This is a genomic window from Pseudomonas sp. 28 E 9, assembly GCF_900004785.1.
In the GTDB taxonomy this organism is placed as follows: domain Bacteria; phylum Pseudomonadota; class Gammaproteobacteria; order Pseudomonadales; family Pseudomonadaceae; genus Aquipseudomonas; species Aquipseudomonas orientalis_A.
The window spans coordinates 940-58,610 of the sequence record NZ_CVTK01000047.1; the positions used below are offsets into that span (position 1 = coordinate 940).

Consider the following 57,671-nt stretch of genomic DNA (forward strand, 5'->3'; position numbering starts at 1 on the left):
CTTGACTCGCTGGGTACTGCCGGACGGCGCTACGCGGGAATTCAGCTACAACCCCTACGGAAAAATCATCGCCGAACGCGATGAACTCGGCCACTTCACCCGCTACGAATACGCCGACGGCCTGCACCTGATCAGCCGCCGCATCAACGCCGACGGCACCCAGGTCAAGTACCGCTACGACAACGCCCGCCTTTTGCTGACCGAAATCGAAAACGAAGTCGGCGAAACCTACCAACTGGACTACCACCCCAACGGCCTGATCCGACAGGAAACCGGCTTCGACGGCCAACGCACCGCCTACGCCTACGATCTCAACGGCAACCTGCTGGAAAAGACCGAACACGGCGACGATGGCAGTCAGCTTGTTACCCGCTACGAGCGCGACCATGCCGGTCGTCTTGTAAGAAAAACCCTCCCCGATGGCAATACGGTCGACTACACCTACGACCGCCAAGGCAACCTCCTCAGCGTCGAAGACGGCCACTGGGCGCTGGCCTACGAGTACGACAAACAAAGCCGCCTCACTGCTGAACACCAGGGCTGGGGCACCCTACGCTATGGCTATGACGCCTGCGGCCAACTTCAGCATTTACGCCTGCCGGACAACAACCGCGTCACCTTCAACCACGACAAAGGCGGCCACCTGGCCACCGTCGAGCTGAATGGCTCACTGCTGACTTCCCACCTGTTCCACGCCGGTCGCGAACACCAACGCCAACAAGGCCAACTGCTCAGCCACTACCACTACGACGACCAAAACCGCCTGCACGCCCACGCCATCACCCAGCAAGGAAACCACCTTTACCAACGCCAATACGACTACGACAAAGCCGGCAACCTCACCCGCCTGCTCGACACCCGCAAAGGCGAACACCGTTACCGCTACGACCCGCTAAACCGCCTGACCCGCGCCGATCACTCGCAAGACGTACAGGAGCGTTTCGGCCACAACCCCGCCGGCAATTTGCTTATGCAAGACAGGCCGGGGCCGGACATCTTGGCGGGCAATCGCCTGATGATCCAAGGCGATCACCATTACGACTATGACGCTTTTGGAAATCTAATAAGAGAACGGCGCGGCAAAGGCCATTCACTCGTCACCGAGTACCGCTACGACTGCCAGCACCGGCTGATTGGCGTCACCAAACCCAACGGCCAAACCGCCAGCTATCGCTATGACCCGTTTGGTCGACGTATCAGCAAAACCATCGAAGAGAAAACCACGGAGTTCTTCTGGCAAGGCGACAAGCTGATCGCCGAACACCATGCCGATCGCCATCGCAGCTACCTCTACGAACCCGACAGCTTCCGCCCCTTGGCACTGCTGGAAGGCTTCGGCCCAGAAGACATCAAGCCCTACCACTACCAACTCGACCACCTCGGCACACCGCAGGAACTCACCACGCCCGACGGTGAAATCGTCTGGTCCGCGCACCACCGCGCCTACGGAGAAATCAGCCGCCTCGACGTCGGCAAAGTCGACAACCCACTACGTTTTCAAGGCCAGTACTACGACCAGGAAAGCGGCCTGCACTACAACCGCCATCGCTACTACAATCCGGATATCGGTCGTTACCTGACGCCAGATCCGGTGAGGCTGGCGGGTGGGATCAATGCGTACCGGTACGTGACTAACCCGACGGGATGGATTGATCCAATAGGTCTTAATACCTGTCCGGGTACGGCTGCATGTAAATCAACAGACGGCTCAGAAATCCCACTTGGAACGGCAAGAGTTGATGAAGGACAGCCATCAGTACCTCAACCCACCGGGCAACAGAGACGGGCAAGAATAGAGGAGCTGAGTGAGGCAAATGCCAAACGACGAGTGCTTGAGCTGGAAAAAAAATATGACATGCATACTGTTGCCAAACACGGAAAAGAGATAGCACACACAGCGATGCAAAAACGTTCAGTAGATGGAACAAACCCAGCGACGGGAAAAAAGGAGAAAGTTAATTCCAGCTCTCAATTCAAAAGCTGGAAAATACACCTTCACGCCCTAAACAAGGCCATTTACAAAATGCAAGGAAGCAATCCATCGTATACAGGCTATGACAATGCCGGTAATCCTGTAGTAAAAATGGAACTACCAAACTCAGGTCACGGATACAAACCGAACAAGAAAGACATAAACAATCCTAAATACATAGAAAATATGAATAATGTGGAAATAAGGTTTGACAAAAACAACATAACTCGTCCATTCACTGCTTTCCCGTACTGAGGTTACAATGCTGAAATCGCCATTTAGAGATACCCCGTTCACACCCAAGATCTCTTATATTTTGGCAGCGCTATCAATATACGACCTTGAAGAGACAAAAGGCGAAGCGCTTTGGAAATACAACCCTAACAATTACAAGGAGCGAGAAACAATCATAAGGGATTTTATTCTTAAAGAGCTTATGTATCTTAATTACAGGCATCGATTCATATTAATATCAATGCTTCAGCATGCATTGGAAAACCCTAACTTTGACTTCGCCAAAGAATTTGAAAGTAATTACGACGGACATATAACTATGGCATGGGATGAAACCGAAATAACCGATCCCCGAGGTTTCTTCGCCGACATCTACCGGCTCGCCAACGAAGTCTGGAAAGACGACCTCCAAAAAGCCAGCCGCGAAGACCAATCAACTTGGTAACCCACCGCCTGTGGCGAGCGAGCAAACTCCCTCGCCACAAGTGCATGACCTACTTCAACGCTTGGCCAACTCCATAATCATCCGACTCAACAAATAAACCCGAGGCACCACACTCTCCACCTCGGCATATTCCTCCGACGTATGAATATTGCCGCCCACGATCCCAAACCCATCCAGCGTCGGCGTCCCTACCCCGGCCGACAAGCTTGCATCCGCTGCGCCGCCGCTGCCTTCGATGGTCAGGGTCTTGCCCAACTCGCCGTAGATGCCCTGGGCAATTGCGACGAGTTTGTCCGATTCCGCCGTTTGCGGCATTGGCGGCAGCCCGCGTTGCAGGGTGGTCTTGACTTCGGTTTCGGGGATCAGTTTGTCCGCTGAAACCCGCGCCAGGTCTTTCTCGATGCGGTCGAACTCTTCCGGCAACGCCGCGCGCACGTCGGCCTTGGCGGTGGCCTGGTCGGGGATGACGTTGGTGCGGTCGCCGGCCTTGAGCACGGTGAAGTTGATGGTGGTTTTCTTTTCCTCGTCCCCCAGTTTGCCCAGTTGCAGGATCTGGTGCGCAACTTCCATGGCGGCGTTGCGCCCCAATTCGGGCGCGACGCCAGCGTGGGCGGCTTTGCCTTTGACTTCGACCACGGCGGTAGCGCTGCCCTTGCGCCAGACCACCAGGCCATCGGCCGGGCGGCCGGGTTCCAGGTTGAGGGTCACGTCATGGCCCTTGGCGGTGGTGCGGATCAGTTCGGACGCGGCGTCGGAGCCGGTTTCTTCGCTGGCATCGAGCAGGAAGGTGATTTGCGCATAGTCCTTGAAACCCTGGTTTTTCAGGACTTTCAGCGCGTAGATGCCGGCGACGATGCCACCTTTGTCGTCCATCACCCCAGGGCCATAAGCACGGCCATCCTTGATATGGAACGGACGCTCGGCGGCCGAGCCTTCCTTGAACACGGTGTCCATGTGCGCCATCAGCAGGATCTTGGCCTTGCCGGTGCCCTTGAGGGTGGCGACTACATGGCTGCTGTTGGCGGCCTTGTCCGGCACCAGCTGGATACTGAAACCCAGCTGTTTCAATTCATCCACGGCAATATCGCGCACTTGGGCCAGGCCGGGCTCGTAGCCGGAGCCGGAGTCGATATTCACCAGGCGTTCCAGCAGTTTCAGGGCGTCGGCCTTGTACTGTACGGCATCCGCCTGGATTTGCTTGTGCGGTTCGGCGCTGTAGGCCGGCAAGGCGAAGGACAAGGCCAGGGTGGCGGCCAGAAGGGTACGGGGGAAGGTGAAGGGCATGAACCGGTCCTTGTTTTTGTTGAAGGGAGATCGCCACACCCTACCCCACTAAACGGACCGCAACCAAGCCCCCTGCAGTGAGTTGACCCGGTTGCGCCCGCTGCTTTTGGCTTCGTACAAGGCACGGTCGGCATCGTTGAGCCAACTGATGGAGTCGGCATGGCCGGGGTGATACAGCGCCAGGCCGATGCTCAAGCTGGCACGCAGGGTCGGGTCCTGGGCGTACGCCAAGGCGTTGAAACGATCACGCAGGGCGTCCATCACCTCAGTGGCGCGGTTGAGCGGCATGTCCGGCAGGATCACGCAGAACTCATCGCCGCCGTAGCGCCCGGCAAGGTCGGTGCCGCGCAGGTTCTGGCGCAAGACCTTGCTCAACTGGCGCAGAACAATATCACCGGTGACATGGCCATAGGTGTCGTTGATGAGTTTGAAGTGGTCGATATCGATCAGCGCAATCGCCGCTCCCGCCGGGCCACGGCGGCAACGCTGGAACTCGACTTCCAGATGGTCTTTCCAGGCGCCGTGGTTGAGCAGGCCCGACAGGCTGTCGGTGCGGCTCAGGGCCAGCAGTTCGCGCTTGTGCCGCGCCAGTGTCAGCGCCTGGCGATAGCAGATCCAGCCCAGAACCAGGGGGTACAGCATCAGGATCGGCAGGCAGGCGTACAACTGCACCTGGCTGGTCACGGCAATAAAGGCCGGTGCGAATATCAAAAGCGCCGTGGCAATACCCAGGGCCTGGGCCACCCACCCCGCCAGCATGAAGCGCGGCCCGCCGATGGCGACATTGTTCATGCTCATCATCGACAACGTGGTGACGCCGGGCAGCGGATTGAAGTGCATCGCACCAACCCAGAACCCGCCGCAGAAGGAGTCGAACAACAGGTTGCGGCGCTCACTGCGCAACGCATGGACGGCACGCAACGACGCTTGAAACGCCAGGTGCGGCCAGACAAACGCGTTGATCAGCATCCAGGCCCACACCCATGGGGACGGGTTCAGCGGATACATCGCAAACGCCACGCACACAAAGCCGAGCGTCATACCCAGGAGACGGGATTTGTACAAGCGCGAAGCGAGCGGAAGTCCATTTCCTCCGACGGCTGGCATGATAGGGGCATCCTGGGTGAATCCCTGAAGTCTATCAGGGCAAAGTCAAAACGCCACTACTGCTTGCAGGCTAATGCTTCAATGCGAAAAGCCGCGTGCCAGCATGACCGCCACGCCGAGCAACATCACCGCCGTGATCCGCTGCAGCAGCACTCGCCGCCTGGGATTTTCCAGCACGTGCTTGATGCGCTGGCCGAAATAGCAGTACAGGCAGCCGCTGGCAAATTGCAGCAGCAGGAAGGTCATGCCGAGGATGGCGATATCCGCCGCCGAGCTGTGTTCACCCGCCCCGGCAAACTGCGGGAACACGGCGCTGAACATGATGATGGTCTTGGGATTGGAAAAGCCGGTCAGCAAACCCTTGCCGAACAGGCTGCGCGAACCCTCCACGGCGCCGGCCTTGTCGATTGACACGCCGCTGCTGGTCCACTGCCTGTAGGCCAGGTAAAGGATGTAGGCCACGCCGACAAACTGGATGGCTTGGGTAATCGCGAGGTTGCCCTTGATCAGCTCCGAAAAGCCCACGGCAAAGATCAGGATCGAAATCAGGTACGACACACTGGCGCCGATCTGCGCCGGGATCGAACTGCGCAGGCCATCTTTCAAGCCCAGGCTCAACAGCAACAGGGTCATGGGACCGGGACTGAAGGTCATGGTGGCGCAGAACAACAGGAAGTAGAGAAACGAAGACAGCGTTAACGCACTTGTCATGGTCCGGGACCTTGAATGGAGAGAACGGCAACAACGGGGCGCACGCCACAGGCGCACACCCCTGGATGACATCAGGCGACGGCGATTTCGGTCGTCAGGGATTCGCGGTACATCAAGGCCAGGTCGGCCAGGGCCGCCTTGGCGGTCTGGTTGCGGGTTTCAAACGCCACCAGGCCTTTCCAGTTGGTTTCGACAATGGCCTGCATGACGTCGGCATAGTCGCAGTTGCCGTCGTGAATGCCGAAGTGCTGGTCTTGCACGCCGTTGTTGTTGCTGAAGGAAATGCCCTTGATCAAGTGGTGATACTTGCGCACCACGGCCGCCGGCAGACCGTCCTCGATGTTGGCGTGGCCGGCATCGAGGAAGAAATACACGTTGTCGTGGGCTTGCAGGCGCTCGAACACAAATGCGTATTCCGCCTCATGGGTAAAGATGTAGTGGAAAGGACGATAGTTGACGTAGTTGGACAGGTTTTCCAGGTAGATGTCCGTGCCCTTGGTCGCCGCATAAGTGGCCAGTTCCTGGACTGACTTGAGGTAATGCTCCAGCGCCACTTTCTTGGCCTTGAGCACCATTTTCGGCTCGACAATGCAGCCACCGTGAATGATCAGCGGCGCGCCGAGGCGACTGGCGATATCGATCTCCTGCTTGACATAGGCCACCGCCGCCACGCGAAACGCCTCGACGTCACTGCCCAGCGGCGCCTTGAAGTTGCCATGGAACACCGGCTTGACCCCACTGGCGGCGATCTGCGCCAACAGGCTTTCGATGCGCGCATCGGTCCAGTCGTCGACCATTTCGCCGAACAGGCTGCCGTCCACATACCAATGGGTGCACTGCCCTTCGATGGCGGCTTGCAGGCCCTGTTCCGCGGCCAGGTATTTCTGGTGGGCCACACCGGTGCAGAACGGCACGGCGGGGTTGATCAGTTTGCTTTCCATGGAGCGATTCCTTTCGTTGATGGAGGGTCAGGCGGTGACAGCGTCAGCGAGTTCGATGGCCATGAAATCGGCCTTGGTCACGCCGCAATCCGGGCATGTCCAGTCTTCAGGCACCTCTTCCCAAGGGGTGCCGGCGGGAATTCCGTCCTCCGGAATGCCCAATGCTTCTACGTACATAAAACCGCAGGGTGCACACATATAAGTCTTCATGAGAGTGCAGAATCCATTGCTCGCGTATAGGAAATTTCGCCAACTCCTGGCGAGATGGCGCGCAGTCTAGGGCAATGGCATTGCGCCAGGCAGGTAAAGTGATGCCTAATCCCGCCTGACTTCACCGGTAAAAGCACCGGCAAACATAAGGACATTTCATGTTGGTATCGGCCATCGCCTTTGTGGAAGGCACACCCAAGGTCCAGCAGATCGTGGATGCGTTCAGCCAGGCCATCGAGGCCGGTGAATGGGCACCCGGCAGCAAGTTGCCGTCGGTGCGCGAGCTGACCGAAATCCTCGGTGTCAGCAAGTTCACCCTCAATGAGGCCCTGGACCGTCTACGCGGGCGGCACCTGCTCACGTCCAGCCAGGGCCGGGGCTATTTCGTCGCGATGGACAGCGCGCGCCCGGCGTCGGTGGCCTGGGTCGACCTGCTGCCCCAGGACCTGCTCAGCGTATTGCGCCGGCCACTGGCCACTGCCAGTGGGGAGCTGCGCCCCGGTGGCGGGCACTTGCCGGAGGACTGGCTGAACGGCGAAGCGATCCGCCAGGCCATGCGCAGCGTGGTGCGCGCGCCGTCGCTGCGCATCGCCGGGCTCGGCACGCCGGCCGGGCTGTTGCCGTTGCGCCAGGCGCTGCAACAGAAACTCCACGGCGAAGGCCTGTCGGTGCCGGTGGAACAGATCATCACCACCCCCAACACCGTGCAGGGCCTGGACATGCTCATGCGCCTGCTGGTGCGGCCCGGCGACACAGTGCTGCTGGACGCGCCGTGCTACTTCAACTTCCACGCCAACCTGGCCCTGCATGGCGTCAAGGTGGTGACGCTCGAACGCCGCCCCGACGGCTTCGACTTCACCGCCCTCGAACACCTGCTGGCCGAACACCGGCCCAGCCTGTACCTGACCACCAGCGTGCTGCATAACCCGACGGGCCATTCCTTCAGCCCCAGCCAGGCGTTTCGCCTGCTGCAACTGACCCAGCAGTATCACTGCCATATCGTCGAGGATGACCTCTACGGCGACCTGCACCCCAACCCACCGCCACGCCTGGCCGCCGTCGCCGGGCTGGACCAGGTCACCTACCTGTCGGGATTCTCGAAGATCCTCAGCGCCAATACCCGCGTCAGCTACGTGGTGGCCGCGCCACAACTGGCCGCCAACCTGACCAACATGAAGTTGATGAGCGGCGGCGTGACCTCGGAGCTGTTCGAGCAGATCGTGTACCGCATGCTCAGCGAAGGCAGTTATGCCAAGCACCGCAAGCGCATGGTCCAGCGCCTGATGGAAGCCGGCGGGCGCGTCGAGCAATGGCTCAAGCGCTGCGGCTGCGAACTGCCGATGGCTTTCGAAGGCGGCATGTTCATCTGGGCGCGCCTGCCGCCGGGGGTCAACGGCGAACTGCTGGCCCAGCAAGCCCTGAAGCGCAGCATGGTGCTGGCGCCCGGCTTGCTGTTTGGCTATGACCCGGCTCATCGGGACTTGATGCGCTTCAATGTGGCTCACAGTGATGAGCCACGGGCACAGCGGGTATTTGAAGCGCTGCTGCGCCAGGAGCTTGCGCAACGCGGAGGACGAAACGTTCAGGTCAAACCTCGCTAATCTGTTTTTTTAACGATTCAATCCCCACCCTTTGGTCAGGCTGTACTAGCATACGTCTCGGCGGGCAGCACTATCACTGCAGGTTATTCGCATTGGCTAGTGTCTTAATCCCCGTCGCTATAAGACCGAATACCTGCACTCGAAACTCATGGACGAATTGATGAACTCACACCTGTTCCCACATATAGGCAAGGTCATCGCCAGCACCGGCAGTCGCCACTTCCCACGTATGCTGCATGACCTGATACTCACCCAACTGGCAGTGGACGCCACCCATATCACGCAACTGCGAGTGAGTGCCGCTGGCCACACTCGCCGCAGGATCAGCCCGGTCTATACCGACTCGGCAGTGGCGCTGGGCGAAGAGCAACCGGCCGCCCAGCTGCACCTCACCCGCCGTAAGGACGATGTGCGGTATGTGCTGTCGGTGTACCGCTCGCACGAGTCCGAGACCTTCTCGGCGCAAGAGCGCAGCATGCTGGAGGATTTCTCCACGCTGCTGCTGCCCATGGTGGAAAACCACATCAGCGCGATCCAGCCATGCCCCCCAGGCAATACGCCGCAGGAACCACAGAACCAGGGCATCGAGACCTTGCGGCGGCGCATTCAGGAGCGCCTCGTGCAATCGGGGTTGACCCTGTCCAACCGTGAACTGGAAGTGTGCGTAGGCCTGCTGGCCGGGCGCACCGCGCCGGAGTTGGCCGAACAGTTGGCGCTGAAGGTCAACACCATCGAGAGCTACCTCAAGCGCGCGGCGATCAAACTGGGCATCAGCGGACGGCATTCGTTGTTGCGGTGGATGTACTCCACCGAAGACACCACCAGTCTCTAAGCCGACATCGGTCCAAGGGTGGGAGGGGGCTTGCCCCCGATAGCGGTGTGTCAGCTTGCCTATGCATTGACTGACACACTGCCATCGGGGCAAGCCCCCTCCCACATTGGTTACTCATTGGCAGATAGAGATCAATCCCGGGCCAGCGCCTCGATGGGGTCCAGCCGCGCCGCGTTGCGCGCCGGCACGAAGCCGAACACGATGCCGATCAGCGTGGAGCAGGCAAACGCGGTGATGATCGAGCCCAGGGAAAACACCATTTCCCACTCCTTCACGAACAGCGAAAACAAATAGCCGATGGCATAGGACAGCGAGATACCGATAATCCCGCCGATCAGACACACCATCACCGCCTCCACCAGAAACTGCTGGCGAATATCCGATTGCCGCGCCCCTACGGCCATGCGAATGCCAATCTCGCGGGTGCGTTCGGTGACCGACACCAGCATGATATTCATCACGCCGATGCCACCCACCAACAACGAAATCACCGCGATCAATGACAACAGCAGCGCCAGCGAGCGGCTGGTTTTCTGCACCGTCTGCATGATGCTGTCGAGGTTATTGGTGAAGAAGTCCTTGGTGCCGTGGCGTTGCAGCATCAGCTTATTGACGTTGTCCTCCACCACCTTGCTCGGCTGGCCGTCCTTGATGCGCACGGTGATGCTGTCCAGATGGCGCTGCCCCAACAGGCGCCCCGCCGCCGTCTCATACGGCACCCACACGTTCAGCGCCTTACTGGCGGCGAACATGTTCTTGTTGTCCGCCGTCACCCCGATCACCGTGCACGGCAGGTTGCCCACCAGGATCACCTGGCCCAGGGGGTCGACGTTCGCCCCGAACAGGCGATGCCGGGTGTTGTGGTCGATCACCACCACCTGCGCCTGACGCCGTGCATCACTTTCGCTGAAGGCGATACCGGCTTCGAGCTTCACGCCCTTGACCTTGAAGTAGCGGTCGCTGACGCCGTTGACCTGTGCATCCACGTCGATATTGCCAAAGCGCAGCAACAGGTTGCGCCCCACCACCGGGGTGGCGCTGTCGACGTAATACAGCTGGTTCAACGCGTCCACATCTGACGGCATCAGGGTCTCGATGGCCGAGGCGCGGCTGTCACCGAAACTGGTGCCGGAAAAGATATCGATGGTGTTGCTGCCGATGGCCTGGATGTCCTTGAGCACATAACGCTTGGCGCCCTCGCCGATGGCCGAGATCGACACCACCGAGGTGATGCCGATGACGATACCGAGCATGGTCAGCAAGGTGCGCATGCGATGGGAAATCAGCGCGACCCAGGCCATGTTGAACGCTTCCTTGAACAACCCCAGGCTCGCCACCAGGCGCCGCGCGCCGCTGCGCCGGGGCTCGAGCGGCGCTTCTTCGGGCAGCTCCAGGCCGGCACTGTCGTTGGCCTTGTCGCTGACAATCTCGCCGTCGCACACCTCGACGATACGCTGGGCATTGGCCGCCACCTTGGGGTCGTGGGTGACGATGATCACCGTGTGCCCGGCCGTGTGCAGCTCGGCGAGGATGCGCATCACCTCCTTGCCGCTGTGGGTGTCGAGGGCGCCGGTGGGTTCGTCGGCCAGGATCACCTCGCCGCCATTCATCAAGGCCCGGGCGATACTCACGCGCTGCTGCTGCCCACCGGACAGCTGGCTCGGCCGATGGGTGACATGCCCCGACAGGCCCAGGCGCCCGAGCAACTCCCGCGCGCGGCTGTGGCGCTGGCCTTCCGGGATGCCGGCATAGATCGCCGGCATTTCCACGTTGTGCAAGGCACTCAAGTGCGCCAGCAGGTGGTAGCGCTGGAAGATAAACCCGAAGTAATCGCGGCGCAGTTCCGCCAGTTGCTCATCGCCCAGGGAACGGGTTTCGATGCCGTTGATCTTGTAGCTGCCGGCGGTGGCGTAATCCAGGCCGCCGAGGATATTCATCAATGTCGATTTACCCGACCCCGAGGCGCCGATGATCGCCAGCATTTCCCCGGCATGAATGGTCAGGTCGATGCCCTTGAGCGCGATGAATTCGCGCTCGCCGGCCATGAAACTGCGGGTGATGCCCTTGAGCTCCAGCAGAGGTTGAGTCATGGCTCAATTCCCCGCCACGGCAGGCGAGGCGTCGCCAATCACCACCTTGTCGCCCTCGACCAGGCCGTCGAGGATCTGCACCTTGACGTTGTTGTTGATACCGGTCTTCACCTCACGCACCTGCGCCCTGCCCTTGGCGTCGAGCACCCGCACTGCATAGCCGCCCTCGGCATTGCGCGCGCCCAGCGCCGCCACCGGCATCATCAGCGCAGCCTCGGCGGTGTCGAGCACGATACGCACCTGGGCGGTCATGGCGATGCGCAAGCGGTGGTCGGGGTTGGGCACATCGAACAGCGCGTTATAAAACACCGCCGTATTCTGCTTGGGCGCACCGGCGGTCTGGGTTTCGAGGAAATTCTGCGGCGCCGGTTCAGTGCCACGCAGCTTGGCGTAGTAGCGCTTGTCGGCCTCACCGAGAATAGTGAAATACACCTGCTGGCCGGGGCTGATGTGAATCACATCCGCTTCCGACACCTGGGCCTTGACCGTCATCGTGTCCAGGTCGGCCAGCTTGAGCAGCACCGGCGCCAGCTGGTTGGCGATGACCGTCTGGCCTTCCTGGGTAACGATACCCACCACATCGCCGTCAATGGGCGCATTGATACGGGTATAAGCCAGGTTGACCTTGGCCGTGTCGATCTGAATGTGCGCGCTCTTGATCTGCGCATCCAGAGACAACAGATTGGCCTGCTGCACCTGAAAGGTCGACTCGGCGTCCTCGAAATCCTGGCGCGACACCGACTCATCGGCCTGCAAGCCCTTGTAGCGTTCATACACCGACCTGGCCTGCTTGACCTGCGCCGCCGTGGCGCGGCGTTGAGCCTGCAGATTCTCCTCATCGACCTGGGCCTTGCGCAGCGTGTTCTGCAGAATCAGCGGATCGATTTCAGCCAGCCACTGGCCTTTCTTGACCTTGTCACCGACCTTGACCTTGAGCGACTTCAACTGACCGGAAACCTGCGCCCCCACATCGACCTGCTTGACGCCCTCCAACAAGCCGGTGGCGAGAACGGCGTTTTCAATATCGCCGCGTTCAACCGTGGCCGTGAGGTACTGGGGCGCATCGGCAGGCGCCTTGACGGTGTAAATGATCAAGCCGATGGCAACCGCCAGCACTGCGAATATACCGATTTTGCGTAACTTAGACGTTTGCATAAATGACCATAGAATTGAGCTTTTTAATTGAGCATGGAAATCCACCCCCTAACCACGATGCGCAGCGAGTCGCTCTTGATCTTGATCTGGCTTTTGATCCTGGGCGCCCCGTTAAACCACGCTGGCCGAACGCAGGCTTGAATCCGTGGGTAACCCGGCAGGACGCCGGGTTAGCCGCACTGGGCCATGGATGGCCCATTGCGGCGGCCCACGGATTCAAGCCGGAGAGAGGGCACGCCGAGCCTGAGCGAGGTGCCGAGTGGTGGGGCAAGAGCGTTTTGCTTACTTTTGCGCTTTTCAAAAGTGAGCCGCTGTAAGAGCGGAACCAATAGCAGCCGTGACCGCAGAAACGGATATGTACTCGGTCTGATCCAACACCCTGGTCGGCCCTGAGGCCGCCATCGGGGGCAAGCCCCCTCCCACATTTGGACCGAGGTGTGCCAGATGGGTAACCGTTGGCTGACAGGCCGCCATCGGGAGCAAACCCCTTCCCACATTGGGCGGCCATCAAGACACCACCTCCCCAACCACAACCCCCTCAACCCACCACCTGGCCAACGCCGACACATTCGGCGCCTTGAGCAAAGTGAAATGATTCCCCCCGCCATACCAAACCTGCAACCCACGCCCCTGCCCGCGCCACCCCTCAATCATCAACCCCTGCTCACGCTGATTACCCGCCGCATCCAGCGCCGGGTCCCGCGCCAGCACCAAACGCACCACCCCGTCATACCGCGCCTGCGGCCGATACACCGTACGCAACGCCGCCGCATAAGTCCGCGCCGGGCCAACCATCGCATCCCCGGCAGACCGCGCCGGCAACAACCCAACCCCAACCATCCCCGCATGCAATGCCTGGCGCTGCGCCACCTCATCACTCGCGGCAAAATCCAGCGGATCGATCCCCAGGGATCTCCCGGCCGCCAACTGCATCGCCTCGATCAACCGCAACAACGCCGCCGTCGACGTATACGGCCGCCCCACCACACCATTACCCCCCGGCGACTCACTGTCGATCACCGTCAACGACGCCACCTCGCGGCCCATCGCCTGCAAGCGCAGCGCCATTTCCAGCGCGACCCAGCCGCCAAACGAATGCCCGACCAGATGCACCGGCCCCGCCGGGCACTCATGAATCAGCGCCGTCAGGTAACACTGCGCCGCCGCTTCCACCTGGCTGTGCGGCACCGCTTCACCGTCCAGCCCGCGCGGCTGCAGGCCATACAACGGCCAGTCCCGCCCCAGCGCCTCGCTCAAGCCGACGAAGCCGGTCACGCTGTCGCCCGCACCGGGTACACAGAACAGCGGCGCATGCCCGGCTCGGCCGCTCTGGATGCGCAACACCGGCTGATGCACCGCGCAACCCTGCGGCGCAGCGGCCAGCAACGCCACCGACATCGCCCGTCCCAGGCCCTGAATATGCGGAGCCTGCATCATGCTCTGGTGATCACCCGGCACCTGCACCTGGCGCAATTGCCCCGGCGCCAGCACCGCGTCCCAGCCCAGCGCCCTGCTGCGCCGCGACAGCTCGGTAGGCCGCTGCTCGGCACTGAACAGATGCACCGGGATCGGCAGCGGGAACAGGCTGTAATGGGCCAGCGCATGCCCATGCCCGACTTCGCGTTCAAGAAAGCTCACCAGGTCCGCGTCCGCAGCTTCCGCCATTTGCGCGTATAGCAGACCTTGATCGCGACAGCGTTGCAGCAGGCTCGCAAAGTCCAGCTGTCCAATCTGCGCTTCCAGTTGTTCCAGGCTCGCCAGTTCATCCACCCCTCCCTGTGCTTTCCAATACGCCGTGCACTGCAACAGCAAATGCCGCTTGAGCGCATCCGGCCCGCTCCAGCGCGCCTTGCCCTGATCGGTCATGCGCGGCACATAGCTGTCGATCAGGCCGAGAAACGCCACCGGCTCATCGAGCCCCAGCAGTTGCATCGCGACTTCATAAGCCAGCACCCCGCCAAAGGACCACCCCGCGACGCGGTAAGGGCCATGGGGTTGAAGACCACGGATCAACCCGACCATGCGCGCCGCCAGGCCTTCCAGGGTGTTCAGGTGCGAATCGCCGAGCGGCACCCCCGGCAGGCCGTAGATGGGGTAATCGCCGGGCAGGTGCTGGCCCAGCGCGGGAAAATAAACGTCCATGCCACTGAATTCGTGGACCAGGAATAACGGCGCCTGCGTGCCGCTTGCACGCACGGTAATCACCGACGGGTCACGCACAGGGGCTTCGCTGCGCTGACGCAGCATCGCGGCGATGCCCGCCACGCTGGCATGCTGGAACAGCTCGGCCAGCGACACCGGCAAACCGGCTTCCTCAAGCAGGGTGACCAGGCGAATCGCCAACAACGAATGCCCGCCCAGTTCGAAGAAACTGTCATGCCGCCCCACCTGCTCAAGCTTGAGCACCTGCGCCCATAGTTGCGCCAACGTCTGTTCCAGCGCGTCGGCGGGCGCTTCAAACCCGCCACTGACCAGCGTGTCATACGCGGGCACCGGCAAGGCCTTGCGGTCGACCTTGCCGTTGGCCGTCAACGGCAGCCGGTCCAGTGCCACATAGGCCGATGGCCGCATGTACTCCGGCACTTGCTCCTGCAAGTGGGCGCGCACCTGATCCACGCCAACGGCGTCTGCGGCCCACGTGAAGTAGGCCACCAGGCGCTTGTCACCCGGCACGTCTTCACGCGCCATGACCACCACATCCTGGATGCCCGCAAAGGTCGCCAGCCGCGCCTCGATCTCACCCAATTCGATGCGGAAACCGCGAATCTTCACCTGATCATCGTTGCGCCCGATGCACTCCAGCACGCCATCCGCCGTCCAGCGCCCGAGGTCGCCGGTGCGGTACAGCAAGGCGCCGGGGTTGAACGGGTCGTGCACGAATTTTTCAGCGCTCAGTTCAGCACGATTCAAGTACCCCTTGGCCACGCCGTCGCCGCCAATGCAGATTTCTCCAGTGACGCCCAACGGCAGCAGCTGCAATTGCGCATCCAGCACATGCACCTGGGTATTGGCAATCGGCCGACCGATCGGCACGCTGTCGGCGTCGTCGGCCACGGCGCGCACTTCATGGGTGGTGGCGTAGGTGGTGGTTTCGGTCGGGCCATAGCAGTGCACCAGGCGCAAGGCCGGTGCCTGCGCCAACAGGCTGCGGAACGCCGCCGGGTCGGCGCGCTCGCCACCGCACAACAGAATGCGCAGGCCGGCCAGGGCCTGGGGAATCATCTGCACGTACTGGTTGAACAGCGCGGTGGTGACGAACAGCACCGTCACCCCTGCAAGCTCGGCGCCGAATGCCAGCGGGTCGAGCAAGGTGGCGTGGTCGATCACTTGTACCTGGCCCCCGTTGAGCAACGGGCCCCACACGTCCATGGTGCTGGCGTCGAACGCCGGGTTGGAGGCGAACGCCACCCGATCATGGGCATTGAAGTCGGCGTAGCCGTTGTTGAGCACCAGCCGCGTGATGCCGCGATGGGGCACCAGTACGCCTTTGGGCGTGCCGGTGGAGCCGGAGGTGTACATGATGTACGCCACGCTGTCCGAGGACTGCGACAGGTCGGGATTGTGGCTCGGTTGCGGGGCCAGGGCCAGGCGGTCCACGTCCAGGCGCTGCGCTGCGAAGGCCACCTCGGCATCGCTGCGCGTCAACAGCCAGGTCGCGCCGCTGTCCTGCTGCATGAAGCCCTGACGCTCGGCGGGTGCGTTGATGTCCAACGGCACATAGGCGGCGGCGCATTTGAGGATCGCCAGTTGGCTGACCAGCAAATCCAGGCCGCGCGGCAGCAGCAGCGTGACGTTATCGCCGGGCCGCACACCCAGGTCCGCCAGGTGATGAGCCAACTGGTTGGCCCGCGTATTCAGTTCGCCATAGCTCAGCCGCTGCTCGCCATGCACCGCCGCCAGCGCGTCGGGACGCGCCTGGGCCTGGGCTTCGAACAGGCGCTGTACCGTGTGCTCACGCGGGAAAGTGCGGGCAGTCGCGTTGAAGTCCAGCAGTTGCTGGCGCTCCGTCGCCGGCAGAATCGGCACGCAACCGATGGCGATATCGCTGTGGCTTTCCAGCGCCTGCACGATGTGCTCCAGGGCCACCTGCAGGTACGCGCACAAACGCTCGGCCCCCGGCCCCGCGGCCTTCAAGGTGAAGCCTTCACCGAGGTCATCCACGCTCAATGACAGGCCGTAGTTGGTCTGCTCCTGGGCCTTGAGCAACTCAATGCCTTGCCACGCCTGCGCCTCGCCGCCTGTTTGCGGCGCGCTGTGACGGTAGTTGAACAGCACGTCGAACAGCGGCGTGGTCGCGGGCACGTCGCTGCAACGCTGGGCCAGGGCCAACGGTGCATGCTCGTGGCTGAGCAGTTGACTCAGGCGCGCGTGGGTAGCGCGCAGCGCATCGCGCACCGCGTGATCGCCCAGGTCGACCCGCAGCGGCAGGGTATTGATAAATACGCCCATGGCGCGCTCGGCGCCTTCACCGCCCTGCAGGCGACCGAGCATCACCGTGCCGAACACCACGCTTTGCCGCCCGGACGCCTTGCCCAGTACATGGCCCCAGCCTAGGTGCAGCAGGCTCGCCGCGCTGACGCCCGACTGCCGGGCCTGTACGCGCAGGCGCCGGCTCAAGCCCGGATCGAGGGTCAGGTGGACGCTTTGCACAGCGCCGGCAATCTGCACCTGGGTCGGCTCACCGATGTCACCGAGCATCTTGCGGAAAAACGTTTCGTGGTCGCGCTCGATCAGGCAGGTCTGCGCCACATAGTTGCGATACGGCACCGCCGCACCCAGCTCGTCCTCGCGCCCCAGCAAAAACGCCTGCATTTCGTGTTGCAGAATCTCCAATGCCACATGGTCCATAACCAGATGATGGAACAGCAGGGTCGCGACCACGCGTTGCGCCTGCTCGCTGTACACCAGACGCATCAGCGGCGCCTGGTCCAGCGCCAGGCGCTGCGGCAGCGGCGCACTTTCGACGCGCAATTGAGCCTTGCGCCACACCACCTGCACCGGTTGCTCCAGGCCCTCCCAGTGGAAGGATGAGCGCAGGATGTCGTGCCGTTCGATCACCGCCTGTAGCGCACGGGCAAACGCGTCCAGGCGCGTACGACTGTCGAAGCCGAACTGCGCCTGCAGCACGTAGGCGTCGTCGCCCTGCACCGCCCGATGCTGATAGAGCATGCCCGCCTGCAAGGGGGCCAGCGGGTAGATGTCCTGCACATTCGCCGCACCGCCCGGGATGACGGCGACGATGCGTTCGATGGCGCTCGCGTCGAGCTTGATCAGCGGCAGCATCGCCGGGGTGATGTGCGCACAGTCGGTCGCGATGCCATTGACCGGCACCGCCACCTCGCGCCCGCTGCCCAAGGCTGCAGCCAGTGCCGCCAACGTCGGCTGGCCGAACAGTACTTTCACATCCGCCGTCAGGCCCAGGCGGCGCATGCGCCCCATCAGGCTGATGGCCAGCAGCGAGTGCCCGCCCAGTTCGAAAAAGTTATCGTGGCGCCCTACCCGCTCCACGTTCAGCAGCTCGGCCCACAGGCTGGCCAGGGCGATCTCGGTATCGCCCTGGGGCGCTTCATACTCGCGCAACGCCTGCGCCTCCACGCCCGGTTCCGGCAGTGCCTTGCGCTCCAGCTTGCCGTTGGGGCTCAGCGGCAGCGCCTGCAGATGCACGAAGATCGCCGGAACCATGAATTCCGGCAGATGCTGCAACAGATGCGCGCGCAGGGCGTCAGTCTCGCAGCAGACGCCGGTGTAATACGCCACCAGACGCTGCTCCCGGGCAATCACCGCAGCTTCGTTGACCGCCGGGTGCTCAGTCAGGCGTGCCTGGATTTCCCCCAGTTCGATGCGCAGGCCGCGAATCTTCACCTGATCGTCGTTGCGTCCCAGGTACTCGATCGTGCCGTCCGGCCAATAACGTCCGAGGTCGCCGGTGCGGTACATTCTGCCGGCCATGAACGGGTCGTCGAAAAAGCGCTCGGCAGTCAGCTCGGGGCGGTTCAGATAGCCCCGCGCCACCTGCACGCCGGCAATGAACAGTTCGCCCACCACGCCCTGTGGCACCGGCTGCAACTGTGCGTCCAGCAGGTACAGGCGGGTGTTGGCAATCGGCGTGCCGATGGGCGTGTTGTCCGGGGTGTGCGGGCCGCCGCAGTTCCAGGCGGTCACATCCACCGCCGCTTCGGTCGGGCCGTAGAGATTATGCAATTGGCTACCCGGCAACTGCTGCTTGAAGCGGCGTACCAGACTGCCCGGCAACGCCTCCCCGCTGCATATCACGCGCACCAGCCCGGCCGCCGGGCGCACATCGCCGTGGGCCAGGAACACATCAAGCATCGAAGGCACGAAGTGCAGCGTGGTGATGTGCTCAGCTTGGATCACTTCACACAGGTACTCAGGCTCCTTGTGTCCGCCCGGCCGCGCCATCACCAGGCGAGCGCCGGTGAACAGCGGCCAGAAAAACTCCCACACCGACACGTCGAAGCTGAACGGGGTTTTCTGCAACACCGTATCGCTGGCGTCGAGCGCGTATTCGTCCTGCATCCACAGCAAGCGGTTGACCACCCCGGCGTGTTCGTTGATCACGCCCTTGGGCTGGCCGGTGGAGCCGGAGGTGTAGATCACGTAGGCGGTCACGCCCGCCACAGCCGGGTTGTCGATAGGCTGGTGTTGCCAGGTCGGCTGGTCCAGGTCGACCACCGTTGCCGCGCCCAGCAAGCCCCGGGTGCTGCCCTGGGCCAGCAGCACCGCCGGGGCGCTGTCTTGCAGCATGTAGGCCAGGCGCTCCAGCGGATAGGCCGGGTCCAGCGGCACATAGGCGGCGCCGGCCTTGAGGATCGCGTACAGGCCGATGACCATGTCCAGGCCGCGCTCGACGCAGATCGCCACGCGCGTATCCGGTTGCACGCCGAGGGCCAGCAGATGATGGGCCAACTGATTGGCGTGCGCGTTCAGTTGGGCATAGGTCAGGTGCTGCTCACCGGCCTGCACGGCAATCGCGTGCGGCGTGCGCAACACTTGCGCTTCGAACAGGCCATGCAAGGTCTGCTCGAGGTCGTAGTCCACGGCGGTGGCGTTGAAATCGAACAGCAGGTGCTGACGTTCGCGCTCATCCAGCAGCGGCGCGTGTTCCAGCACCGCCTGGTCGTTATCGACCATGGCCTGCAACACGCGGGTGAAATAGCCGACATAACGCAGCATCGTCGACTCGTCGAACAGCGCCACCGCATATTCCAGCGCGCCCAGGACACTGCCCTGCACTTCGCCCAGGTTCAGCGACAGGTCGAACTTGGCAAAGTGGCTGTTCTCCACAATGCCTTCCAGGGCCAGGTCGCCCAGGGCCAGGGTGGGCGCGCTGCTGTCCTGCCAACTGAACAAGGTCTGGAACAGAGGGCTGTGGGACAGGCTGCGCGGGGGTCGAGTGATTTCCACCACCTGCTCGAACGGCAGGTCCTGATGGGCCTGGGCCGCCAGCGTCAGGGCCTTGACCCGCGCCAGCAAGGCCTCGGTGCTCAGCTCGCCGGAGGTATCGATACGCACCGCCAGGGTGTTGACGAACAGCCCGATCAAGCCTTCCACCTCGGTGCGCGTGCGGTTGGCCACCGGCGTACCGATTACCAGGTCATGCTGCCCGGACAAGCGCGCCAGCAAAGACGCCCAGGCGCTCAGCAAGGTCATGTACAGCGTGGTGCCATGGCGCTGGCTCAAGGCCTTGAGCCCGGCGGTCAGGCGTTCATCCAGGCGCACCTCGACGCTGCTGCCGGCGTAGTCCTGCTGCGCCGGACGCGGGCGGTCAGTGGGCAAGGTGAGCAAGGCCGGTGCGCCGGCCAGGGCCTGTTGCCAATAGCTGCTCTGGCGCTGCAGCACTTCGCCGCTCAACCACAGGCGCTGCCACACGGCAAAGTCGGCGTACTGGATCGGCAACGGCGGCAACGGGTCGGCGTGACCGTGGCTGAACGCCTGGTACAGCGCCATCAGTTCGCGGGTGAGCACGCCCATCGACCAGCCGTCGGAGACGATGTGGTGCAGGGTCAGCAGCAACACGTGGTGATCGTCGGCCATCACCACCAGACGCCCGCGCAGCAGTGGGCCGCGCTCAAGGTCGAACGGCGCCGAGGCTTCGCCGTGGATCAGCGCGTCCAGCGCCTGCTGCGGCTGCGGATGGCGGCGCAGGTCCTGCACCTGCAGCGGCAACATGTCTTCGGCCGGCACGATCAGCACCTGAGCCTCGTCGCCGTGCTGGGCGAAGCGACTGCGCAGGGTTTCATGCCGCGCGACAATCCGCGCCAGGGCACGTTGCAGCGCCTGCACATGCAAGTGCCCCCGCAGACGCAGGCCGATGGGAATGTTGTAGGCGGTGTTGGCGCCCTCCATCAACGCCAGGAACCACAAGCGTTGCTGGGCAAATGACAACGGCAGCTCAGCGTCGCGATTGGCCGGCAGGATGTCCGGCAAGGTGCTGCGACCGGCGCGCGCCAACAGCTCGGCAACCGCCGCCAGTTCGGCGTTGGCGAACAAGTCGCCCAGCACCAGCTCCACCCCCAGGCGCTGGCGCACCTGGGACACCATGCGCATGGCCAGCAGCGAATGCCCGCCCAGCTCGAAGAAGTGATCGCGCCGCCCAACCCGCTCCACTTGCAGCACGTCGGCCCAGATCTGCGCCAACACGCTTTCGATCTCGCCCAGCGGCGCCTCGTATTCACGGCTGAATACCGCAGCCATATCCGGCGCCGGCAGTGCCTGGCGGTCGAGCTTGCCGTTGGCGGTCAGGGGCAGCGTGTCGAGCTTCATGAACGCCACCGGCACCATATAGTCGGGCAGATGGGCCACCAGGTGCGCGCGGATATCAGCGACGGCCAGCGCATCCAGTTGCGGGCTTTCGGTGAAATACGCCACCAGCCGCTCTTCACGCACCAGCACCACCGCCTCCAGGATGCCCGGCAGTTGGTTGAGCCGGGTCTCGATTTCGCCCAGTTCGATGCGCATGCCACGGATCTTTACCTGGTCATCATTGCGCCCCAAATACTCCAGGTTACCGTCGGGCAGCCAGCGCGCCAGGTCGCCGGTGCGGTACATGCGCCCGCTGCTGAACGGGTCGCGCAGGAACCGCTCGGCAGTCAATTCCGGACGATTGAGGTAGCCGCGCGCCACGCCCTTGCCGCCCACGTACAGTTCACCCGCCACGCCCAACGGCACCGGGCGCAGCTGTTCGTCCAGCAGATAGACCCTGGCATTGGCGATAGGCTTGCCGATATGCAACGGCTGGCCCGCCTCGATCTTGCCGGCGGTGGCGACCACCGTGGCTTCGGTGGGGCCATAGTTGTTGATCAGCTCGAAGCGCTGCGCGCGCCCGAAATGGCGCAGGCGGTCACCGCCGATCAGCAGCGTGCGCAAGGTCGGGTGTTCGAGGTTTTGACTGAAGGCGTACTCGGCCACCGGTGTCGGCAGGAAACACACGTCCAGCGGTTGCGCGCACCACCAGGCGAGCAGCGCGTCGATGTCTTCAGCGCCGTCACGGGCCGGCGGCAGGTGCAGGGTGGCGCCCGCGCACAGCGCCGGCCACACTTCCCAGGCCATCGCATCAAAGCCGAAACCGGCCACGCTGGCGGTATGCCGCCCGGCGCGCAGGTCGAAGGCGCTGCAATGCCAGTCCACCAGGTTGGCCACGGTGTGATGCTCCACCATCACCCCTTTGGGCAGGCCGGTGGAGCCGGAGGTATAGATCACATAGGCCAGGTTCGACGCCGTCATGGCCACCTCGGGATTGCTCGCCGCGTGGTGGTGCCAGGTGTAGCGGTCCAGGTTGATCACCGGCACCTCCAGCTCCGGCAGGCGCTCGAGCAACGCGTGCTGGGTCAGCACGGCCACCGGGGCGCTGTCGCTGAGCAGGTAGCTCAGGCGCTCGGCCGGGTGGGACGGATCCACCGGCACATAACAGGCGCCGGCCTTGAGGATCGCCAGCAAGCCGGCCAGGGTGTCCAGGCCACGGCGTGCGACGATGGCCACGCGGTCATCGGGCTTGACCCCCAGCGCCAGCAGATGATGAGCCAGCAGGTTGGCTTGCTGGTTGAGTTCGGCGTAGCTCAGCGTGCGGTCCAGGCACACCGCCGCGATGGCATCCGGGGTCAGCGCGGCCTGGGCTTCGATGCGCGCGTGCAAGGTGCTGCCCTGGGGGAACACCGCCTGGGTTGCGTTGAACTGCTCGAGCAACAGGCGCTGCTCGGCCAGCGGCACCACCGGCAGTTGGTTGAGCGCGGTGTGCGGCGCCTGCTCCAGGGCGCTTACCAGGTTTTCCAGTGCGGTTTGCAGGTAGGCGCAGACGCGGTGCGGGTCGACGGCGGTACTGGCGAGCAGACTCAGGCCGAAGCCCTCGCCGAGGTCATCCACGCTGAGGGTCAGCGGGTAGTTGGTGCGCTCCTCGGCCCGCAGCGCGGTGATGCCGTGCCATGCCGATACGGCCTCGGCACTGGCCGCCGCTGCGCTGTGACGATAGTTGAGCAGCGCACTGAACAGCGGCGTCGGCGCAACCACCGCGCTGCAACGCTGAGCCAGGGCCAACGGCGCGTGCTCATGGCGCAATAAGGTGGTGAGACGTGCGTGGGTGGCCTTGACCCCGGCGCACACATCCTGGGCGTCCACATCCACACGAAACGGCAAGGTATTGATGAAGATGCCCAGCGCGCGATCCGTCGCATGGCTGCCCTGCATGCGCCCCATCAACACCGTGCCGAATACCACCTGGGCCTTGCCGGCCAACACCCCGAGCACCTGGGCCCAGCCCATGTGAAACAGGCTGGCGGTACTCACCCCCAACTGGCGTGCCTGGGCGCGCAGGCGTCGCGCCAGTTCCGGCGCCAACGCCAGGCTGACCTCGGCAATGCCCCGCGCATCGCCCTGCACATCCTGCAGGCCGAACGGCAAGGTTGGCTCGCTGATATCGCCGAGCATCTGCCGGAAAAAGCTTTCGTGCGCCTGCTCGCTGATGCCCAGCCGCGCCTGCGCCACGTAGTTGCGAAACGGCACCGCCTGGCCCAGGGCGTCGCCCTGCCCCAACAGGCACGCCTGCATTTCATGGCACACCACTTCCAGCGCACTGTGGTCCAGCGCCATATGGTGGAACAGCAAGGTGGCGACAATGCGCCCATTGGCCGGGTCTTCGGCGCGTATCAGGCGCAACAGCGGCGCCCGGGTCACGTCGAGGCGGTAGTGGCGCGCATCGAACAGGTCGTGCAACTGCGCGGCAATATCGCCGTCGGCGGGGTCCAGCATCAACGCCTGCACCGGCAGGCGCGCCTGGCGCCACACCACTTGCGAGGGTTGTTCAAGGCCATCCCAGACTACCCCGGTGCGCAGGATGTCATGGCGGTCCATTACCCGTTGCAACGCCTGGGCGAATGCGTCGAAACGTTCCAGGCTGTCAAAGGCGAACTGCGACTGCATCACATACGGGTCGCCCTGCTCGGCACTGACGTGATGGAACAGGATGCCTTCCTGCAATGGCGCCAGCGGGTAGATGTCCTGGATATTGGCCACACCGCCGTCGACGGTGGCGACGATACGCTCGATCTCCTCCTGGGTCAGGGTGGACAAGGTCAACATGTCCGGGGTGATGCGCTCGGCGCCCGCCGGGATAGCGTTGGCCGGCACCTGCACCTCACCGGCTTTGGTTGCCGAATACTCACCGGCCTTGATCAGCTCGATCAGCGCCGGCTTGTGCTCGCGCAGCGCGGCGAGGATCAAAGGGTCGCTCAAGGCGTGCTTGTTGCCTTGCACCGACAACTGCTCGCCCTTCAGCGCCAGTTGCACGTCCTTGGTGTTCAGGGTTGCCAGCAGCTCGAGGATGTTCACAGGACGATCTCCATTCGTTCGGTCATTGCGGCGTAGCCGGCCAGGGTCGGTTGCTCGAACAACCCCCGCACATCGGCTTCCATGCCTTCCTGGCGCAAGCGCCCGATCAAGCTCACGGCGAGCAGCGAGTGCCCGCCCAGTTCAAAGAAGTTGTCATGGCGCCCGACCCGCTCCACCTTCAGCAGCTCGGCCCAGAGCCGGGCCAGCAGGATTTCGCTGTCGCCTTCGGGCGCCTCGTACTCACGCACGCTCAACGCCGCCACGCCCGGAGCCGGCAGCGCCTTGCGATCAAGCTTGCCGTTGGGGCTCAGGGGCATGGCCTCAAGGTGCACGAACAACGCGGGCACCATGAAATCCGGCAGGTGCTGCAAGAGCTGGCTGCGCAGCGCTTCGATGGCGGTGGCCGCGCCGGTGTAATAGGCGACCAGGCGATCTTCGCGGGCTACGACCACGGCATCCTTCACGGCGGGATGCTCGAGCAGGCGCGCCTGAATTTCTCCCAGCTCGATGCGCAGGCCGCGGATTTTCACCTGATCATCGTTGCGGCCCAGGTACTCCAGATTACCGTCCGGCAGATAGCGGCCCAGGTCGCCCGTGCGGTACATCCGGCCCTCGCTGAACGGGTCCTTGAGGAAGCGTTCGGCGGTCAGTTGCGCACGATTGAGATAACCCCGCGCTACCTGTACGCCGCCGATGAACAGTTCACCGACGACGCCCAACGGCACCGGCTGCAACTGCTCATCCAGCACGTACATGCGCGTGTTGGCAATCGGCTTGCCGATCGGCGTGTTGTCCGGCACATCGCTGCTTGCGCAGTTCCAAGCAGTCACATCCACAGCGGCTTCGGTCGGGCCGTACAGGTTGTACAAACCGATGCCCGGCAGTTGCTGCTTGAAGCGCCGCACCAGGCTGCCCGGCAAGGCTTCGCCGCTGCACATCACACGCACCAGCCCGGCGGCCTGGCCGACATCGCCGTGGGCCAGGAATACATCGAGCATCGACGGTACGAAATGCAGCGTGGTAATCCGCTCGGATTCGATCACGTCGCACAGGTACGCCGGCTCCTTGTGCCCGCCCGGACGCGCCATCACCAGGCGTGCGCCGGTCATCAGCGGCCAGAAGAACTCCCACACCGACACGTCGAAGCTGAACGGGGTTTTCTGCAGTACCGCATCCTGCGCCTTGAGGCTGTGCGCGTCCTGCATCCACAGCAGGCGGTTGACCACCCCGGCGTGTTCGTTGATCACGCCTTTGGGCTGGCCGGTTGAGCCGGAGGTGTAGATCACGTACGCGGTGTGCCGGGCCGTGAGGCCAGGCACCTGGGGATTGCCGGAAGGCTGGTGCTGCCAGGTCTCGTGGTCCAGATCAATGACCGGCACAGTGCCGAGCCATTCACGGTGTGCGCCCTGGGTGAGCACCACCACCGGCGTGCTGTCGTGCAGCATGTAGGCGAGGCGCTCCTGCGGGTAGCCCGGGTCCAGCGGGACGTAACCGCCGCCGGCCTTGAGGATGGCGAACAGGCCGATGACCATCTCCAGGCCACGCTCCAGGCAAATGCCCACCCGCGTATCCGGCTGCACGCCGCACTCACGCAAGTGATGGGCGAGGCGGTTGGCGCGTTCGTTGAGTTGCTGGTAGGTGAGTTGCCGGTCGCCGGCCTTCACCGCAATTGCTTGCGGCGAGCGCTCGACCTGGGCTTCGAGCAGGCCGTGCAGGGTCTGCTCGAGGTTGTAGTTCACTTCGGTGGCGTTGAACTCGACAAGCAGCTTATGCCGCTCCGCCTGGCCCATCACCGGCAGGCGATTCAACGCCTGCTGCGGCGCCTGCTCCAGCGCGTGTACCAGGCCGGCCAGCGCAGTCTGCATATACCCGCAGACCCTTTGCGCATCCATGTGCGCCAGGGCGGTGACGTCATAACCGTCGCCCAGGTCATCCACGTTCAGGGTCAGCGGGTAGTTGGTGCGCCCGTCATTGACCAGGGTCTGCATGCCTTCCCAGGCGTGCTGCGCGTCCGCCGAACGGGTTGCCGAGCCGCGATGGCGGTAGTTGAGCATCGAACTGAACAACGGCGCCGGCGCCGACACCCCGCTGCAACGCTGGGCCAGCGCCAGGGACGCGTGCTCATGGCCGAGCAAGGCGGTCAGCCGCGTATGGGTGGCGCGCACCGCCTCGCGGGCGCCCTGGGCGTCGATGTCCAGGCGCAGCGGCAAGGTATTGATAAACACCCCCAGGGCCCGGTCGGCGCCCTCGCCGCCCTGCAGGCGCCCCACCAGCACGGTGCCGAACACCACACTGTGGCGTCCCGAGGTGGCAGCCAGCACCTGGCCCCAGGCCAGGTGGAACAGGCTCGCGCTGCTGACGCCGAGCAAGCGTGCCTGGGCGCGCAGGCGTCGGCTCAGCTCGCTGTCCAGGTGCAGGGTGTGCTCCTCGATGGCGTTACCGTCGCCGCGCACATCCTGCAAGCCGAACGGCAAGGTGGGTTCATCGACATCGCCGAGCATGTCGCGAAAGAACGCTTCATGTTCCTGCTCACTCACGCCCAGCCGCGCCTGGGCCACGTAGTTGCGGTACGGCATCGGTGCGGCGGCAGGCGCGGCGTGGCCCAGCAGGTAGCCCTGCATTTCGCGCAGCACCACATCGAACGCGGTGTGGTCCAGAGCGATATGGTGGTAAAGCAACACCGCCGCGACGCGCTGGTTGGCCGGATCGCGCGCATAGACCAGGCGGACCAGCGGCGCCTGACTGATATCCAGGCGATAGCGGCGCGCGTCAAAACGTTCATGCAGGCCGGCGAGCACATCGCCGTGCAGTTGCAACTCCTGCACGCTCAATTGAGCGGTGCGCCACACCACTTGCAGCGGTTGTACCAAACCTTCCCACACCACCCCGGTGCGCAGGATGTCATGGCGGTCGATGACCTGCTGCAACGCTCGGGCAAAGGCCTGCACGCGCTCGATGCTGTCAAACGCCAAGTGCGATTGCAGCAGGTACGGATCGCCCCGCTCTGCGGTGAGGTAGTGGTAGAAAATGCCTTCCTGCAACGGCGCCAGCGGATAGATATCCTGCACATTGGCGGCGCCGCCGGGCACTTGGTCGATCACCTGATCCAGCGTCGATTGCTCCAGCGTCACCAGCGACAGCATGTCCGCCGTGATGCGTTGGCAGCCGTCGGGAATACGGTTGGCCGGCACCTGCACTTCGCGGCCACTGCCCACGGCGGCGGCCAGCGCGGCCAGGGTCGGCTGGCTGAACAGCACGCGCACATCGGCGCTCAGGCCGACCTGGCGCATGCGCTCGATCAGGCTGACGGCCAGCAACGAATGCCCGCCCAGTTCGAAGAAGTGGTCATGGCGCCCCACCTGCTCCACCTGCAGCACGTCGGCCCAGATCCGCGCCAGGCGGGTTTCCACTTCGCCCTGGGGCGCTTCGTAGTCACGGGTCAGCAGCGCGGCTTGATCGGGGGCCGGCAAGGCCTTGCGGTCCAGCTTGCCGTTGGCGGTCAGGGGCAAGGCCGCAAGTTTCACGTAGGCCACCGGCACCAGGGCCTCGGGCAGTTGCGCCTGCAGTTGCGCGCGCAGCGTGTCGATCGACAGCGCCTGGCGTTCGGTGAACCAGGCGATCAAGCGGCCTTCGCGCACCAGCACCACCGCTTCCGCCACGCCGTCGAGCGCGGCCAGGCGGCTTTCGATTTCGCCCAGTTCAACCCGCACCCCGCGCAGTTTGACCTGGTCATCGTTGCGCCCCAGGTATTCCAGGTTGCCATCGGGCAGCCAGCGCACCAGGTCGCCGGTGCGGTACATGCGCCCGGGGTTGAACGGGTCTTGCAGGAAGCGCTCGGCGGTCAGGTCCGGGCGATTCAGGTAACCGCGCGCCACGCCGCGGCCACCCACATACAGCTCACCGGCCACGCCCACCGGCACCGGACGCAGGTGCGCATCCAGCACATAGCTGGTGGCATTGGCCACAGGCCGGCCGATATGCAAAGGCTGTCCGGCACGCACACGCCCGGAGGTGGCGACCACCGTGGCTTCGGTGGGGCCGTAGTTATTGATCAGGGCAAACCGTCGTTCCTGGCTGAACTGGCGCAGGCGGTCGCCCCCGATCAGCAGCATGCGCAGGGTCGGGTGTTGCAGGTTCAGGCTGAAGGCGTACTCGGCCACCGGGGTGGGCAGGAAGCTCACGTCCAGCGGCTGCGCCAGCCACCAGGCCAACAGCTCGTCGATGTTTTCATTGCCCACCTCGGCGGGCGGCAGGTGCAGGGTCGCGCCCACGCACAGCGCCGGCCAGGCTTCCCAGGCCAGCGCATCGAAACCGAAACCGGCGACGCTGCTGGTATGGCTGGCAGCCCCCAGGCCAAAGGCCTCGCAATGCCAGTGCACGAGGTTTTCCACGTGGTGATGCTCCACCATCACGCCCTTGGGCTGACCGGTGGAACCGGAGGTGTAGATCACGTAGGCCAGGTGCGCCGGGGTCAGTGCGCCCAGTTGCGGATTGCTCACAGGGTATTGCTGCAAGCCGGGGTCGTGCAGGTCGACACTGGCGACGCCGCCGAGCAGGTCGCGGGTGCAGGCTTGCGAGAGTACCGCCACCGGTGCGCTGTCCTGCAACAGGTAGGCGATCCGCTCGGCCGGGTACGCCGGGTCGATCGGCACATAGCCCGCGCCGGCCTTGAGAATGCCGAGCAGGCCCACCAGCATCTGCGGGCCGCGACGGCAGCAGATCGCCACGCGGTCATCCGGCTGCACGCCAAGCCCGAGCAGGTGATGGGCCAGCTGGTTGGCGTGTTGGTTGAGCTGTCGATAGGTCAGCGCCACACCGTCCTGCATCACCGCGATGGCTTCGGGCTGACGCTCGGCCTGGACTTCAAAGGCGCCGTGCAGGGTGTGCCCGCGCGGGAAGTCATGGGCGGTGGCGTTGAATTCGCGCAGCAGCGTGTCGCGTTCCGCCGTCGGCAGAATCGGCAGGTGGTGCAAGCGGGTGTCCGGCGCGTTTTCCAGGGCGTCGACCAACTGCGCCACGGCGTTGTGCATGTAGTCGCACAGGCGCTGGGCGCCGATCTGCGGCAACGCCAGCACGGCCAACGCAAAGCCTTCGCCCAGGTCGTCCACACTCAGGGTCAGCGGATAGTTGCTGCGCTCTTCGCCGCCGAGCAGTTGTACGCCCTCCCAGATCCCCTGACCGTCGCGGGCCATTTCGCCGGGGCTGCTGTGGCGGTAATTGAGCAAGGCGCTGAACAGCGGCGTGGCCGTCGCCACCCCACTGCAACGCTGGGCCAGGGCCAGCGAGGCATGTTCATGCCCGAGCAAGGCGCTCAAGCGTGCATGGGTGGCCTTGACCGCGTCGGCGGCAGCGGCCGCCACATCGACCCGCAGCGGCAAGGTGTTGATGAACATGCCCAGGGCGCGGTCCGCCCCGTCGCCGGCCTGCATGCGCCCCATCAGGACGGTGCCGAACACCACGTCGTCGCGCCCGGACACCAGCCCCAGCACCTGCGCCCAGGCCAGGTGCATCAGGCTCGCGGCGCTGACGCCCAGGTGGCGTGCCTGCTCGCGCACCCGCTGCGCCAGCTCGGCCGGCAGCTGCCGTGCGGCTTCTTCGATGCTGCGGCCGTCGCCCTGCACATCATGCAAACCGAACGGCAACGTCGGCTCGTCGACATCGGCGAGCATGCCGCGGAAGAACTGCTCATGCTCGGCCACACTGACCCCCAGGCGCGCCTGGGCCACGTAGTTGCGAAACGGCGCGGCCTCGGGCAAGTCATCGGCTTGATCCAGCATGAAGGCACGCATCTCCTGGCCCACCACTTCCATGGCGGTATGGTCCAGGGCCAGGTGGTGGAACAGCAGGATCGCCGCGACACGCTGATTGGCCGGGTCCTGGGCGTAGACCATGCGCAGCAGCGGCGCCTGGGTGATGTCCAGCCGGTAGTGGCGCGCATCGAAGCGTGCATGCAGTTGTTCGATGATGCCGCCGTCGGCCGGGTCCAGGCTGACGGCCTGCACCACCAACTGCGCCTGGCGCCACACCACTTGCACCGGGCTGTCCAGGCCTTCCCAGACCACCCCGGTGCGCAGAATGTCGTGGCGCGCCACCACCTGTTGCAGCGCGCCCATGAAAGCGTGCAAGCGCTCAAGGCTGTCGAACGCCATGCGCGATTGCAGCAGGTACGGGTCGCCCTGTTCGGCGCTGATGTGGTGATAGAGGATGCCTTCCTGCAACGGCGCCAGTGGGTAGATATCCTGAACGTTCGCCGCACCGCCCGGCACGTTGGCCACGATGCGTTCAATGGCGGCCGCGTCGAGTTGCACCAGGCTCAGCATCGACGGGGTGATGTGCGTGCAGCCTGCCGGAATGCCATTGGCCGGCACCACGATTTCGCGCCCGCTGCCCACCGCCGCCGCCAATGCCGCGAGGCTGGGCTGGCTGAACAGCACGCGCACATCGGCGCTCAGGCCGACGCGGCGCATGCGCTCGATCAGGCTGACGGCCAGCAACGAATGCCCGCCCAGTTCAAAGAAATGATCATGCCGACCGACGCGCTCGAGCTTGAGCACGTCCTGCCAGATCTGCGCCAGCAGGGTTTCCACTTCGCCCTGGGGGGCCTCGTAGGCACGACTGAGCAACGCACTCTGGTCCGGCATCGGCAGATGCTTGCGGTCCAGTTTGCCATTGGCCGTCAGGGGCAGCCGTTCCAGCCAGACATAGGCCGAGGGCACCATATAGTCCGGCAACTGGCCTTGCACATGGTCGCGCAAGGCTTCGATAGCCAGCGGCGCAGCGGCCGTGTAGTAGGCGACCAGGCGTTTGTCGCCTGGCGCGTCTTCCCGCGCCAGCACTACGCAGTCTTTCAGGCCCGCAAAGGTGGCCAGGCGAGTTTCGATCTCGCCGGGCTCAATGCGGAAACCGCGAATCTTCACTTGCAGGTCATTACGGCCCTGGTACAACAGCGTACCGTCGGCCTGCCAACAAGCGAGGTCGCCCGTGCGGTACACCAGGCCATCGCCGAAGGGGTTCGAGATGAATGTTTCGGCGGTCAATTGCGGCTGGTTCAAGTACCCCTTGGCCACGCCGGCACCACCGATATACAACTCCCCGGTCACCCCCAAAGGTACAGGCTGCCGGCGTTCATCCAGCACGTACGCCTGGGCATTGGCGATCGGCCGGCCGATCGGGATCGACCCCTCACCCACCGCCGTGATTTCAAAGGTGGTGGAGAACGTGGTCGCTTCCGTTGGCCCGTAACCGTTCAACAGGTGCCGGGGCTTACCCTGCTCGAGTACGCGGCCAATCACCTGCGGGTCGAGTACATCCCCACCGACGATCAGGTATCGCAGTTGGCGAAACACCGGCAGCAACCCATCGGCGTACTGGTGGAAAAGACCGGCGGTCATCCACAACACCGTCACCAACTGCTCTTGCAACAACGCGGCGAATGAGGTGTGGGACAACAGCACAGCCTGTTCGACCACCACCACACAGCCGCCGTTGAGCAAGGGTGCCCACACGTCAAGGGTGCTCGCATCGAACGCCGGGTTCGACGCAAAGGCCACGCGGTCCTGGGCATTGAAGTCGGCGTAGCCGTTATTGATCACCAGCCGGGTAATGCCGCGCTGGGGCACCAGTACGCCTTTGGGCGTGCCGGTGGAACCGGAGGTGTACATGATGTAGGCGACGCTGTCGGCGGACTGCTCTCGCTCGGGATTCTCCGCCGGCAGCCCGTCGAGGTTCAGCCCGGCCAGGTCGTCCAGCACCAGGCGGGCGCCGCTGTCCTGCACCATGAAGGCCTGGCGTTCGGCCGGCGCATTGACGTCCAGCGGCACATACACCGCCGCGCACTTGAGCACGGCCACTTGGCTGACCACCAGGTCGATGCCGCGCGGCAGCGCCAGGGCCACCGGCTCGCCGGGTTGCACGCCCTGACCGATCAGGTAGTGGGCCAGGCGATTGGCGCGGCGATTGAGGTCGCGGTAACTCAGGGACAGTTTGCCCTGCACCACCGCCACCGCTTCAGGCCGTGCCAGCGCCTGGGCTTCGAACAGCTGGGCGACGCTCAAATGCGCCGGGTAGTCGCGGCGACTGGCGTTGAACTCCACCAGCAATTGACGGCGCTCTGCCGGCGGTATGATCGACAGCGTTTGCAGCGCGGTGGTCGGCGCCTGTTGCAGGGCCGTCACCAGGTGGCGCAGCGCGGTCAGCATGTAGTCCGCCACGCGCTGCACGTCCAGCGTGGCAATACCTTGCACGGTGAGGGCGAAGCCTGCGCCCAGGTCATCGACGTTGAGCACCAGCGGGTAGTTGCTGCGCTCTTCGGAGCTGAGTACCTGGATGCCGGAAGCGGCGAACGGGCTGTCACCCGGTGCTTCATCCGGTGCGCTGTGGCGATAGTTGAGCAAGGTACTGAACAACGGCAACGACGCCGGCACACCACTGCAGCGCTGGGCCAGGGACAACGAGGCATGTTCGTGCCCGAGCAATTGCGCCAGGCGTGCGTGGGTGGCGCGCACACCGGCCTGCACGCCCGTGGCGCCGAGGCTGACCCGCAGCGGCAAGGTGTTGATGAACATCCCCAGCGCCCGATCGGCGCCCTCGCCGCCCTGCATGCGCCCCAGCAACACGGTGCCGAACACCACGTCGCGCTGGCCGGACACCTGGCTCAGCACCTGCGCCCAGGCCAGGTGCACCAGGCTCGCGGCACTCACGCCCAATTGCCGCGCCTGTTCGCGCAGGGCCAGGCTCAGCCCCGACTCCAGCGGCAGATGGGCTTCGACGATGCCGCTGCCGTCGCCATTCACATCCTGCAAGCCGAAGGCCAGGGTTGGCTCGTCGATATCGCCGAGCATCTCGCTGAAGAACGCTTCGTGCTGCGCCTGACTCACACCGAGGCGCGCCTGGGCCACGTAGTTGCGGTACTGCACCGCGTCGGGCAACTGCGCGCTGTTGCCGCACAGGCTGGCGCTCATCTCTTGCACCAGCACGTGCAGGGCGGTGTGGTCGAGCAGGATATGGTGCAGCAGCAGGATGCCGACCAGGCGCCCCGCTTCCTCGCTGTACGCCAGGCGCATCAGCGACGCGCGTGACAGGTCCAGGCGATAGTGACGAGGGTCGAAGCGTTGTTGCAGAGACGCCAGGGCATCGTCGCCCGTGGCCTCGACCCGTTCGACCGCCAGCGGTGCCTGGCGCAGCACCACCTGCACCGGTTCATCCAGGCCTTCCCAGAGGATCGCGGTGCGCAGGATGTCGTTGCGCTCGATCACGCTGTGCAGCGCCTGGACAAACCCGTCCACCGCCGTCTGGTCAGCAAAGCTGAACTGCACCTGCAACACGTAGGGGTCGCCCTCTGCGGTTGCCAGGTGATGGTAGAGAATCCCGGCCTGCAACGGCGCCAGGCCGTAGATGTCCTGCACATTGGCGATGCCGCCGGGTATCGCCTGGATGATGTGGTCGATGGCGGCCTGGTCGAGGTCGACCAGGGGCAGCATGTCCGGGGTGATGGCCGCGCTGTGTTCTTCAATGAGGTTGGCCGGCACCTGCACCTCATGGTGCCCGCCGACCGCCGCCGCCAGTGCCGCCAAGGTCGGCTGGCCGAACAGCACGCGCACATCGGCGCTCAGTTCCACTTGGCGCATGCGCTCGATCAGCTTGACCGCCAACAGCGAGTGGCCGCCGAGCTCGAAGAAATTATCCTCGCGCCCCACGCGGTCGACCTTGAGCAAATCCTGCCAGAGCGTGGCGATGGTGGTTTCCACCGCGCCCTGGGGCGGCGCATAACCGCGCCGGGCCAACGCGTCGGTATCAGGTGCGGGCAAGGCCTTGCGGTCGAGTTTGCCGTTGGTGGTCAGCGGGAACCGCTCCAGCAGCACAAAGGCAGCGGGCACCATGTAGTCGGCCAGGCTCAGCAGCAAATGGTCGCGCAAGGCGGCCGCACTCGGCGTGCCATCGGCAATCACATAGGCCACCAGGCGTTTGTCGCCGGGAGTGTCTTCCCGGGCAATCACCACGGCATCGCGCACGCCGTCGGCGGTGGCCAGGTGGGCCTGGATTTCACCGAGTTCGATACGGAAACCGCGGATCTTCACCTGGTCGTCGTTGCGCCCCAGGTACTCGACGCTGCCGTCGGCCGACAAGCGGCCAAGGTCGCCGGTCTTGTACATGCGCAGGCCGGTGGCCGGGTCGTGCAGGAAGCGTTCGGCGTTGAGTGCGTCACGGTTCAGATAACCGCGCGCCACCCCGGCGCCGCCCACATACAGCTCACCGACCACGCCGAACGGCAGCGGCTCGCGCTGTGCGTCAAGGATGTACAACTGCAAGTCCGGAATGCGCACGCCAATCGGGCTTACGCCGACCAACTGCGCATCGGCCGCTTCCAGCGCGCGGTAGGTCACGTGCACGGTGGTTTCGGTGATGCCGTACATGTTCACCAGTTGCGTACCGGCATTCACCGCCCGTGCATACCAGGGTTTGAGCATGCCCGGTTCCAGCGCCTCGCCGCCGAAAATCACCTGGCGCAACGAATGCGCCTGGTCGCTGTTGCCCTGGGCCGCGATCAACTGGCGGAACGCACTTGGCGTCTGGTTGAGGATGCTGACCGAGGCTTCGCAGAGCAGCGCGTAGCACTCATCCGGTGAACGGCTGACCAGTTGCGGCACGATCAGCAACTGGCCGCCGTGCATCAGCGCACCCCAGATTTCCCACACGGAAAAGTCGAACGCGAAGGAATGGAACAGCGCCCACACGTCGTGCTGGTTAAAGCCGAACCAGTGCTGGGTGGCGCTGAACAGGCGCGCCACCTGGCGGTGTTCGATCATCACGCCCTTGGGCTGGCCGGTGGAACCGGAGGTGTAGATGACATAGGCCAGGTTGGCCGGGCTCAGGTGCAGGCACGGATTGACCGTGGCCTGTTGGTGCAGGGCGTCGAGGTCGATCTGCGCCAGGTTGCCCACCAAGTGCCGGGTGTCGGCTTGCACCAGCACCGCCACCGGCGCGCTGTCGCCCAGGGTGTAGGCGATGCGTTCCTGCGGGTACGCCGGGTCGATCGGCACATAACCGGCGCCGGCCTTGAGGATACCAAGCAGGCCGATGATCATCTGCGGGCCGCGCTCTACGCAGATCGCCACGCGCGCGTCGGGGCATACGCCCTGGGCCAGCAGCGCATGGGCGACCTGGTTGGCGCGTTCGTTGAGTTCACGGTAGGTCAGGCAGCGTTGTTCGAAACGCACGGCAATCGCGTCGGGGCGGGCGGCGGCGTGGGCTTCGACTTGCTGGTGGATCAGGGCGGTGTCGGCGTAGTGCGCGGGGCTTTGGTTTACTGAGCTTTGGTTTACTGAGCTTTGGTTCAGGCGGTGCAGCAAGGTATGGCGTTCGGAGTCAGACAGGATGTTCAGGCCGCTGAGCGGCATATCCGGTCGCTGTTCAAGGGCATCGGCCAGACTTTCCAGGGCCGTGTGCAGATAACCGGCCACGCGTTGCGCGCTGATGGACGCATCGACCATCACCGTCAGCGCAAAGTCTTCACCCAGGTCATCGACGTTGACCGTCAGCGGGTAGTTGGTGCGCTCTTCGGCGCCGAGCACCTGGATACCTTCGGCCACGTCGATCACCGCGTGCATGTCGCTGGCGGCGCTGTGACGGTAATTGAGCATCGCACTGAACAGCGGCGCCGGCGCCGCCACCCCGCTGCAACGCTGGGCCAGCGCCAGGGAGGCGTGCTCGTGCTCAAGCAAGGTGGTGAGGCGTTCGTGGGTAGCCTTGATCGCGGCGCGCACGCCTTGCTCGCCGACATCCACGCGCAGCGGCAAGGTATTGATGAACATGCCCAACGCGCGCTCACCGCCCTCGCCCGCGCCCATGCGGCCGAGCATCACGGTGCCGAACACCACCGACTCACGGCCCGACACCACCCCCAGCACCCGGGCCAACGCCAGGTGCATCAAGCTTGCCACACCGACACCCAATGGACGCGCCAGGCTGCGCAAGCGCAGGCTGAGCGCATGCTCAACCGGCAGGCGCGCTTCGTCGATGCCCAGGCCATCGCCCTGCACGTCCTGCAGGCCGAAGGGCAACGTCGGCTCGTCGATGTCGGCGAGCATGTCGCGGAAGAAGGCTTCGTGGGCCTGCTCGCTCACGCCATGGCGCACTTGGGCGATATAGCTGCGAAACGCTACCGGCGGCGCGGCCTGCGCCTGCTTGCCGGCGAGGTACAACTGGATTTCCTCGCGCACCCCATCGAGGGCGGTGTGATCGAGGATGGTGTGATGAAACAGCAGCATCGCCACCACGCGTTCGTTGGCCGGGTCGTCGGCAAACACCAGGCGCAGCAACGGCGCCTGGCCCAGGTCCATGCGATAGGTGCGCGCATCGTAGCGTGCGAGCAGTTGGGCCAGGCGGTCGGCGCCGTCCAGATGCGCCTCTTCACAGGCCAGGGTTGCCTTGCGCCACACCACCTGCAACGGCTCGTCGAGGCGCTCCCAGGCCATCGACGTGCGCAGGATATCGTGGCGATCAATCACCCATTGCAACGCCTGGGCAAAGCTGTGCAGACGCGCGCGGCTGTCGAACACGAACTGCGCGTGCAGCACGTAGGGGTCGCCCTGCTGTGCGCGAAGATGGTGGTAGAGCATGCCTTCCTGGAGCGGCGCCAGGGGGTAGATATCCTGCACATTCGCCGCCCCGCCGGGGATCGCCGCGACGATGCGGTCGATGGCCGGCTGGTCGAGCGTGACCAGGGGCAGCATGTCCGGGGTGATGCCATAAGCCGGGCTCGACCAGTCGCCGCCATGCGCCGCGACCAGCTCAAGCAGTTGGGGTTTGTGCGCGATCAGTTGGTCCCACAGCGCGTCATCCAGCGCGTCGTCATCGCCCAGGACGATCAGATCGCCCTCTTCCGTCTGCAGACGGATCGCATGGGTGGAAATCGCTGCCAGTAATTCGCTGAACTGCATGGGGAAACCCGCCTGATAAGTCACGGTTGAAAAGAATGTCCGTATTCCGTTGTGCCGCTTGAATCGGCTGCCTTGCGCCCTGAAAAAACAACGGGCGCAGCCGGGGGCCTGGAGAGGCTTCCGGCAGGCTTGGAAAATTAAGGGATTTGCGGGGCGGGGGGTGACATGGGAAGCGGGGACAAGGGAAATGGGGAATGGTTCCGGGTTGGTTGAGGGCCAATACTGATCCGGTGGTGTGAGAGCCATTTTTGAGCGTCGTTTCCCCCACCTGCATCGCCTGCTCGACATGCATTGTTAAAGGCCAGCAAGCCATATCCCTTTAATTTGCAGGACGTTTCCTAGACAATCCTTCGGCCTTGCGCCTGCTCAATCCACTGGCTAGCCTTCGCTTCGTCGCTGCATATCAGCGATCGGGTGTGGAAACCCGGGAATGAGTAGGCGTCATGATCGTATGCAAACGCTCAATGGCGGCTGTACGCGGGCAGACTTCGGTCTGACTGGGTCCTACTCCCCGGTTTCCACCCCGCGTATGGCTGCCACCCAATCTGCCGCGTGGAAACGGCACCGGATGGCGCCCCAACCGAGTAGGAGCTATATCCATGAGCAAAATCGTCCCCGATCCACCCTATCCCGTTTTTGTCGCCCACGAAGACCTGAGCTTCGAAGACGCCATCGCCAACATTTCCTCGCTGCTACGCTGCGCCGCCACCACGGCCACCGAAACCGCCGAAGGCCTCAAAGGCACCCGACGCGACATGGCCTGTTCGACCGCGCACTTGATCGACATGGCCCGCACCCTCGCCGACCGCGCCCTGGATTGCCTGCAACCCGGCCCCGCCAGCACCCCATAAACCCGGTGGGAGGGGGCTTGCCCCCGATGCGGTGGGTCAGCCAATCAATCTGTATCTGACCCACCGTCATCGGGGGCAAGCCCCCTCCCACATTTGGCCTGTGTCGCCTGATCTTGAGCGACATGGCCCGCATCCTCGCCGACCGCGCGCTGGATTGCCTCCAACCCGGACCCGCCAGCACCCCATAACCCATGTGGGAGGGGGCTTGCCCCCTCCCACAGTTGGCCTGTGTCGCCTGTCTGAATACATCGATGACTGCTCGGAAAGTGGTACAACAGGGGTTTGCGCCAATCCTTATCGGAGGCCTTCACGCATGACGTCCAAACTCGAACAACTCAAGCAATTCACCACCGTGGTCTGCGACACCGGCGACCTGGAAGCCATCAGCCGCCTGCGCCCGGTGGACGCCACCACCAACCCTTCTCTGCTGCTCAAGGCCTCGGCCATCGCGCACTACGGCGATATCCTGCGTAGCGCGCTCGACCTGTCCAAAGGCGATCTGGGCCTGGCCTGCGATCAGTTTTCCGTGGCGGTGGGCTGCGGCATTCTCAAGGTGATTCCGGGACGCATCTCCACTGAGGTCGATGCACGACTGTCCTTCGATGAAGACGCGCTGTGGGCCAAGGCCAATCAGCTGATCGCCCTCTATGACCAGGCCGGCGTCGGTCGCGACCGCGTGCTGATCAAGCTGGCATCCACCTGGGAAGGGATCCGCACCGCCGAACGCCTGGAAAAAGCCGGCATCCAGACCAACCTGACCCTGCTGTTCTCGTTCGCCCAGGCCCAGGCCTGCGCCGATGCCGGTGCGTTTCTGATTTCACCGTTCGTGGGCCGCATCTACGACTGGTATCGCAAGCACACCGGCCTGGACTACACCGGCGCGGACGACCCGGGCGTGCAGTCGGTGACGCGGATCTACAACTACTACAAGGCCAACGGCATTAAGACGGTGGTCATGGGCGCCAGCTTTCGCACCCTCAGCCAGATCGAACAGCTGGCGGGCTGTGATCGCTTGACCATCAGCCCCGAGTTGCTGCAAAAACTCGATGAAGACCAGGGCACCCTCGATCGTAAACTGGTGCCCGGTGCCGCCGGCGAAGCGCGCCAGTCCATCAACGAGGCGCAGTTTCGCTGGGCCTCCAACGAAGATGCGATGGCCACCGAAAAACTCGCCGAAGGCATCCGCCAGTTTGCGCGTGACCAGGAAAAACTCGAAAAGGTACTGGCTGCGCTGTGATGCCCCCTATCGCCACCGTTACCGATACAACTTCGGCGTTGCACGGGCCTGTGGCGAGGGAGCTTGCCTTGCACTGTAGGAGCGAGCTTGCTCGCGAAAAACGTCAACGATAATACGTGCATCCTGGATGAACGCGGTGTCTGTGAGTTCTTCGCGAGCAAGCTCGCTCCTACAGTGGAGAGCAACCCACTCGCCACCGTATAAGGCATCAAGCCGGCTTTTGCTCGCCCAATGTGCGAGCTGCCAACGCCCCCAAAACCCCGCCAACAATCGGCGCCAGCCAGAACACCCAGAGCTGCGAAAGGTACTCACCTGCGGCAAATAATGCTGGCCCGGTGCTGCGTGCCGGGTTGACCGACGTATTGGTCACCGGGATCAGCACCAAGTGAATCAAGGTCAGCGCCAGGCCAACGGCAATTGGCGCAAAGCCCGGAGCAGCCCCCGGTGCAGTCACACGCATAATGATGAATACGAAGAAGAACGTGGCGATCAGTTCAGCCAACAGTGCGGCCTTCAGGTCAAAGAGGCCTGGGCTCAGGGGGCCGTAACCGTTGGCGGCAAAACCACCCACAGTGAAACCAGGCTGCCCGTTGGCAATCAGGTACAGCGCCGCCGCGGCAGCAATCGCCCCAGCAACCTGCGCCGCGATGTACGGCAGCACATCACCGGCAGCGATCCGCCGCCCTGTCCATAGGCCAATAGTCACCGCCGGGTTGAAGTGCCCACCGGAGATACCCCCGACCGCGTAGGCCATGGTCAGTACAGTGAGACCAAACGCCAGCGCAACACCCATGAAACCAATGCCCGACCCAGGAAAGGCCGCCGCCAGAATGGCGCTGCCACAGCCGCCGAACGTCAGCCAGAAAGTACCGATAAACTCGGCGATCAAACGCTTTTGCACAATCGACTCCATTGCTGCTCAAGTGCCGTCACCACAGGAGGTGGGCGGTCGCCGGCGACGGTAGCAATAGGTATCAAAATGCTGTGTAAGACTTGTCTGGAGTTCCACCGCTGGACACGTTGCGCCTCAGGCGCGCCTGGTTTATTTGCACAAGATCCGCTTACAACTAATCAGATGAGGCGCGCCTGCGACTGCATTAGCATTGCCGACCACTAAGTCAATGGCGTACATTTGCTATGATTTTTATTGAAACCGCAGTTTTCACCCGGCGCGTAACGGAGTTGATGAATCACGATGCCTATCTGGGTTTGCAGGTAGCGTTGATGTTGAATCCCCGCGCTGGAGATGTGATCGAAGGAACCGGCGGCATCCGAAAGCTGCGCATCGCCTCAAAAGGTCACGGCAAACGAGGCGGTGCCAGGGTGATTTACTATCACTTTGTAACGGCTTCAAAAATCGCGTTATTGATGATCTATCAAAAAAACGAACAGCAAGACCTGACAAACGATGAACGCAAAACACTGAAAGCCGTCATCGAACACTGGAGATAACCATGAGCAAATTCTTCGATGAGCTGATGGAAAGCGTGCAACAGATGGACGAAATCGTCCGAGGCGAGCGCCAGCCCTCTCGCCAATTTATTGTTGACGCGCTTCAAGTCAAAAAAATTCGTAAGACAACAGGCCTGACTCAAGCCAAATTCGCCGCAATGATCGACGTTCAGATTGGCACACTGCGCAATTGGGAACAGGGGCGACGCGAACCGACGGGCCCAGCAAAGGCGCTGTTGAGGGCCATTCACAACGACCCTGTACATGTGTTGAATGCGTTGGCGCCTTAACCCGACGTTGGCGGGCGCGGGAGCTTGGATCAGGTTCCCGCCACACCCTGCCCAAACCTGCGAATCGCCAGGCAATACCCCACCAGTGCCAGCCCCGCCAGCAACCCGCCCGCCGCGCCGATCCAGGCGAAGCCGAAGTGGCTGCCGACCCAACTGCCCATCAATGCACCGCCGCCGATGCCGATGTTGTAGATGCCGGAGAACATCGCCATGGCCACGTCGGTGGCGTCGGGTGCCAGCACCAGCACTTTGGACTGCATCGCCAGGCCGAAGCCCATGATCGCCATGCCCCAGAACACACTCAGGCCCACCAGGTAAGACTCGGCGCCGCTCAACGGCAACATCAGCGCCAGGCAGGCCGCAAGCAGGAACACGCTGCTGACCACGAAGACGTGCGGGTTGAAACGATGCACCAGGCTGAACAGCAGCGAGCCGATGATGCCGGCGCCGCCGAACACCAGCAGGATCAGGGTGACCGCACTGCCGCCCAAACCGGCAACGCCTTCGACGAAGGGTTCGATGTAGCTGTAGGCGGTGAACTGGGCGGTGACGGTCATCGCGGTGAGCACGTAGAGCGCCACCAGTGCCGGGCGCTTGAACAGCAGCGGCAGGCTGCGCAGGGAGCCGGAGTTCTGGCTCGGCAACGGCGGCAAGGTGCGCCACAGCCAGAACACCAGCGCGGCGGCGAACGCGGCAATCACCAGGAAGGTGGTGCGCCAGCCCATGGCCTCGCCCAGCAGGCGGCCCAGGGGAATACCGAGCACCATCGCCAGGGACGTACCGGTGGCGAGCAGGCCCAGGGCCTGCACTTGCTTGCCCTGGGGTGCCAGGCGCACCGCCAGGGAGGCGGTGATCGACCAGAACAACGCATGGGCCAGGGCGATGCCGATCCGGCTGACCATCAACAGGCCGAAACTGGTGGCCACGCTGGACAGGATATGACTGACGATAAACAGGCCGAACAGCACGATAAGCAATTTGCGTCGTTCGACGTTACGCGTGAGCAGCATCACCGGCAGCGACGTCAGCGACACGATCCACGCATAGATAGTGAGCATCAGGCCGACGCTGGCCACAGGCATGTCAAAGCTGGCGCCGATGGCGCTGAGCAGGCCGACCGGCACGAATTCGGTGGTATTGAATACAAAGGCGGCCAACGCCAGGGCGATGACCGGTTGCCAATTGGCTTGGGGGGTTGCGGCTGAAAGGCTCATTGCGGGGAGAGGTACTCTGACAGTGATCAAACGGCCGTGCAGGACACGCGGGGCCGTTGAGCATTCTATAGGTTTCTCGCGGCGCTGTTGGCCCTGATCCTGCCCGGTTATCGCATGACGGGTCAGCGCGGCTGCCTGAACGCCGGGTTGAATCGGTCTGATCCGCCCCGACTCACGGATCCACCTGCGTCATCAACTCGGGAATGCTTTCCGGGCGCCTGGCATAGCGCTGGGCCAACGCCGCACACACCATCAACTGGATCTGGTGGAACAGCATCAACGGCAAAATCAACACACCCATACTCGCCCCGGCGAACAACACCTGGGCCATTGGCACACCGGTGGCCAGGCTTTTCTTCGAGCCGCAGAACAGGATAGTGATGCGGTCTTCCTGGCTGAAGCCGAACGCCTTGCCCAGCAGCGCGGAGGCCACCAGCACCAGCGCCAGCAACACGCAACACGCCAGCACCAGGCCGCCCAGTTCCCACAACGGAATCTGGTGCCAGATGCCTTCGTTGACCGCCTCACTGAACGCGCCGTAGACCACCAGCAGGATCGAGCCCTGGTCGACGAACTTGAGCCAGGACTTGTTGCGGCCAACCCAGTCACCGATCCAGCGTCGGGCGATCTGGCCGGCGACGAACGGCAGCAGCAACTGCACGCTGATTTTCAGGATCGCGTCGACGGTGGAGCCGCCATCGCCGTGCACATTGAGCAGCAAGGTCACCAGCAACGGCGTGAGGAAGATGCCGAACAGGCTCGAGGCCGCTGCGCTGCAGATAGCCGCCGGGATATTGCCACGCGCCAGTGAGGTGAAGGCAATCGCCGATTGCACGGTGGCCGGCAGCGCGCAGAGGTAGAGCATGCCCATGTACAGGTCGTTGCCGATCAGCGGCGACAGCAGCGGCTTGAGCGCCAGTCCCAGCAGCGGGAACAGCACGAAGGTCAGGCTGAACACCAACAGATGCAAACGCCAGTGCCCCGCCCCGGCGACGATGGCCTGGCGCGACAGCTTGGCGCCGTGCAGGAAAAACAGCAGCGCGATGGCAAGGTTGGTGACCCAGCCGAACGCCACGGCGGTCTGGCCGCTGGCCGGCAGCAGCGAGGCGAGGATCACCGTGGCGATCAGGGCCAGGGTGAAGTTATCGGGCAGGAAACGCGGACGGGTCATAAGCAAATCTTCCAGGGGTTGCCAAGCGCATGGGGCGACTCTAACGTAACGACCTATTACCGACTAACGCCAATGAGCCAGTAAATGCCGCCTAAAGGACAGCACAAAACCGTCCGACGCACGATTCCCGGGCTGTCCAGCCTGCCGCGGGCAGTGTATGGGCGCACCGAATCGTTGCCTGATCGTGCGCTGACGCGGCGGCACAGCCATCCGTGGGTGCAGTTGTCCTATGCCATTTCCGGGGTGCTGGAGATCCAGACCAGTGCCGGCCGCTTCGTCGCACCGCCCCAGCGCGCGGTGTGGATTCCGGCGGGCATGCCGCACCGCGTCTACAGCGCGCCCCACACCGAGATGCGCAGCCTGTACCTGGATTGCAGCGTCACGGCGTGGGCGGCCGGGCACTGTCACGTGCTGGAGGTGAGCAGCCTGTTGCGCGAGCTGATCCGCAGCTTCAGCGAACGGCCGGCGGACTATGCCGAGGATGGCCCCGATGGCCGCCTGGCCCAGGTAATACTCGACCAACTCGCCGCCGCGCCCCAGGTGGACTTGATGCTGCCCCTGCCCCATGACGCCCGCTTGCGGCAGATCTACCGCAGCCTGCACCTGCATCCGGAGCAGCAGACCACCCTGGGGGATTGGAGCCGCAAGCTGGGGATCAGCGAAAAAACCCTCAGCCGCTTGTTTCTGAGTGACACCGGGCTGACCTTCCGCGCGTGGCGCCAGCGCCTGCGCCTGCTGAGCGCCCTGCCCGCCCTGGAGCAAGGCGAGCGGGTGACGGACGTGGCGCTGAGCTGTGGTTATGAATCGACGTCGGCGTTCATCAACGCGTTTCGCCAGCAATTCAACGCCACGCCGGGGGAGTTTTTCCGTTGAGGATTGGCCCGCTCAGTGCAAAAAATCCCCAAACGCGCGCTCGGCTGGTATTGTGCCGCGCTTTGGAACACCGCTACCGACTTGCGAGGAATGGACGTTGAACACTGACGAAAAAATGACCGGGGACCTGTTCGAGGTCGATAAGCGCCTGTCACTCAAACCCGTGGTGGACTTCAACGCCTACCTGCGCGACGCGTTTGGCGACGGCCCATGCACCTGCATACGCTGCACCGCCAGCGGTGGCGATGAAACCGGCTACGGCTTCCAGCACACGTTCAACTTCGACGGCAAGCCGATGCACCGGCGCTTTGCTTCGACAGCGGGCAGTGATGTGCTGATGGTGCTGAAAAAGGCCTGGTTGTCGTACACCAAGGCCGAGCTGCCGCTCAGCGGTGTATTGGCGCTGGAGACGGTGAAGGAATTTGTCGAGCCGCAGTTGCACAAGCGCGTGGCGCCACTGCTGTTGGCCAGTGGGTTGGTCAAGGATGTCGATAGCCAATTGCACATTCAGCCACAAGCATTGGCTTGAACACACTTCAAATGTGGGAGGGGGCAAGCCCCCTCCCACATTGGTTTTGTATTTGCCGATTAAAAACCGGGGACGCCTTGCATGCGGAGCTCGGGAGACAGTTCTTCCAGCGGCTCGGTCAGCGGCCGTTCACTCATCCCCGGCAGCAGAATCACCTTGCGGCATTCCTCCTCGGCTTTATCAAACAGTTCATAGCCTCGCGCGGCCTGTTCCAGAGACAGTCGATGGGTAACGATTGCCTCGGGATTCAAATGCCCGAGTTCAATGTGCTCAAGTAATTCCGGCAAGTAGCGCTGCACGTGGGTCTGGCCCATCTTGAAGGTCAGGCCCTTGTCGAACGCATCGCCAAACATGAAGCCATGGATAAAGCCGGCATACACCCCGGCCACGCTGACCACCCCGCCACGGCGCACGGCCGCGATGCACTGGCGCAGAGCCTTGCCGCTGCTGCCTTCGATCTTCAAGGTGGTGAGGATGGTTTCCGTGGTGCTGCCCTTGGCTTCAAAACCCACCGCATCCACCACGCCGTCGACGCCGCGCATGCCGACGGTCTGGCGGATGATGGTGTCGGCCGGGTCATCGTCCTCTTCAAAGTTGATCGGGATCACGCCATACATCTTTTGTGCGTAGGCCAGGCGATAGGGATGATCGTCGACCATGAAAATTTGCTCTGCACCGAGCATCTGCGCGCACGCCGCGCTGAGCAGACCCACGGGGCCGGCGCCGTAGATCGCCACGCTTGCGCCTTTGCCGATACCGGCATTGGTCACCGCCTGCCAGGCCGTGGGCAGGATGTCGGAGAGGAACAACACCTTTTCATCCGCCAGCAACCCAGGCACCTTGAACGGCCCGGCATTGGCCTTGGGCACCCGCACCATCTCGGCTTGGCCACCGGGGATGCCGCCGTACAGGCGGCTGTAGCCGAACAACGCGGCACCCGGGGGAATCGCCTTTTTATTCAGGATTGCGCCACGCCCGTCGTTGGTGGTTTCGCAGGCGGCGTACTGCTGCAACTGACAGAAAAAACAGTCGCCACAGGCGATCACGAAGGGGATCACCACGCGGTCACCGCGCTGCACCGCCGTGACCGCCGGGCCGGTTTCCTCGACGATGCCCATGAACTCATGCCCGAAGATATCGCCATGCTCCACCGTGGGGATCTTGCCCCGGTACAGGTGCAGGTCCGAGCCGCAGATCGCGGTGGCGGTGACGCGCAAGATGATGTCGTCGGGTTGCTCAATGATCGGGTCAGGTACGGTATCGACCTGGACTTTATGGGCGCCTTGGTAGGTCATCGCGCGCATGGGCTGCACTCCTGTGATGGGGACTTACTAGTTAAGGGCACGCCCCGCGCCGGGTGTTCCATCACCGTGCGGCGGTAAGCGATAAATGGTCGTTCAGCGCAGGCGCGTGACCGTGAGCGCCACCACGGCGATCCGCTCGACGCGCTCATACCCGGGCTTGTCGAGTTCTTCGCCGAAGACGTCCGGGTCCAGCTCACGGTAGGTCCAGCCATAGGCATCGCTGGCCAGCAACGGCTTGACCGCGTCCAGGAAAGGGTCGCCGCCGGCCACCATCGCCACGCCGGTATACAACAGCAGGCTACCGCCAACGGCCAGGCGCCCGAGGGATTCGCCGGCGATGCGCACCGACAACTGCTCGCCCAACGCACCACCGCCATGGCGATAGGCGCGCTGGCGGTCGTCATTCATGTACGGCGGGTTGGCGACGATCAGGTCGAATTCGCCTTCGACACTGGTCAGCACGTCACTCTGGTAGACACTCACGTTCGCGAGGCCCGCCAGCTCGGCATTCACCGCAGTCAGGCGCAGGGCGCGCGGGTTGATGTCCACCGCGAGCACCTCGGCGTCGTGCCGCCCATGGGCGACCACCAGCGCACCGACCCCCGCCCCGCAGCCAATATCCACCGCGCGTTTTAGCGGCTCGAAGCGCTGCTGCAAATGGGCTTCGATCACCTGGGCGAATCGATAGCTGTCAGGGCCGAAGAACACCGCGTCCGACTCCACGGTGGGATAAGGCGAATGGGCAAACAACAGGTCACCCAGGCTCGACCAGCGCACGCTGCTGCGCCACAGCGCGTCGTGTTTTTCAATCACTCCGGCCTGCTGCAGCTCTTCACGAAAGGCCTCGGGCAGCAGGTCGTTGTCGAACGGCATGGACCAGCCGAACACATCGCGCAGGTTCATCGCCAGCGGGGTCGACAAGCGCCGGAACACGCGGTCGTGGGTCAGCGGTGTCGGGGTGATAAAACGGTAGCCGCTCTCCTTCAAGCCTCGGCCAAGGTTGAGCAGGGCACGATCGGCCAGTTGTTGTGCAGACATGAACAGATTTCCTTAGCGCAAACGCGCGCGCAGTTGGATAAAACGGCGGGTGGCATACAACCCGGCAGGGCTGCAGTGGCGCCGCGCCGACATCCACGGGATCAGCGCGCCCAGTTGCTGCTCATCGGGCAGGCTCCACAGTGATTCGACGAGGGCCTGGGTATCCGGATCAGCCGGGCGGTGCTGTTCGCGGCTGAAACGGCTGCCGCGCCCCGGTCGTACCGGCGCCACACGCTGGGTGCCGATCCAGTCACCGGCGATCCAGTCATGCAGCACCTGTTTTTCATAGCCGCTGAACACACCGAACATCGCCGCGCCCGCGCCTTCGATCAACTGCCAGAAGCGGCTTTCGGCGGGGTCCTGGTTGCGTTTGATCCAACCCTTTTCTTCCATCGCCCTGAGGAACTCCCCCATCTGCCCGGGCTTGGCCAGCCACTGATTGACGGTCTTGCCTTCGAAGCGGCAGTAGTCCGAATGCATATGCTGGCCAAAGCTGCGCTTGCGTTCGAGCATGGCCATCACTTCATCCTGCAGATCAAAACCTTCGATGACCGCAGTGGTGCCTGGGCCGAGGTCATTGAGGCGATAGCCGGCGGCGACACGACGGTAGAAGTCTTTCCTGCCCTCCCCCAGCGGCAGCAGGTTGAGTACCGACTGCGCCGCTTTGCTGGCGTGGCCGCTGCTGGCGTTGTCGATGGTCACGTGAAGGGTGAAGTAATAGGGGTCGATGCCCAGTTCGCTCAGTTCGTAGGCAGTGATCAGCAGGTGCAGCGGCAACTGCTCATAGCCCAGGTTGTAGCCGATGATTTCCGGCAGGAACTCCTCGGCACACAGGCCCAGGGCCAGTTGCAATGCGCCTTGCAGGTAGTGGCCGTCCTCGAGCCCCGCCTCGCTGTCGGCATCATGCTCGCTGAGCAGCTTGCGATAGATCACCACATGGTTCTGTGCGGCTTCGCCGTCGCCCAACTCTTCAAGGTAAGTGGTCAGCAGGCCGTCGAAGCGCTGATCCTGCCAATAGCGCAACAGGCCGTAGAGCCACGCGCCGTCGACCTGTTTGGTCGGGGCCACGCGTTGCAGCACACACAGCGCGTGCGCCTTGTTGTGGAAGTAGCGGCGCGGCCGGCCTTGCTGGCGTTGCTCCAGGTACTCGGCGTAGGCCTGGGCCACGGCGGCGCAGCGCTGTTCCACCCAGGCCGGCAACTGCTCGGGCACCGCGGGCAGGTCGCTGACGGTCCCTTCCACCTGGGCCAATTGATCCTGCAGGTAATCACGCGCCACGTGCGTGGCATCCGCAGATTCACCGTACAGCTGTTGGTAGACCCGTTGATGGCGACCCTGGGCCGAGTCTGTGACAGAGGCCGGTTGGCCCGACAGCGCTGTGAGGAGTGTCATGGTGGCAGTTTCCGCAAAGTCCGTAACAACGGGCCAGCCTGCAAGGCGGCCCCGCAAAAGCGCTTGAACCACGCGCCTATAAAATGCAGAGCCTTGGGAGGTGCGGAAAATTCAAATGAGGTTGTTGAAGGGGGGATAAGCGGTCGTGATGCCTGGGTTAGTGGCTTTGCCTACCGATAAGATTTGAGGCGCAGAAATCAGGGATACTCTTCCCGGGCGTGCAATACGCTGACGATCTCTATCCGCTGCGCGGTAACTCGATACACCAGCACGTAATTGGGGTGAACGACGATCTCGCGAGTTCCTGGAACTCGACCGTTCGGATACAAGTACGGATGTTCCGTCAGCGGTAAAGGCGCACCTTCAAGGCGGGTTTTGAGGCGTCGGGCGGCGCCAGGGTTGTGTGCTGCGATAAAGGTCACGATATCAGTCAGGTCGCTGATGGCTTCATCAAGCCAAACAACAGACAGCATCAGGCATTCGCCCTCTGTTTACGCTCCGCTTCCTGAATGATCGCTTCAACCCTCGCCATGACCTCATCATGCGCGACACCAGGGCCGGGATTGCTCAGGCTTTTTTCGACCTTTTTACGAAACCAGAGATCATGGCTACTCGCCTGCTCTTCGGTTTCAAACTCCGAAACAATTGGGGAAAGTGGAACACCCATCAGATGACCTCCTGTATGAATGTTCAGCAGTCTAGTCGCAACCCGGCAAGCTGTCTCGGACCACCAGATGAAATGCAGGCCGGCTTACCCGCGAGGTAAAAATGTGGGAGGGGGCTTGCCCCCGATAGCAGTGGATCAGTCAATGAATTCGTCACTGACACACCGCTATCGGGGGCAAGCCCCCTCCCATATTTTTTACATCCTGGGTTGCTGCGTTGTTATTTACGCGCCGCCTCCCACTGTTTGAGCAGGTCGTTGTAGTTCACGGTCTCGCCTTTGGGCTTCTCGTTGGCCAGTTTCGGTTTCGGCGCGCCCGGCTGGTCGAACCAGTATTGCGCGTCACGCTCGGGGTTCATTTTCGGGCCGCACACCGGTTGCACCTTGGAGCGTTCCAGGCGCGTCATAATCGCGTCCTGCTCCTTGGCCAGGTTGTCCAGCGCCTGTTGCGGGGTTTTCTCGCCGCTGGCGGCGGCGGCGATGTTGCTCCACCACAGTTGCGCCAGGCGCGGGTAGTCCGGCACGTTGGTGCCGGTCGGCGACCACTCGGTGCGGGCCGGGCTGCGGTAGAACTCCACCAGGCCGCCGAGTTTGGGGGCCATGTCGGTCATGGCCTGGGAGTTGATATCGGACTCACGAATCGGCGTGAGACCGACGATGGTTTTCTTCAAGGACACGGTTTTGGAGGTGACGAACTGCGCGTAGAGCCAGGCCGCGAGTTTCTGTTTCTCCGGCGTGGACTTGAGGAAGGTCCAGGAACCCACGTCCTGATAGCCCTTCTTCATGCCCTTCTCCCAGTACGGCCCGACCGGCGACGGCGCCATGCGCCATTTCGGCGTACCGTCGGCGTTCACCACCGGCAGGCCCGGTTTGACCATGTCGGCGGTAAATGCGGTGTACCAGAAGATCTGCTGGGCGATGTTGCCCTGGGACGGCACCGGGCCGGATTCGGAGAAGGTCATGCCCGCCGCTTCCGGTGGCGCATAGGCCTTCATCCAGTCCACGTATTTCTGCGTGGCGAACACCGCCGCCGGGCCGTTGGTGTCGCCGCCGCGGGTCACGCTGGAGCCCACCGGGTGGCAGTCCTCCACGCGAATGCCCCACTCGTCCACCGGCAGGCCGTTGGGCAAACCCTTGTCGCCGCCACCGGCCATGGAGAACCAGGCATCGGTGAAACGCCAGCCCAGGGACGGGTCTTTCTTGCCGTAGTCCATGTGCCCATAGACGCGCTTGCCGTCGATTTCCTTGACGTCTTCGCTGAAGAATTTGGCGATGTCTTCATACGCGGACCAGTTCACCGGCACGCCGAGGTCGTAGCCGTATTTTTCCTTGAACTTGGCTTTCAGCTCCGGGCGCTCGAACCAGTCGGCGCGAAACCAGTAAAGGTTGGCGAACTGCTGGTCGGGCAGCTGGTAGATCTTGCCGTCCGGGGCAGTGGTGAAAGACAGGCCAATGAAGTCCTTGAGGTCCAGGGTCGGCGAGGTGAAGTCCTTGCCTTCGTTGGCCATCAGGTCGGTGATGGATTCGGTCTTGCCGTAGCGAAAGTGCGTGCCGATCAGGTCCGAGTCGTTGACCCAGCCGTCATAGATATTCTTGTCCGATTGCATCTGGGTTTGCAGCTTCTCCACCACGTCGCCTTCCTGCAGCAGGTCGTGGGTCAGCTTGATCCCGGTGATTTCGCTGAAGGCCTTGGCCAGCACCTTGGATTCATACTCGTGGGTGGTGAGGGTTTCCGACACCACGTTGATCTTCATCCCACGGAAGGGTTCGGCGGCCTTGATAAACCACTTCAACTCTTCAAGCTGCTGGGCTTCGGTGAGCGTGGACGGTTTGAACTCGCTGCCGATCCATTTTTTCGCCGCATCTTCATACGCGTCCGCCCATGCCGAAGCGCTCAAACCGCTGAGGGCCAGTACGGCGGCCAATGAAATGCTATGTCGCAGCTTATTGTTTTTATTCAACATAGAGACCTCCAGGTTAATTTCACACGGGACTCGCAGACACCCCTCTCTTGCAGGAGCGAGCTTGCTCGCGAAAAACTCACAAACACCGCGGGCTACCAGGAGCACTGCGTTATCGTTGACGATTTTCGCGAGCAAGCTCGCTCCTACAGGGTGGTGCATACCTAGCCCCAACGCATCACACTCAACAGCCATACCAGGGAGAGCGCGGACGCCACCCAGATGCTCCAGTCGGTAACGCCGATGACCAGCAAATGCAGGTAGGCGCTGCCGAGAAGACCGATAAACAAGCGATCACCACGGGTGGTGCTGATCGGCAGAAAACCGCGCCGAGGGATACTCGGCGAGCGCAACTCCCAGGTGGTCATGCCCGCCAGGATCAGCGCGATGCCGCCAAAGAACAGCGCCGTGGGGGTGGTCCAGGCCATCCATTCCATCATTGATTCCTCTAGACCCGGCCCAGGGCGAAGCCCTTGGCCACGTGGTTACGAACAAACCAGATCACCAGCATGCCCGGCAGGATGGTCAACACCCCCGCCGCCGCCAGCACGCCCCAATCGATACCCGAGGCCGACACCGTGCGGGTCATCACCGCCGCGATGGGCTTGGCATTGACCGAGGTCAGCGTGCGCGCCAGCAACAGCTCGACCCAGGAAAACATGAAGCAGAAAAATGCGGTCACACCGATGCCGGAGCCGATCAACGGAATAAAAATCTTCACGAAGAACTTAGGAAACGAGTAGCCGTCGATGTAGGCGGTTTCGTCGATTTCCTTGGGCACCCCGGACATGAAACCCTCAAGAATCCACACCGCCAGCGGCACGTTGAACAAACAATGCGCCAGCGCCACCGCGATATGGGTATCGAACAGGCCGATGGACGAATACAGCTGGAAAAACGGCAGCAGAAACACCGCCGGCGGCGCCATGCGGTTGGTCAGCAGCCAGAAGAACAGGTGCTTGTCGCCGAGGAAACGGTAGCGCGAAAACGCGTAGGCCGCCGGCAGCGCCACGCTCAGGGAAATCACCGTGTTCAGGCTGACGTAGTACAGCGAGTTGAGGTAGCCGGTGTACCAGCTGGGGTCGGTGAAGATCACCTTGTAGTTGGCCAGGGTGAAATCCTGCGGAAACAGGGTCAGCCCGCCAAGGATTTCGGTGTTGCTCTTGAAGGACATGTTCAGCAGCCAGTAGATCGGCACCAGCAGGAACAGGATGTAAACCAGTAGCGGAATAACTTTCTTCATAAACGTAAGACGCTTGCTCATGTTGGCGGCCTCAGCGGTTGGCGTCGGAGTGGGTCATGGCGGTGTAGAACAGCCAGGACACCAACAGGATGATCAGGAAATACACCAGGGAAAACGCCGCCGCCGGGCCGAGATCGAATTGGCCCACGGCCATCTGGGTCAAGGTCTGACTCAGGAACGTGGTGGCATTACCCGGCCCGCCACCGGTGAGTACGAACGGCTCGGTGTAGATCATGAAGCTGTCCATGAAGCGCAGCATCACCGCAATCAACAGCACGCTTTTCATCTTCGGCAGCTGGATATGTCGGAACACCGCCCAGGCCGATGCGCGATCGATGCGCGCCGCCTGGTAGTACACGTCCGGAATCGCGCGCAGCCCCGAGTAGCACAGCAGCGCCACCAGGGACGTCCAGTGCCACACATCCATCACCAGCACGGTGACCCAGGCGTCCGCCGTGTTGGCCGCGTAGTTGTAGCTGATGCCCAGGGCATTGAGGCTGTAACCGAGCAGGCCGATATCGGCGCGCCCGAAGATCTGCCAGATGGTGCCGACCACGTTCCACGGGATCAGCAAGGGGATCGCCAGCACGATCAGCACCAGCGACGACCAGCGACCCTTGGTCGGCATGGTCAGGGCGATGGCGATGCCCAGGGGGATTTCGATCAGCAGCACACAGGCCGAATAGATGAACTGGCGCAGCAGCGAATCATGCAGGCGTGGGTCGAGCAGCACCTGTTTGTACCAGTCGGCGCCGACGAAGTAGCGGCTGGACTGGTCAAAAATATCCTGCACCGAGTAGTTGACCACAGTCATCATCGGGATCACGGCACTGAACGCCACCAGCAGGAACACCGGCAGCACCAGCCACCAGGCCTTGTTGTTCTGCACCTTGTTCATGGCAGCACCTCCAGCAGGTAATCATCGGCGTAAAGCATCAGCCATTGCGCGGGGAAGCTGATGCAGGCGCGGCCTTCGGGTACTGGTTTGTCTTCGGCCAGGCGCACTTTGAGCGTGGCGCCGTCGAGGTTGAGGGTCATGATCTTGTAGGTGCCCAGGTCTTCCACGTGGGTGACGTCGGCCTGCAGCGCGTCAGGGTTGGGCTCGTCCCACACGTGGATGAACTCCGGACGAATACCCACCTGAAGCTTTTTGTAATCGGTGGCCTCGAGGCGTCGCTGCAAGGCTTCGGACAACGGCAGGTGGGTGCCGGCAAAGCGCACTCCGCCCGCCTCGGCCTGCACCTCGATCAGATTCATCCCGGGGCTGCCGATGAAATAGCCGACAAAGGTGTGGCTGGGGCGCTCGAACAATTCGCGCGGCGTGCCGAACTGCACGATCTGCCCGCCGTACATCACCGCGATCTTGTCGGCGAAGGTAGAGGCTTCCAACTGGTCGTGGGTGACGTAGACCATGGTGATGTTGAACTGCTCGTGGATCTGCTTGAGCTTGCGCCGCAGTTTCCACTTCAGGTGCGGGTCGATCACCGTCAGCGGCTCATCGAACAGGATTGCCGAGACGTCGTCGCGCACCAGGCCACGGCCCATGGAGACTTTCTGTTTTTCGTCAGCGGTCAGGTTGCGGGCTTTTTTGCTCAGCAGGTTCTGCAGGTCAAGGACCTCGGCGATTTCCTGCACCTTGCTGTGAATTTTCGCCTCGGCCATGCCCTGGTTGCGCAGCGGAAACGCCAGGTTGTCGAACACCGTCATGGTGTCGTACACCACCGGGAACTGGAACACCTGGGCGATGTTGCGCTTCTCCGGGGTGAGGTCGTTGACCACCTGGGTGTCGAACAACACCTGGCCCTCGGACGGGCTGAGCAAGCCGGAGATGATATTGAGCAGGGTCGACTTGCCGCAGCCCGACGGCCCGAGCAAGGCGTAGGCACCGCCCTGCTCCCACACGTGGTTCATTTCCCGAATGGCGTAGTCTTCCGGCCCATTCGGCGTCGGACTGTAGCTATGCGCCAGGTTGCGCAAATGGATCTCGGCCATCAGGCAACCCTCGCAATACGGCGCCCGGGGGCCTGGACCAAACGGCCCTGGCCATCGAACACAAACAGTTTATGGGTGGGGATATACACGCGGATCGGCGCGTCCACGTCGTACTCATGCACCCCCGGCAAGTGCAGCACCAGCAGGAAATGTTCGCTGCGCACGTGCAGGAAGGTTTCCGAACCGCTGATTTCGGCGACTTCCACGGTCACCGCCAGTTCCAAGTCATCGTCGTTGCTTGGTACCAGGCTGATATGGCTGGGGCGCACGCCGAAACGGAATTCGCCTTCGCCGATGGGACGCAGGTCGACATTCAGCGGAAAGTGCACGAAGTTGGCGAAGCTCACTTCATTGCCACTGATGCGCCCCGGCATCAGGTTGATCGGCGGCTCGGAAAACAGCTCGGCCGCCAGTACGGTCTGCGGCTGGTGATAGACCTCGGCGGCCTTGCCGCTCTGGATCACCCGGCCCTCGTGAAGAATGGTGGTGGTACCGCCCAGCGCCAGGGCTTCGTTGGGTTCGGTGGTGGCGTAAATGGCGATGGTGTGGCGCGCCTTGAACAGTTCGCGCATTTCCTGGCGCAGTTCTTCGCGCAACTTGTAGTCCAGGTTGACCAGTGGCTCATCGAACAGGATCAACTCGGCGTCCTTGACCAGGGCCCGGGCCATGGCCGTACGCTGCTGCTGGCCGCCGGACAGTTCCAGCGGATGGCGTTGCAGGAATTTCTCGATGCGCAGCATCCGCGCCGTTTCCAGCACCTTGCTCTGGATCAGCTCATTGGACACACCGGCCTGGCGCAAGGGCGAGGCGATGTTCTCGAACACGGTCATGGTCGGGTAGTTGATGAACTGCTGATAGACCATCGACACGTTGCGCAGGCGTACCGGCTTTTGCGTGACATCTACACCGTTCATCAGGATGCGGCCGCTGTCGGGCTTGTCCAGCCCGGCCATCAGGCGCATCAGACTGGTCTTGCCGGACAGCGTGCGACCGAGCAATACGTTGAAGGAACCGGGTTCGAAACGCAGGGTGGCGTCGTCGATCCAGGTTTGACCTTCAACAACGCGGGAGACATGTTCCAGGGTCAATGACATGACACGACCTTTTTATTATTGGAATGAATCTGGCCAGTTGTCAGAGCGAGTTTCGTGCCAAGGATGGCAGGTGATTGATTCACAAGGGAATGGGCTCAGAGGCATGTTCAAGCGTGAATAAAATGAACAGTTCAGGCTGAACAATTGAACAGATTTGCAGTTGACAATGAACAGTTGTGAACAACACTTTATGGGCGATGAAGATCAAATGTGGGAGGGGGCTTGCCCCCGATCGCGGTACATCAGTAACGGTAGTGCTGACTGATACACCGCTATCGGGGGCAAGCCCCCTCCCACATGGGTCTGGTTACATCCGTTGAATTGTGTAAGCCCAATAACAATAAAAAGAAGGTCACCCATGGCCGAACCACTGGCTCACGACACCATCATCCAGGACTCCTGGCGCCGTTGCCGCGCGTTCGGGCTGGATCACCAAAGCGTCCCCAGCTTCGATCAGTTGCCCGCCGAGGGCATTCGGCAGTTGCTGGAGAGCCAGCATTCACTGGTGCAGACCACCCACCAGGAGGTGCTGCCCTACTACGAAAACATCCTGAGCAATTCCAACTGCCTGATCATGCTCGCCGACAACCAGGGCCAGGTCCTGACGTCGTGGGGTACCCAGCGGTTTATCGAACCCGGGCTGGCCCGTGGTTTCAGCGCAGGCGCCAGCTGGATGGAGCGCGCCAGCGGCACCAATGCCATCGGCACCGCCCTGGCCTGCGCCCAGGCGGTGCATATCGAACACGACGAACACTTCCTCAAGGCCAATCGCTTCATGACCGGTTCGGCGGCGCCGATTTTCGACGCCCAACGCGAAATCATTGCGGTGCTTGATGTGTCCAGCGACAGCTACCTGCCGCCCTCCCACACCCTGGGCATGGTCAAGATGATGAGCCAGACCGTGGAGAACCGGCTGATCCTCAACCTGTTTCGCGGCGAGCATTTCCAGCTGACGTTCAACACCGGCCTGAGCAACCTCGACAGCCAGTGGGCGGGCCTGCTGATCTTTGATGAAAGCGGCCAGGTGCTGTCGGCCAACCGCCGCGCAGACAACCTGCTGGGCATCAGTTTATCGCGGGTGATGATCGACAGCTTGTTCAAGGTGTCGCTGCTGGAGTTGTTGAATCAGCCGCAGGGGCTGCCGTTTTCCCTGCAGGCGCCGGGACGCAATCGTTTCCAGTGCCTGCTCAAGCGGCCCAGGCAGACGCCGGTACAGGCGCGGGTGTTCAATCAGCCTGCGCCGTCGAAGCCGACCGCCGTCAGCCTCAACACCCTGCATTTTGGCGATGCGCGCGTGGAGAAAGCCGTGCGCCAGGCCGAGCGTCTGCTGGAAAAAGACATTCCGTTGTTGATCCACGGCGAAACCGGCGTGGGCAAAGAGGTGTTCGTCAAAGCCCTGCACCAGGCCAGCTCCCGCAGCCGCCAGGCATTGATCGCCGTGAACTGTGCGGCGATTCCGGCTGAGCTGGTGGAATCGGAACTGTTTGGCTATGAAAAAGGCGCGTTTACCGGCGCCAATCAAAAAGGCAGCATCGGCCTGATCCGCAAGGCCGACAAGGGCACCCTGTTTCTCGATGAAATCGGCGATATGCCGTTACCCACCCAGGCCCGCCTGCTGCGGGTGCTGCAGGAGCGGTGCGTGCAACCGGTGGGCAGCGGCGAGGTGTTCGCGGTGGACTTGCGCATCATCTCGGCGACCAACCGCGCGCTACGGGAGTTGGTGCAGGCCGGGCGCTTTCGTGAGGATTTGTATTACCGCATCGGCGGCCTGACCCTGGAACTGCCGCCATTGCGCGAGCGCAGCGACAAGCAGGCGCTGTTCCAGCAACTGTGGCAGCAACACCGCGAGCCCACCCAGTGGGCCGGGCTGAGTGGCGAGGTGCTCAAGCTGTTCGACCAGCACCCGTGGCCGGGCAATTTGCGGCAGGTGAGCAGTGTGTTGCAGGTGGCGTTGGCGATGGCCGAAGAACAGCCGATTCGCCCGGAGCACCTGCCCGATGACTTT

The 57,671-nt window shown here is 63.1% G+C and carries 33 protein-coding genes and 1 pseudogene (1 of these 34 running past the window's edge); 11 read left to right on the top strand and 23 right to left on the bottom strand.

All coding sequences use genetic code 11. The features are described from left to right. Positions 1-2,227: pseudogene (locus tag BFQ00_RS14120) on the top strand (RHS repeat-associated core domain-containing protein); the annotation flags it as partial. A 7-nt stretch (positions 2,228-2,234) separates the two neighbouring features. Beyond that, positions 2,235-2,651, top strand: coding sequence for a hypothetical protein (locus BFQ00_RS14125; protein ID WP_065933859.1), 417 nt, complete (start codon positions 2,235-2,237; stop codon positions 2,649-2,651). Positions 2,652-2,705: 54 nt separating this feature from the next. Here the strand turns inward: BFQ00_RS14125 and BFQ00_RS14130 are convergent, their stop codons facing one another. The 5 genes from BFQ00_RS14130 to BFQ00_RS14150 all read right to left on the bottom strand — a co-directional run bounded on the left by BFQ00_RS14130 (position 2,706) and on the right by BFQ00_RS14150 (position 6,904). Further along, on the bottom strand, positions 2,706-3,935 hold the full coding sequence (locus BFQ00_RS14130) for a M20/M25/M40 family metallo-hydrolase (RefSeq protein WP_065933860.1): 1,230 nt from the start codon (positions 3,933-3,935) through the stop codon (positions 2,706-2,708). A gap of 48 nt (positions 3,936-3,983) precedes the next feature. Continuing rightward, complete coding sequence (locus BFQ00_RS14135) at positions 3,984-5,042, bottom strand: diguanylate cyclase (RefSeq protein ID WP_065933861.1); 1,059 nt, start codon at positions 5,040-5,042, stop codon at positions 3,984-3,986. 78 nt (positions 5,043-5,120) lie between these two features. Next, positions 5,121-5,753 carry a LysE family translocator gene (locus tag BFQ00_RS14140; RefSeq protein ID WP_065933862.1) on the bottom strand — a complete coding sequence of 211 codons (633 nt, stop codon included), beginning with the start codon at positions 5,751-5,753 and terminating at the stop codon, positions 5,121-5,123. A gap of 71 nt (positions 5,754-5,824) precedes the next feature. Beyond that, a complete protein-coding gene (locus BFQ00_RS14145; protein WP_065933863.1) occupies positions 5,825-6,694 on the bottom strand; it encodes a sugar phosphate isomerase/epimerase family protein in 870 nt (289 codons plus the stop codon). A 27-nt stretch (positions 6,695-6,721) separates the two neighbouring features. After that, entirely contained in the window at positions 6,722-6,904 is a 183-nt protein-coding gene (locus tag BFQ00_RS14150) for a rubredoxin (protein ID WP_065885035.1), read from the bottom strand. A gap of 158 nt (positions 6,905-7,062) precedes the next feature. Here BFQ00_RS14150 and BFQ00_RS14155 point away from each other — a divergent pair, with 158 nt between their 5' ends. Both BFQ00_RS14155 and BFQ00_RS14160 read left to right on the top strand, forming a co-directional pair. Then, positions 7,063-8,505: an aminotransferase-like domain-containing protein gene (locus tag BFQ00_RS14155; RefSeq protein WP_065933864.1), complete on the top strand. Its 1,443-nt coding sequence runs from the start codon at positions 7,063-7,065 to the stop codon at positions 8,503-8,505. Positions 8,506-8,665: 160 nt separating this feature from the next. Then, a complete protein-coding gene (locus BFQ00_RS14160; RefSeq protein ID WP_170827561.1) occupies positions 8,666-9,337 on the top strand; it encodes a helix-turn-helix transcriptional regulator in 672 nt (223 codons plus the stop codon). 131 nt (positions 9,338-9,468) lie between these two features. Here BFQ00_RS14160 and BFQ00_RS14165 read toward each other — a convergent pair whose 3' ends face one another. From BFQ00_RS14165 to BFQ00_RS14180, 4 genes are all read right to left on the bottom strand, one after another. Beyond that, the gene (locus BFQ00_RS14165; protein ID WP_065933866.1) at positions 9,469-11,427 is read right to left on the bottom strand and encodes a MacB family efflux pump subunit; all 1,959 of its coding nucleotides are present in this window, start codon (positions 11,425-11,427) and stop codon (positions 9,469-9,471) included. Positions 11,428-11,430: 3 nt separating this feature from the next. Next, positions 11,431-12,582, bottom strand: a complete 1,152-nt coding sequence (macA, locus tag BFQ00_RS14170; protein ID WP_065885031.1) for a macrolide transporter subunit MacA — start codon at positions 12,580-12,582, stop codon at positions 11,431-11,433. Positions 12,583-13,089: 507 nt separating this feature from the next. Continuing rightward, on the bottom strand, positions 13,090-24,423 hold the full coding sequence (locus tag BFQ00_RS14175) for a non-ribosomal peptide synthetase (RefSeq protein WP_065933867.1): 11,334 nt from the start codon (positions 24,421-24,423) through the stop codon (positions 13,090-13,092). Further along, complete coding sequence (locus BFQ00_RS14180) at positions 24,420-37,361, bottom strand: non-ribosomal peptide synthetase (RefSeq protein ID WP_065933868.1); 12,942 nt, start codon at positions 37,359-37,361, stop codon at positions 24,420-24,422. Before BFQ00_RS14180 ends, BFQ00_RS14175 begins: the two co-directional genes overlap by 4 nt. A gap of 599 nt (positions 37,362-37,960) precedes the next feature. Between BFQ00_RS14180 and BFQ00_RS14185 the strand changes: the two genes are divergently transcribed. Beyond that, positions 37,961-38,212, top strand: a complete 252-nt coding sequence (locus BFQ00_RS14185) for a DUF6124 family protein (protein WP_065895963.1) — start codon at positions 37,961-37,963, stop codon at positions 38,210-38,212. Between the two features lie 313 nt (positions 38,213-38,525). Continuing rightward, entirely contained in the window at positions 38,526-39,449 is a 924-nt protein-coding gene (gene tal, locus BFQ00_RS14190) for a transaldolase (RefSeq protein WP_065933869.1), read from the top strand. A gap of 208 nt (positions 39,450-39,657) precedes the next feature. Here tal and aqpZ read toward each other — a convergent pair whose 3' ends face one another. Continuing rightward, complete coding sequence (aqpZ, locus tag BFQ00_RS14195) at positions 39,658-40,362, bottom strand: aquaporin Z (RefSeq protein ID WP_065933870.1); 705 nt, start codon at positions 40,360-40,362, stop codon at positions 39,658-39,660. Between the two features lie 224 nt (positions 40,363-40,586). Between aqpZ and BFQ00_RS14200 the strand changes: the two genes are divergently transcribed. Then, a complete protein-coding gene (locus tag BFQ00_RS14200) occupies positions 40,587-40,901 on the top strand; it encodes a type II toxin-antitoxin system RelE/ParE family toxin (protein WP_065885024.1) in 315 nt (104 codons plus the stop codon). A 2-nt stretch (positions 40,902-40,903) separates the two neighbouring features. Then, positions 40,904-41,191, top strand: coding sequence for a NadS family protein (gene nadS, locus BFQ00_RS14205; RefSeq protein WP_065885023.1), 288 nt, complete (start codon positions 40,904-40,906; stop codon positions 41,189-41,191). Between the two features lie 29 nt (positions 41,192-41,220). Here nadS and BFQ00_RS14210 read toward each other — a convergent pair whose 3' ends face one another. Together BFQ00_RS14210 and BFQ00_RS14215 are read right to left on the bottom strand one after the other, a co-directional pair. Continuing rightward, a complete protein-coding gene (locus BFQ00_RS14210; protein WP_065885022.1) occupies positions 41,221-42,405 on the bottom strand; it encodes a sugar transporter in 1,185 nt (394 codons plus the stop codon). Between the two features lie 172 nt (positions 42,406-42,577). Then, positions 42,578-43,576 (bottom strand): bile acid:sodium symporter family protein, encoded by a 999-nt coding sequence (locus tag BFQ00_RS14215; protein WP_065885021.1) that lies wholly within the window; start codon positions 43,574-43,576, stop codon positions 42,578-42,580. A gap of 84 nt (positions 43,577-43,660) precedes the next feature. Between BFQ00_RS14215 and BFQ00_RS14220 the strand changes: the two genes are divergently transcribed. Further along, the gene (locus tag BFQ00_RS14220; RefSeq protein WP_065933871.1) at positions 43,661-44,449 is read left to right on the top strand and encodes an AraC family transcriptional regulator; all 789 of its coding nucleotides are present in this window, start codon (positions 43,661-43,663) and stop codon (positions 44,447-44,449) included. A 97-nt stretch (positions 44,450-44,546) separates the two neighbouring features. Then, positions 44,547-44,978 (top strand): hypothetical protein, encoded by a 432-nt coding sequence (locus BFQ00_RS14225; protein ID WP_065885019.1) that lies wholly within the window; start codon positions 44,547-44,549, stop codon positions 44,976-44,978. A gap of 59 nt (positions 44,979-45,037) precedes the next feature. Here the strand turns inward: BFQ00_RS14225 and BFQ00_RS14230 are convergent, their stop codons facing one another. The 11 genes from BFQ00_RS14230 to BFQ00_RS14280 all read right to left on the bottom strand — a co-directional run bounded on the left by BFQ00_RS14230 (position 45,038) and on the right by BFQ00_RS14280 (position 55,666). Then, positions 45,038-46,282: a zinc-dependent alcohol dehydrogenase gene (locus BFQ00_RS14230; protein WP_065933872.1), complete on the bottom strand. Its 1,245-nt coding sequence runs from the start codon at positions 46,280-46,282 to the stop codon at positions 45,038-45,040. A 93-nt stretch (positions 46,283-46,375) separates the two neighbouring features. Then, entirely contained in the window at positions 46,376-47,320 is a 945-nt protein-coding gene (locus BFQ00_RS14235) for a methyltransferase (protein ID WP_065933873.1), read from the bottom strand. Positions 47,321-47,332: 12 nt separating this feature from the next. Continuing rightward, entirely contained in the window at positions 47,333-48,712 is a 1,380-nt protein-coding gene (locus BFQ00_RS14240; protein ID WP_065933874.1) for an iron-containing redox enzyme family protein, read from the bottom strand. Positions 48,713-48,909: 197 nt separating this feature from the next. Further along, positions 48,910-49,185 (bottom strand): type II toxin-antitoxin system RelE/ParE family toxin, encoded by a 276-nt coding sequence (locus BFQ00_RS14245; RefSeq protein ID WP_065933875.1) that lies wholly within the window; start codon positions 49,183-49,185, stop codon positions 48,910-48,912. Beyond that, positions 49,185-49,379 (bottom strand): type II toxin-antitoxin system RelB family antitoxin, encoded by a 195-nt coding sequence (locus tag BFQ00_RS14250; protein ID WP_065933876.1) that lies wholly within the window; start codon positions 49,377-49,379, stop codon positions 49,185-49,187. The genes BFQ00_RS14245 and BFQ00_RS14250 overlap by 1 nt, the downstream gene beginning before the upstream one ends. A 218-nt stretch (positions 49,380-49,597) precedes the next feature. Beyond that, positions 49,598-51,340, bottom strand: a complete 1,743-nt coding sequence (locus BFQ00_RS14255) for an ABC transporter substrate-binding protein (RefSeq protein ID WP_065933877.1) — start codon at positions 51,338-51,340, stop codon at positions 49,598-49,600. A 161-nt stretch (positions 51,341-51,501) separates the two neighbouring features. Beyond that, entirely contained in the window at positions 51,502-51,774 is a 273-nt protein-coding gene (locus BFQ00_RS14260) for a DUF2160 domain-containing protein (protein WP_003232363.1), read from the bottom strand. Positions 51,775-51,785: 11 nt separating this feature from the next. Further along, positions 51,786-52,580: a carbohydrate ABC transporter permease gene (locus BFQ00_RS14265; protein WP_371042959.1), complete on the bottom strand. Its 795-nt coding sequence runs from the start codon at positions 52,578-52,580 to the stop codon at positions 51,786-51,788. Between the two features lie 31 nt (positions 52,581-52,611). Then, positions 52,612-53,478 carry a carbohydrate ABC transporter permease gene (locus BFQ00_RS14270; protein ID WP_003174635.1) on the bottom strand — a complete coding sequence of 289 codons (867 nt, stop codon included), beginning with the start codon at positions 53,476-53,478 and terminating at the stop codon, positions 52,612-52,614. Continuing rightward, a complete protein-coding gene (locus BFQ00_RS14275) occupies positions 53,475-54,572 on the bottom strand; it encodes an ABC transporter ATP-binding protein (RefSeq protein ID WP_065933879.1) in 1,098 nt (365 codons plus the stop codon). Before BFQ00_RS14275 ends, BFQ00_RS14270 begins: the two co-directional genes overlap by 4 nt. Continuing rightward, positions 54,572-55,666, bottom strand: coding sequence for an ABC transporter ATP-binding protein (locus tag BFQ00_RS14280; RefSeq protein ID WP_065885009.1), 1,095 nt, complete (start codon positions 55,664-55,666; stop codon positions 54,572-54,574). Before BFQ00_RS14280 ends, BFQ00_RS14275 begins: the two co-directional genes overlap by 1 nt. Before the next feature lie 358 nt (positions 55,667-56,024). Between BFQ00_RS14280 and BFQ00_RS14285 the strand changes: the two genes are divergently transcribed. Next, positions 56,025-57,671, top strand: partial view of a sigma-54-dependent Fis family transcriptional regulator gene (locus BFQ00_RS14285; protein ID WP_065933880.1) — the 5' portion only. 171 nt of this gene lie beyond the right edge of the window; the window shows 1,647 of its 1,818 coding nt (coding positions 1-1,647); it begins with the start codon at positions 56,025-56,027; its stop codon lies off the right edge, out of view.

Coding starts and splice junctions, on each gene's coding strand:
- BFQ00_RS14160 (WP_170827561.1), top strand. CDS start 8,666: ATGAACTCACACCTGTTCCCACATATAGGCAAGGTCATCGCCAGCACC.
- BFQ00_RS14245 (WP_065933875.1), bottom strand. CDS start 49,185: ATGCTGTCTGTTGTTTGGCTTGATGAAGCCATCAGCGACCTGACTGAT.
- BFQ00_RS14155 (WP_065933864.1), top strand. CDS start 7,063: ATGTTGGTATCGGCCATCGCCTTTGTGGAAGGCACACCCAAGGTCCAG.
- macA (WP_065885031.1), bottom strand. CDS start 12,582: ATGCAAACGTCTAAGTTACGCAAAATCGGTATATTCGCAGTGCTGGCG.
- BFQ00_RS14150 (WP_065885035.1), bottom strand. CDS start 6,904: ATGAAGACTTATATGTGTGCACCCTGCGGTTTTATGTACGTAGAAGCA.
- BFQ00_RS14125 (WP_065933859.1), top strand. CDS start 2,235: ATGCTGAAATCGCCATTTAGAGATACCCCGTTCACACCCAAGATCTCT.
- BFQ00_RS14140 (WP_065933862.1), bottom strand. CDS start 5,753: ATGACAAGTGCGTTAACGCTGTCTTCGTTTCTCTACTTCCTGTTGTTC.
- BFQ00_RS14265 (WP_371042959.1), bottom strand. CDS start 52,580: ATGAAGAAAGTTATTCCGCTACTGGTTTACATCCTGTTCCTGCTGGTG.
- BFQ00_RS14180 (WP_065933868.1), bottom strand. CDS start 37,361: ATGCAGTTCAGCGAATTACTGGCAGCGATTTCCACCCATGCGATCCGT.
- BFQ00_RS14135 (WP_065933861.1), bottom strand. CDS start 5,042: ATGCCAGCCGTCGGAGGAAATGGACTTCCGCTCGCTTCGCGCTTGTAC.
- BFQ00_RS14275 (WP_065933879.1), bottom strand. CDS start 54,572: ATGGCCGAGATCCATTTGCGCAACCTGGCGCATAGCTACAGTCCGACG.
- BFQ00_RS14260 (WP_003232363.1), bottom strand. CDS start 51,774: ATGGAATGGATGGCCTGGACCACCCCCACGGCGCTGTTCTTTGGCGGC.
- BFQ00_RS14185 (WP_065895963.1), top strand. CDS start 37,961: ATGAGCAAAATCGTCCCCGATCCACCCTATCCCGTTTTTGTCGCCCAC.
- BFQ00_RS14165 (WP_065933866.1), bottom strand. CDS start 11,427: ATGACTCAACCTCTGCTGGAGCTCAAGGGCATCACCCGCAGTTTCATG.
- BFQ00_RS14250 (WP_065933876.1), bottom strand. CDS start 49,379: ATGGGTGTTCCACTTTCCCCAATTGTTTCGGAGTTTGAAACCGAAGAG.
- BFQ00_RS14240 (WP_065933874.1), bottom strand. CDS start 48,712: ATGACACTCCTCACAGCGCTGTCGGGCCAACCGGCCTCTGTCACAGAC.
- BFQ00_RS14235 (WP_065933873.1), bottom strand. CDS start 47,320: ATGTCTGCACAACAACTGGCCGATCGTGCCCTGCTCAACCTTGGCCGA.
- BFQ00_RS14210 (WP_065885022.1), bottom strand. CDS start 42,405: ATGAGCCTTTCAGCCGCAACCCCCCAAGCCAATTGGCAACCGGTCATC.
- aqpZ (WP_065933870.1), bottom strand. CDS start 40,362: ATGGAGTCGATTGTGCAAAAGCGTTTGATCGCCGAGTTTATCGGTACT.
- BFQ00_RS14130 (WP_065933860.1), bottom strand. CDS start 3,935: ATGCCCTTCACCTTCCCCCGTACCCTTCTGGCCGCCACCCTGGCCTTG.
- BFQ00_RS14215 (WP_065885021.1), bottom strand. CDS start 43,576: ATGACCCGTCCGCGTTTCCTGCCCGATAACTTCACCCTGGCCCTGATC.
- BFQ00_RS14270 (WP_003174635.1), bottom strand. CDS start 53,478: ATGAACAAGGTGCAGAACAACAAGGCCTGGTGGCTGGTGCTGCCGGTG.
- BFQ00_RS14200 (WP_065885024.1), top strand. CDS start 40,587: ATGATTTTTATTGAAACCGCAGTTTTCACCCGGCGCGTAACGGAGTTG.
- BFQ00_RS14230 (WP_065933872.1), bottom strand. CDS start 46,282: ATGCGCGCGATGACCTACCAAGGCGCCCATAAAGTCCAGGTCGATACC.
- BFQ00_RS14220 (WP_065933871.1), top strand. CDS start 43,661: ATGCCGCCTAAAGGACAGCACAAAACCGTCCGACGCACGATTCCCGGG.
- nadS (WP_065885023.1), top strand. CDS start 40,904: ATGAGCAAATTCTTCGATGAGCTGATGGAAAGCGTGCAACAGATGGAC.
- BFQ00_RS14145 (WP_065933863.1), bottom strand. CDS start 6,694: ATGGAAAGCAAACTGATCAACCCCGCCGTGCCGTTCTGCACCGGTGTG.
- BFQ00_RS14255 (WP_065933877.1), bottom strand. CDS start 51,340: ATGTTGAATAAAAACAATAAGCTGCGACATAGCATTTCATTGGCCGCC.
- BFQ00_RS14280 (WP_065885009.1), bottom strand. CDS start 55,666: ATGTCATTGACCCTGGAACATGTCTCCCGCGTTGTTGAAGGTCAAACC.
- tal (WP_065933869.1), top strand. CDS start 38,526: ATGACGTCCAAACTCGAACAACTCAAGCAATTCACCACCGTGGTCTGC.